Genomic DNA, 57,671 nt, shown 5'->3' with positions numbered 1-57,671 from the left:
GCCACTTTATTCATCTGGAGATAGTTCATGACAGACGTCTGGCCCACAAATGTTTATTTTTATTAGTTGATGAAAAAAGAGTTTGCTTAACAAAAAGCTCTTGTTAAAATTGGAAAGAAGGCTATTTAATTTGTGATTTTTAAGGGGAGGATAAGTGAATGTTTAAGAAAATGGCTGCCGATGCACTTGGCTTATCGGACATTGGAACGATTATTTCACCGGCGGATTATGATAAGACAGATGCTGATGACTATGTGATGCATGAAGATGATGAAAAAATTTATTTTTTAATTAAAACGAAAGCAGATGAATACTGTTTTACGAACCTCGCTTTGATCCATGTAGATGGGGAAAGCGCAGTGTCTTCTAAAAGAACGTTAAAACGTTATCCGTATGCTCAGCATAGAATCTCTAATGTTGTGCTTGAAACAGCGGGTAAAATTGATATGGATGTTGAAATTAAATTCCAACTAGGAAATCAGGCATTTGATATTGATGTTCGAAAAGACCAAATTGAACAATTAAAAGATTTATACAAAGCTTTGCTGCGCATTGCAGAGATTACTCACGAGAACAGCGTATACATAGATATGGCTTCAAAAAGCCTTGATAAAGCAGCAAGTATTTTGCAGAACTCACGCACAGATGAAAAACAATTAGGAACTACTTATCGGGAATTGACCGACTTCGGTTTTACATGGATGACATCTGTCCGAGAGCAATATCACTTAAAGGATTTCGGAGAAATATTTGAGAAGTATATCAATAATTAATACACGATAAAAGCCCATCTGCTAGATGGGCTTTTATCGGTAGACATTATATACTTGCAGGCTGTTCACATGCTATTGAGCTACTTTTACTTGGTGATCTTCATGTTCATGCAAGCCCTCTTTGTTTTCTACATGAACTTTTACAGTAAACTCGCCAGCTGCAGCGAATGTATAGGCACCAGAGTACTCGCCAGGTTTCGTTTCTTTTACATCCACCCAATCGTGCTTATCAGGATTGGCCTTGTTCCAGATTTCATAGCGGACTTGTGCTTTTTCCAAAGGCGCTTCTTTCATTTGCAAATGAACGGTTAATGAAGTGGGGACATTCGCTTTTACATTTTCAGGCGCCATGAAGTGCATAGCAAAGCCTTCTGCATGCTCTCCGTGATCATGACTGTGTCCGGCTTGTTTTTCATGCTCATGGTGATTTTCAGTTACCCCTTTTCCGACAGTCACTGGCTTTAAAGGCATTGTATGAAGGTCTCTTGCCTGCACATGTACTTGTACAGTAAAGAGTCCATCATGGTCAAAAGCAGTTTTTGCTTCGTATGTGCCGTCTTTATTGTTTTTTGCCTTGATCATTTTGCTTTCTTCTTTTTTGCCTTCTTCCCATACCTCAAACTTCACTTCATCAGCATCGGCTACTTTTTCATCGCCTTGCGATACAGTGGCTTTCATAGCGATATTTTCGTTAACAGCTGCTTTTTCGGGAACATCAAGTACTGCTTCCAGCGGCTCTACCTTTTTCTGTACCGCCTTTGGTTTCTCCACTTCCTTCTTATCTGCCCCGCTATTACATGCAGCTAGTGCCGTCATAGCAAAGACGACGGCTATCATCCAGAATAGTTTCTTCATATCCATTCCTCCAATTTATCAGTCTTTAATGAAAAGAGCCTCAGCTATTTGACAAGGTTTTTTTTATGTCTTTAATCATGTCATCACTGTGGGCTCCTAAGGTAAAGCTGTACTCCTCTACAATTTCTCCATGTTGATTCACTAAGTAAAAGTTTGTGTTATGAATGACCTGATTCGATGATTCGGGTTTTTGAATGAGCGTTTGAAATTCCTCTCTGCCGAACGTCTCGATTTGCTCTTGAGTATAACCAGTGAGCATCTGCCAATTCGACTCATCTTCTGTAAAACCAGCTATATACTTTTTTAACTTGTTCGGTGTATCCACAGCCGGATCGACACTGAAGGAGACAAGCTCCACAGGAAGGTCTTCTGCTCTCAAGCGTTTTTGCAAAGCAGCCATATTGGCTGTCATCGGTGGACAGACAGTGTCGCAATTGGTAAAGATAAAATTAGCGACCCACACTTTTCCTTTCAGGCTTTCGCTGCCAAACGCTTTTCCATTTTGATTAGTAAAGGTGAATGATTTCATTTGATAGGGCTTGGTTTTATCCAAGCCGCAGCCCGAAAGCGCGATTAATGTCATACTTAGTATAAGCAGCCATATTTTCTTCATGCTGCGCACCTCTTTTCGTCCATCACTCATCGCCTGGAAAAAAAGAATACTTGAACCAAGCGTAAACGATGGTTGTGAAGTTTATGTGAGAAATCCTTAGCAATTTTTAAACAACAGGATCAACAAGCAACGGCAAGCGGATAGAAACAATGATTTCTTGGGCTGCCCGTCCGTTGCGAATGGAAAAAGTTCCGCCGTGCAGCCTGACAATTTCTTTTACGATAGAGAGGCCAAGGCCGGTTCCACCGGTTGCCCGGCTTCTGGCTTTATCTGTGCGAAAAAAGCGTTCACCTATGCGTGAGAGATCTTCCTCTTGAATGCTGATGCCTTGATTGATTACTTGTAGGAGCATGTCGTTATCTTCTGCTTTTAAGTCAATGATTAGGGTGCTTTCTTTAAAGGAATATTTAATGGCGTTATCCAGTATGTTGTAAATAACCTGCTGAATTCGCTTTGCATCACCGTCAATGATGAGATCTTCCTGGAAATTCACTTCCGTTCTAATCTTTTTTTCACTCGTGTGAATGTCAAACAAGTGGAGCGTGTCTAACAGCAGCTGGGCGACAGCGATAGGTTCCTTATCGAGCACGTACATGCTTTCCTGGAGATGATCAAGATCAACTAAATCATGGATTAATTTTTTTAGGCGATCGGTTTCTTTTTCAATCGTATTCAAATACTGCTGGGCTTCTTCGGGCGAAGTATATATTTCCTGCTTTAACGCCTGTGTATAACCGCTGATGTAAGTTAATGGTGTTCTTAACTCATGGACGACATTGGATAAAAACTCTTTTTTCCGGATATCCTGCTTTTCCAAGGAAGAACTCATTTTGTTAAAGGCTTTTGCGAGCTGACCAACCTCATCGTTGGCACGAATGGGCAGGCGATTCGAATAATTCCCCTTAGATACCTCTTGTGAGAATTGCTGAATTTCTGTGAGCGGCTGAAAGAGTGATTGTCGGATCCGGTTAACGACAAGAAACAAGAGCAAGAAAAATATAGTGCCTGTTAAAATTAAGATGGGCAGGCTGCCCTGGAATACTTCTTGAATAGCTGCCAGCGGCACGTAAATATAAATAAATCCGATCAGTCCCGTTTCGCCCATAATAGGGAAGATGGCGCCGATAATTTCCCGCTTAAATTCTTTTACATAGCCCTCTTTCATGACATAGTTGCCTTGTTCTAACCGCTTTTGGTCTTGTTTGTTGACAAGCGCTTCATAGTTGATTTTATAAGGAAAGTAAGTGGAGAGCTCGTCCAAATTGTCAACTGCAATAATCTCGTATTCAGATACGACATTGTACCAATGAATTTTTTCAATAATTTCTTTACTTAAAGTACCGTAGTGATAGTGGGAAGCTGTCCTTTCGCCCTGATAAATGACCGATTCCCTTATGCTATTCAAGTACAAGTCTTTATACAAAAAGTGCAAAAAGAAGAAAGCGAAAACAATGGTGAAGACGATACAGGACAAAATAAGAAATAGCACCTTTTGACTTAATGTAAAATTCTTTCTCACTAGGACACCTCAAATTTATAACCGATTCCCCAGACAGTTTGAATGAGAGCAGACTGATCCTTTAGCTTTAACCGCAATGTCTTCACATGAGTATCCACCGTTCTCTCGCTGCCGTTGTATTCCTCACCCCAAACGGAATGAAGCAGTTGTTCCCGCGAAAAAACTTTTCCTGGATGCTGTGCTAACCAAGAAAGCAGCTCATATTCTTTTAATGTTAATGAGAGAGAGCGCCCATTCACTGTTACTTTGTAAGATTGCATATCAAGAGTGAGCGGTCCGATCGTATAGCGATTTGTTTGCCGGGAAGAAGGATTGGTTCTTCTTAAAACAGATTCAATCCTGGCTAGCAGCTCACCAGGGTGAAAAGGCTTTACGATATAATCATCGCCCCCCAGTTTTAAGCCATGAATTTTATCCCATTCTTCTCCCTTAGCTGATAAAAAAATAAGCGGTAAATCATATCTTCTTTTGATCTCTGCTGCGAAAGTAAAGCCATCCATATACGGCATCATGACATCTACTATTAATAAATCAGGTACTTGCTTATCGATAGCAGAAAGAGCATCTATTCCGTTGGATGCTTCCATAACGGCATAGCCTTCTTTCTCCAAAAAGGTTTTTAAAAGCTGCCTCATTGTTTCTTCATCATCTATGATCATTACCGTTAATCCATTCATATATATCCCTCACTTTCTCTTCTTATTGTATCCATTATTTGTGAAGTTTTGGTGTGATTAGGCGGTGAAAAAGTTAAATTTCATGTACAACGAGATAAAAACTCCAATAAAAACATTGACTGATTAGTCAATGGATAGTATGGTTATGTTGACTGACCAGTCAATAAGAGAGGCATAGGAAGAGGGGGAGAGATACAGTGGGAATTGTAGAGCTTCATAACTTAACGAAATCATATAAAAACAATCGGGGGATTGTAGATGTTTCTTTCTCGATCGAAGAAGGAGAGATCTTTGGGTTTATCGGTCCGAATGGAGCTGGGAAAAGCACAACGATTCGCACGTTGTTGAACTTTATTTATCCGACGAGCGGTCATGCTACTATTTTTGGAAAAGATATCGTGAAAGAATCGAAGGAAATTCGTCGGCACGTCGGCTATTTGCCATCTGAAGTTCATTACTATGATGATATGAAAGTGATTGACTTATTGACTTACTCGGCCCGCTTTCATAAAAACTTTAAAGAGAAAAGAATGAAGGACTTGGCTACCATACTTGATTTGAATTTAAATAGGAAAATCGAGGATCTTTCTTTCGGAAACCGCAAAAAGGTGGGCATTGTCCAAGCGCTTTTGCATGAACCACAGCTTATTATTTTAGATGAACCGACAAGTGGACTTGACCCATTGATGCAGCATCATTTCTTTGACTTGCTGCATCAAGAGCAAAAGCGCGGGGCAACGATTTTTTTCTCTTCTCATGTTTTAAGCGAAGTGCAAAAGATGTGTGATCGTGTGGCCATTATCAAAGAAGGCCAGCTTGTGAAAGTAGAAACGATGGAAAGCTTAACGAAAAATAAAATGAAGAACGTGACAATTGCAATGGAAGGCGCTGATCAGCTTTCAATAGAATTCGACGGAGTGATCAGCCGCGAAGTGAAAAGGAACGAACTCAAACTTCTCTACAATGGAGACATTCAATGGCTTCTCCAGCAATTGAACAGCTTGCCTCTGCAGGACGTGTTGATAGAGGAGCCGTCGCTTGAAGAAATCTTTATGCATTATTACGAAAGCTGAGGGGAGTATGTATACATGATTATTCAAAGGGAATGGAAGCGTAGCCGCAAATCATTAATTATCTGGAGCTTGATTTTAGGGGGGCTGGTTATTTGGCTGCTAAGTATTTTTCCTCAATTTGCTGAGCAGCAAGAAGACATGGAGAAATTATTCGAGGCCTATCCGGATTCAATGAAAGATCTATTTAAGATGAACGAGCTCAGCCTTAGTACATTAATAGGTTTTTATGGAATAGAAGTATACATGATGACAACGCTGCTCGGAAGTATTTATGCAGCCATATTGGCTTCCAATATGCTGGCCAAGGAGGAAAACGACAAAACAGTTGAGTTCTTGTTATCAAAGCCGGTAACGAGAAATGAAATTGTGGGACAAAAAGCTGCTGTTGTGATTCTTAATGTGTTTATTTTAAACATAGTAGTAGCTGTGGCTAGTCTGATAGGCTTCCAATTGGCAAAAGGATATGAGGTGCCGTACAAAACATTTACTTTATTAGTAATCGGAGCACTCCTGCTTCATCTCACCTTTGCAGCTCTCTCCTATTTGCTATCGGCTGTTATGAGAAAAACAAGAAATACATTGGCTGTCTCTATTGCTGTAGTCATCATCACTTATTTTTTAAACATGATGTCAGGTCTCTCAGAGGAACTGAATGTAGTGAAATATATGAGTCCGTTTTATTACATTGAGGCCGCTTCTATTATTAACGATCACAAGCTGGAGCCTGCTTACTCATTAATTATGGTAATGGTATGCTTGCTTAGTCTCTTTGCTGCGTTTATGGTATATAAGAGAAAAGATATTTCTGTTTAATAATGAAAGTACGAGGTGTTCAGCATTGTATGAAGCTTTTGAAAAGCAGCCTCAGGCTAAAAAAGATTTAATATTGAAAGTAGCCATTGAAGAGTTTGTGAAAAATGGCTATGAAAAAGCATCTACCGATATTATTACAAGCCGGGCCGGTATTTCTAAAGGGATTCTTTTTCACTATTTTAAAAGCAAAAAAAATCTGTATGTATATCTCGCATCCCATGTGATTGATCTGACAACGAAAAAAACGGTAGAGTCACTTGATGATATCCGATCTGATGATTTTTTTGAACGGATTAAAGAAGCTGTCTGGTTGAAACAAGAAGTGACAGCTCCTTATAAACAAGAGATGCAGTTTATCACGGATGTTCTGTTGCACCCGCCGAAAGTGGTTAAATCAGAGATTGAGGATTTATTAAGAAGAAAGCATGAAACCTATGGAATTGCTTTGATGCAAAGCCGCTTGTACCCGAAAGAATTGATCGATGAGAGCAGGCTGCGGCCAGGAGTGTCTAAGGAAAGGGTCATCCAAATGACAGCCTTTATCGTAGAGCAGCTTTCAGCAAAATATCAGACGCTTCAAAAAAATAAGCAATATAACTTTTTTGAGAACCCGGAACTGTTAATGAGTGAGCTTGATGCTTACCTCGATATTGTGAAACATGGTGTGTATAAAGCGGAATAATGAAAGGGACTGGCGAGTGCTAGTCCCTTTATTGTGCTTTTCTTCTCTTGCTAATTAAAAAAGTAATTTGTGCCATGGTAAAAGGCAAGGAAGATTTTTTTCGATAGGCAAGATATTTCGCTTCCCAGGAATTCGTATACTTCTCTTTAAACTTTCTTAAGCCTTGAAACTGGTAAAAAAACTGGCCGTGTAAAAAGATTTGGGCAGCAATTTTTTCACTTAAAAAAGAAAATTTGGAGGTGCCTACATTAGAAAGTGGGGCCATTCCCAAGTGGAAAAATAGATAGCCTTGGCTTTTCGACCATTCGAACAAGGAAAGAAAGATAAAGTCCATAGTGCCAGCAGGAGCACCTGGCTGAAATCTTATTAGATCTACAGAGATAGTCCGTCCGCCGTCGTATATTGGCATGAGGCTTGCAAATCCTACTATCTCATGGTTGGCTGTTTTCAAGATAGCTATTTTTGCTTTGTTGAGATAGTATTCATCAAAAAAGCCAAGAGAAAATCCTTTTTCCTCTCTTCCTTGCAGCCACTGCTGTGAGACGTCGTTCAGTTCAGCTATGAGTTCTTTTTCAAAGGGAGGGTCAATTATTTCAAAGCGGTAATTCTCTCGTTCAAATTTATTTTTTACCGCCCTTTCTCCTTTCATCTTTTTTCCTGACAAAGTAAAGCTTTCTAAATGAACAGCCGCTTCCTCACCTAGTTTAAAAAAATCATAGCCATATTCATGAAGAGGAGGGAGCATGTCATTGCTCACTTCGTAAAAAGTGAGTGTGTAGCCGTAAAGATCGGCCATTTTTAGAAATTCCCCAATTGCACGAGGAAAGTCTGCTTCTTCCCCGATTGGATTGCCGAGAATAACTAACTTATCAGCATATTTCTGATAGGAAAACAGCACTGTTTTTTCCTTGTTCCAGTACACATATTTATCATGCAGAAAAATCAAATGAGCCAGCACATTTCCTTTATAGTTGGAAAGGTGATTGAAAATTTCTTCTTCTTGAGCTGCTGATGTCTCTGGAATCCATAGCCTAGGCTTACGGATCAGGTAGCCGATAGTTAAAATAAAAAAGGCGATAAGCAAGCCAATGGCCGCGCTAAGAAATAAATCGGTGTAACTAGTAATGATGTAAGGAGCTAATGCTTTCGGTACATTGAGCTTTGCCGAAGGCAGATTAAAATAGCCAATCAATAAATACATGGAAGTGATGATCAAAAACACAGTGAGATCAAACAGAGCCTTGCCCCAGGTGAGCACATAGCTTTCTCTATAAAAGCTGCCTTTCGAAGCTTTTAAAAGAAGGGCAACCGCTAGCATAAAAATGGCTTCCTCATAATCAATTCCTTTAAACAGCGAGAAAAGCGCAGCGAAGCCTAAAACGATCATCGTCAGTTGATAGGCACGTTTCACGTTGTAATTAATTCCCCGTGACAGGCCGAGTAAAATAAAACCAGCGGCCACTGAAAGCTGATGAGAGAGATTCATGATAGGGAAAGATAAAATTTCATGAGCAATCTTTATCCTTTCTAGAATCCCTGGCACAGCTGCAGATAAGAGCAAAATGAGTCCTGAAACAAATACAAGAACAGTCAGCAAAACATGGCTGATGTTCTGGATAATGGTGTTTGGCAAGTTGTCCCACGATTGATTCCATTTGTTCCAATAATCTTTTACAAATAGGGCTGCAGCCAGCAAAAATGGAAGCAAGAAATAACCTGCACGGTAAAAGATAAGCATCACAAGAACTTTTTCATCCAGTATGTCTAAATTCTGTGTTCCCCATATAAAAACCAAGTCAAACGATCCGAGTCCTCCAGGGATCATACTGGCTATACCTGCACAGGAAGCGATAATAAAAACAGGCACAAGTTCATAAAAAGGCAGAGGGATATCCAGTATAATGCTCAATATCCAAATAACTGAGAAAGCTAAGGACCATTCCAGCAGTGAAACGAGTAAAAGAGTGACAGCAGACCGGAGATTGATTAAAGAGTCTTTTCCCTGTCGGTTTTGATAAAAATAAAAAAGGGAGAAAAGAGGCAAATATAATCCAACTGCCAGCACAGCTAAAAACAGCCACTTTGTATCAACAATGAGTGGAAAGTCTTTGTAAGCAGTGGGGATCGTCCACGCAATCAAAGAAATGCCTGTTAAATAAAAGAGTGAAACAGAAGTAATAGATGTTAGAAGCCTTCGCTTATCCAAATCATGCTTGTTATAAAAATAAGTCCGGAGCATCACTCCCACGAGGCCGCCAAAACCAATTAAGTTGGAAAAAGAATTAGTAATGAACGATTGTTTTATGAGCTTTTTTGTTTGGATTTTAATATTCAGAACACGAACTAAAACAGCATCATAAAAAAACATTGGAAAGATACCGCAGAAAGGCACAAGTAAAATAAGGGCCGTCTCTACCGAATTTAAATGCTTTATCTCGGAACGGATCAAGCGAATATCTAGCCCGTTAGCAAACTGTTTGATCTCTATTAAAGCAATTATAAATAAAATAACTGGAAAGCCGATTTTAATAAATTGAAAGAGTTTTTCCTTGTTAATACGCAGCATAAGTTACACCTATTTTCCGTTTACTAATTGTAGTGAAAAGGGAGAATGCACCTATAATTCTTATTGTAGCCGTCACCTGATTGCTTCAAACAAATTCCTAAAAAAGGATAAGCCCTCAAGGCACAATAGTTACATTTTACATATAGAGGCAGGAATCTACAATGAAATGTCGAAAAAAGTATTAGAATATATATGGAAACAGCTGGAGGGTACATAAAACAAATGGCCCGGTCATACATTAAATTGCCGGCTGATTCTGTAGATTATATTCATATTATTCTGTATATTGGCAACATTTAGCCGATAAATAAATAGGAAAGTAGAGTGGATGGGATGAAGAAATTTAGTTTGGTAAGTTTCATGCTTGTATTCATTTTCATGCTTGCAGCATGTGGTGGAGACAAAACGGCCAGCACAAACGGGGACGGGAAAAAAGGGGAAGAAAAAAAGGAGTACACAGTGGGGATAGATACGACGTATCCTCCATTTGAATATGAGGAGGGCGGTGAGTACAAGGGAATTGATATTGATTTAATCCATGCCATTGCCGAAAGCCAAGATTTCAAGATTAAGCTCTCTCCGATGGACTTTGGGGGAATTATACCGGCTATGCAAGCGGGACAATTAGATGTAGCGATTGCAGGAATGAGTATCACTGATGAAAGAAAGAAAGTGGTTGATTTCTCAGAGCCATATTTTGATGCTGGCATTACGCTTGTTGTAAAAAAAGATAACAGCAGCATTAAGAGTGTCAGTGATTTAAAAGGAAAAACAGTAGCTGTGAAAAAAGGGACGATTGGCGCGAAGTTTGCTCAAGAAAATGCTGACAAAGAAGGCTTTAAAGTGACACAGTTTAATGATAGCCCAGCCATGTTTCAAGAAGTAGCCAATGGCAATGCGGACGCTTTAATTGAAGATTATCCAGTCATTGCTTATGCCATTGCCCAAAAGGATCTTGGTTTGAAAATCGTCGGCGACCGCTTGAATGGTGATCAGTACGGAATTGCTGTCTTGAAAGGTGAAAACAAAGAACTTCTTGAGAAAATCAATAAAGGATTGGCTGAATTAAAAGAAAATGGAAAATACGAGGAGATTTTGAACACGTATCTTGCGGAGTAAAGAAAGTTGAGAAGCGTGTAGATGGGTCACCTGGAAAGTGAAGATCAAGCATATTCGAACATTATCAGCTTGGAAGCGCGCAGATAGCGCGCTTTCTTCTTAGAAGGAGAGAGCGTAATGGAGACAATTACTAATTCATTGCCGTATTTAATGAAGGGACTTCAAGTCACCCTTTATATCTTTGTCATTGCTATCATTTTAGGATTCATTCTTGGCCTAATCATGGCACTCTTTCGGCTTGCCCCGCTAAAGATTTTGAACTGGATTGCCAAAATCTTTATTGATGCTATCCGTGGCACACCATTTCTGGTTCAGCTATTTTTCATTTACTTTGGTTTGAACTCATTGGAGTGGATTTCCTTTGATAGGACAACTGCTGGCGTCATAACCATTGCAATTAATGCTGGTGCCTATTTTGCTGAAATTATCCGAGCAGGCATCCAATCGATAGACAAAGGACAAACGGAAGCTTCCAGATCTATTGGCTTAACAGGTATTCAGACGATGCGCTATATTATTTTACCGCAGGCGTTCCGAAGAATGCTACCAGCTTTGACAAATCAGTCAATTATCAGTTTAAAAGATACTTCGCTCTTATCAATTATCGGCATCGCTGATTTAATGCAGCAGGGATCTGTTCAGGTTTCTGCAACGTTTGAAGCGTTTAAAATCTGGCTCGTTGTTGGAATTATTTATTTTGTCGTTATTTATTTATTATCCGTATTAGGTAATTTCCTTGAAAGGAGATTTGAATTACGATGAGCATGATTGAAGTAAAGAACTTAAAAAAATCATTTGGTTCGTTGGAGGTGCTAAAAGATATTAATGCTGCTATTGAGGAGCGGGAAGTAGTATGCGTGATTGGGCCATCCGGTTCAGGTAAAAGCACTTTTCTTCGCTGTCTAAACCGGCTTGAGACGATTACGGGCGGAAGCGTAGTTATTAACAATTATGATATTACGGATCCAAAAGTAAATATCAACAAAGTAAGACAAGAAGTAGGCATGGTATTTCAACAGTTCAACCTTTTTCCTCACATGACAGTAGTAGAGAACATTATACTCGGGCCAATGAAAGCGCTTAACAACAGTAAAGAAGCAGCGATCAAAAAAGCACATGAATTGTTGGAAAAGGTTGGACTGCAAGAAAAGGCGACAAGCTATCCTGGCGAATTATCAGGCGGTCAAAAGCAGCGAGTTGCCATTGCGAGGGCACTGGCGATGAATCCGAAGATTATGCTGTTTGATGAACCCACTTCCGCGCTTGACCCGGAGATGGTCGGGGATGTGCTTGCGGTAATGAAGCAGCTTGCCCAAGAAGGGATGACGATGGTGGTCGTTACTCACGAAATGGGCTTTGCCCGGGAAGTGGGTGACCGTGTCATTTTTATGGACGGCGGGTATATCGTTGAAGAAAATAAACCGTCAGAGCTATTCGGAAAACCCCAGCATGAGCGGACGAAAGCGTTCTTAAGCAAAGTGCTATAAAAAGAATTTCAGCAGGGAAAGCACACTGGTAGAACTGGTTAGCAATGGTTAAATAAGCCCCGGGCAAGTGACATGCCCGGGGCTTATTTATGTTGCTGTTAAAAACAAATCATTGACTTATTATAAACATTTTAATAATATGTTTATTAAATAGTAAACGTTGAGAAAGGTTGTTTGTTTTATGGGTAACGCAGAGCGGTTTTGGAACGCTTCATTGGAAGAATTAAAACGCGGATATGTTTACGAAGGGAGTCATTGTGTTTGTTTGCTTTGTGGGGAGAGCTTGGAAAAGGGAATTATTTATCCGCATGAAGGAACATTCTATGAAGCGGAACGATATATGCAGCTTCACATTAAAGAAGAGCATGAATCAGTTTTCTCGTATCTTATTGGTCTTAATAAAAAAATTACAGGGTTAACCGAACATCAGAATAGACTCCTTCAGTTGTTTTACGAAGGAAAAAGCGATGCAGACATTCAGCGAGAAATGGAAATTGGCAGTGCATCAACTATACGGAACCATCGCTTTACTTTAAAGGAAAAAGAACGGCAGGCAAAAGTTTTTTTAACGCTTATGGAGCTGTTGAAGGAAAAAGATGAGCATGCTCCTACTTTTGTGGATGTTCCTCCAACCGCAGTGATGATTGATGACCGTTATAACATAACTGAGGAAGAACGGGCATTTGTACTGGAGAAGTATTTTCAAAATGGTTCGTTAACCACATTTTCTTTAAAAGAAAAACAAAAGCTGATCGTACTCAGAGAAATAGCGAAACAATTCCACTCTGGTAAACGATATAGTGAAAAAGAAGTAAATGAACGCTTAAAAGTTATTTATGGCGATTATGTGTTGCTCAGACGTTATTTAATTGAATATGGCTTTTTAGACAGGCAGGCAGATGGTAGTGAGTATTGGTTAAAACAATAAAGATACAAAGGAGCATCCATCATGGATCAAAAAAAAATACTAAAACAACAATATAAAGAAACGAAAATTGAAGCGGGCATTTACCAGATTAAAAATAAGAAGAATGGCAAGGTGTTTATCGGCAGTACAAGAAATTTAAAAACGCTCAATGGAAAACGTTTTGAATTAGAGGTGGGCACAAACACAAATAAACATCTGCAAAGTGAGTGGAAAGAGTTTGGCAAAGATACTTTTGAATTTGAAGTGCTGGAGGTCTTAAAAAAGAAAGAAACGGGCTATTTTGACGAAAAGAAAGAGCTGGAGAGACTGGAGGACAAGTGGCTCGCCAAATTGGAACCTTACGGCGAGCGTGGATATAACCGGGAAAAGCCAAATGATAAACAGCAAAGCTGAGCGGAATTGCCGACTCAGCTTTGCTGTTTATTCTGTATATTCATAGGCTTTCAATTTACGATAAAGCGTATTTCTTGATATGCCTAGCTGTTTGGCAGCTTGCGAAATGTTGCTGTTATGTGTTTTTAAAGCTTGTTCGATTAGTAGCTTTTCCGCTTCCTCCAACGTATAGGCCGAGGGTGGAAAGCTCGGAGCAGCGACTGTCGATGCTCTTTTCGGTGTTGTCTGCAATTTTAAGTGATGAGTATCAATCCAACGGCCATCAGCGAGAAAACTAGCCTGTGTCACAACATTTTTTAACTCGCGGACATTGCCGGGCCAGTCATAGCTAAGCAGCATGTTTTCTGCTTCATTAGTAAATTGCTGAGAGCGGCCGGATAGCCCTGTGAGAAAATGGCGGGCGAGCTGAATAATGTCTCCCCGCTCTCTCAATGGGGGAATGTTTAGGCAGATTTCATTTAAACGATAATAAAGGTCGGCACGGAATGACCCTTTTTTCGTTTCCTCCAGTAAATTTCGATGAGTAGCTGCAATGATGCGAACATCAACAGGATAAGTCTGATGATCACCGACGGGCATCACTTCCCGTTCCTCAAGAACACGAAGAAGTGCGCTTTGTGCTTGCAGCGGCATGTCGCCAATTTCATCGAGGAAGAGAGTGCCCCCGTCCGCCGCGCGGAATTTTCCGAGACTGCCAGCATGGTCCGCTCCTGTAAAAGCGCCTTTTTTATAGCCGAAGAGTTCGCTCTCAATTAAATTTTTAGCTAAAGCACTGCAATTGACGGCGACAAAAGGTTTGTCTGCACGCATGCTTGCCTGATGAACGGATTGAGCAAATAATTCTTTGCCTGTTCCGCTTTCTCCATGAATAAAAAGTGAAAAATCGGTAGCCGCTGCCCTCTGGGAGAGTTGGATGACCTGTTTAACTTTCGGGCATTCGGCAATCATCCGGTCAAAGGTGTAACTTTTACGGGCAGAGGTGTGAGGCTTGATCATGTAGGAACGTCTTGAACAATAACCGGATGTTGGATAAATAGATTCTGTATGTAACGAAGAGGGATTGAAAACGGTTCCAATACAATTGTTTCCCAACAGCTTCTTTGCTTTTTTGTTAGCATAAATAATGTGACTGTCTGCATTTACAGTGACAATCCCTTGGGAGTGGGAGCTGCTTAGTTTTTCTGTTTCCCGGATAAGCAGTTCATTTTCTACTTTTACATGTTCGGTTAGCAGCCGATAACCAATCGCATCGGCAGCAAGCATAGCCATAATTAAAGCATTATCCTGTATATTCGAACTGCGTGAACTGAAGTTGACGACTGCGGTCACTTGTCCGGCCTCATCAAAAATAGGGCTTGCCGAACAAGTCAGCACTTGATTTTCTAGAAAAAAGTGCTCACTTCCATGGATATTGACGGGCATTTTGTGCTCAATGCTGAAGCTGACTGCATTTGTTCCGCGAAAAGTTTCTCCCCAGCATGTGCCGATTGCCAGCGCAGGATTATTCATGAGGCCAGGTTCACTTATTACTCCATACGAATGCAAAATGTAGCCTTCATGATCAAGCAGGTCTGCTCGATAGTGATAGTCTTTTAGAAATTGATCGAGCTGCCGGAATACGGCTTCTGAGGCACGAATGAGTCTTTCATTTTTCTCCAGTAACTCCTTAAGCAAATTTCCTTCCGCTTGATAAAAAATGGGCTTGCCGTTCCGGTCGAACCCAAGGTCTTGACAGCGTCTCCAAGAATATTTTAGCCATGTTTGCTTATCGTTCAGCGCATTTCTAATCATCTTTTGGGTCTCGCCTCACTATAAAGTAATGAATTTTCTAATAATTATACTATAATCCATTTATTTTATAAACTGCTTGTCACGAAAAGGGGCAATGTCACAGAGTAACACAGAAAAAGTGTCACTTTTTGTGACAGTAGAAAAAAACGGTGCTTACGAAGGCAATAAACACAAGGGACGTTCTATTGGCACAGAAGTTGCTAATAAGAGAGTAAATGAGTGAAAGGGGAGAGAGAAATGGAATTTGAATTTGGTATTCCAAGCCAGGTTACTTTTGGTGCGGGCAGTGTAAAAAAGATTGGGGAAGTGCTCGCAGAATTACATGCTAAAAAAGTATTGTGTGTATATGATCAAGGGGTTAAGCAGGCAGGGATTATTGATCAGGTGTTTACATATTTAGAAGAAAGCGGCGTAACCATTATAGAGTTTGCCAATGTTGTGCCTAACCCGCCAGATACGATTTTGGAAGAAGGCGCTGATTTAGCTGTACAGGAAAACGTAGACGCAATCATAGCCATTGGTGGGGGCAGTCCGATCGACGCGGCCAAGGCAATTAACGTATTAACGACAAATCCGGGCCCGATCCATCAGTATGAAGGGTTGAACCTGGTGAAAAATCCAACCAAGCCATTAATCGCTATTCCTACAACGGCTGGAACTGGAAGCGAGGTAACGGCTGTTACGGTTATTACAGATACAAAAGGAGCCAAAAAGATGGTTATTGGCGGCCGCCACTGCGGAGCAGATGTTGCGTTAGTTGATCCAGAGTTAACAGTGGGTTTGCCGCCCGCTGTCACAGCAGCAACTGGTATGGATGCTCTTACGCATGCAATTGAATCATATGTTTCCAAGCTTGCTTCAGTACCGAGTGAGATCAACTCTTTAAAGGCAGTGGAGCTTATTTATAACAACTTAGAAGAAGCTTATAAAAACGGCAGCAATATCGAGGCGCGCACAAACATGCTGCTCGGCAGCATGATGGCAGCCTATGCCTTTAACTCTGCTCTTCTAGGTTTGGTTCATGCCATTGCTCATCCGCTCAGCGTGTATTGCGGTCTTCCGCATGGTGTAGCAAATGCATGCATGCTCCCGGATGTGATGGAATATAACGCTCAGGATGCAACGGTACAGAAGCGCTTTAAAGATATTGCTCAGGTGATGGGATTGCCGGTAGGGGGGCTCTCTGATGAAGAAGCGGCCAACCAAGCGGTAGAAGCGGTGAGAAGCCTGGCGAAGGCAATTAATATTCCTACATTGGAAGAGGCTGGCGTGAAACGTGAACAGTTTGAACAGCTGGCGAAGGCAACATTAAATGAAGAGATCAGCACGATGGTAAATCCGAGAGAGGTAAACGAAGAAGAGGTTATGAAATTGTTAGAACTTGCTTATTCAGCAAGAAAGGCGGGAGTATAAATGGTAAAGCAATATCAGCTATTTATTGATGGGAAGTGGACAGACAGCGCATTAGGAAAAACATTCGAATCGGTAAATCCGGGGACAGGGGAAGTCCATGCTATAGTAGCGGAAGGTGGAAAAGAAGATATTGACCGTGCTGTCAAGGCAGCGCGCCGTGCATTCGAATCCGGTCCGTGGGCAGAAATGGCTCCGAGCGATCGTGGGCGGCTACTTTATAAAGCGGCCCAGCTGCTTTGGGAAAATGCAAATAAACTTGCAGCCATTGAGTCAGAGGACAATGGGCTGCCCATTAATGAGACGACCTTTATTGCGATGCCGGCTACCATCGATGTATTGGAGTTTTACGCTGGACTTGCCAATAAAGTGCAAGGAGAGACGCTTGCTTCTCCGGCCGGCCGTTTTAATTATACACTCAAAGAGCCGCTTGGTGTGATTGGCGCTATTGTACCGTGGAACTTCCCGCTTATGCTGACAATGTGGAAATTGGCACCGGCACTTGCTGCGGGTAACACGATTGTAATTAAGCCGGCAGAACAGACACCTGTCAGTATTTTGGAAATGGTGAAGTTATTTCAAGAAGCAGGCATTCCGGATGGAGTGATTAATGTCGTACCTGGTTTTGGTGCGGATGCTGGGGCGGCACTGTCTTCTCATCCACAAGTAGATAAGATTGCTTTCACCGGTTCTACTGCGACAGGGCGCTTGATCATGCAGGCAGCCAGTCAAAATTTAAAGCCGGTAAGCCTTGAGCTTGGCGGCAAGTCGCCGAATATTGTTTTTGAGGATGCCAATATAGAAGATGCGGTAAATGGCTCTATGTTTGGCATCTACTTTGCACAAGGGCAAGTATGCGCTGCTGGTTCTCGCTTGTTCGTTCAGGAGAGCGTCTACGACAAGTTCATGAGTGAGTATGTGAGAAAGGTGCAGAGCATCCGTGTCGGCAATCCGCTCGAGCAGTCTACACAAATGGGGCCACAAGTATCTGAGCAGCAGTTGAAGAGAATCGAGCAATATGTCGCTGCCGGCCTCGAGCAGGGAGCACAACTGACAACAGGCGGGGAGCGCTTTAAAGGAGCTGACGGAGGTTATTATTATACGCCGACAATTTTTGAAAACGTCACTAACCAAATGACCATTGCCCGGGAGGAAATTTTTGGACCGGTCGTTTCAGTTATTCGTTTCAAGGACGAAGAAGACGCATTGAAAAAAGCGAACGACACACTCTATGGTCTGGCATCTGGCGTTTGGACGAATGATCTAAAGCGGGCTCATCGTATGGCGCGCGGCTTAAAAGCGGGCACAGTATATGTCAACACATTTAGTATGCTGGATAGCACGGCGCCATTTGGCGGCACGAAGCAAAGTGGATTCGGCCGTGAGCTTGGTATACAAGCGATGGATATGTATACGGAAACAAAACATGTGTGGGTTGACCTTGGCAAGGAAGGATTGAACTGGTACGGCGTGTAAATAGTTAATTTTTCGCTTCATTAAGAGCTATATGATAGGTAAAAAGAGTGGGGCAACAAGCTATTAAACAGCTTGTTGCCCCACTCTTTTTGTAGGAAAAATGTCTCTATTTTGGCGGAATTTGTTGAAATTTGAAAGGTGTGTGCTAGAATATGTTCTGGGTAAAAGATACTAATTTATTAACGGGGATATTAGGTTATAATACCCTATTTTTAACCTTTTGATAAGGTTTATATACCTGTTTGTATAGATTGGAAACGAGGGGATAATCACCAGTATTATAAATAAAGCTTTTAAAGTTCAGAGTGTTCTGTAGGAATTTGGACGGTCTTTTTTATATGAATCGATAGCCATCTTTTAGCCAAATACAACAGGAATGGAGAAGCAAAATGTTTGGATTACTTAGAAAGAGTTTTTTAGCGAGAATACTAGCCACATCAATGTTAAATATTTTTTTAGTTGGTCTTACACTTATTGTTTGTAGTTATGTCATTCAAGGACAAGTACTTGAATCGCAAGTACATAGCCAAGCAACGAAAATTATGTCCGGCACTTCCCAAAATCTTAATAGTGAAGAAATCATGGAGGCAGCATCAGATAGCAATGAGAATTCAAGTGTTCATAAAAAACTTCGGAGCTATTTTGATACAGTCTCTGCGAACAATCCACAAGTTGCTCAGGCCTATATATTTGGAACTGAACTGGAGGGTGGAAATAAAACTTCAATTATTTCTATGCCAACAGCTGTCTTAGAAACGTTTAAAGAGGCAGATTTAAATATAGGTGATTTATATGAACAGCCAAAAGTGATCAGCGATTCGGTCAGAAAAATGCTGTCTACAGGAGAGGTCATTTATACAGATGTTTATACGGATGATTACGGTACATGGATGTCCGTTTTAAAGCCATTCAAAAATGAACAAGGAAAAATCACTGCTTACTATGGAATTGATATTGATGCAAGTATTGTGGCTAAAGGAAAGAAAGATTTACTCTTATACAGCTCTCTTGCTCTTTTAATTATTCTTGCTATTTTGTTAACCGTGCAGTTCTATCTTGTGCGCAAGTCTATTCTTCCTCTCAGAGAATTAGGGGAGGGCATCGAGAAATTTAGCCAAGGAAGCTTTGAGATCTCATTGAAAGAAGGCGACGATGAGATTGGAAGGTTGAACAAGAAGTTCAATGAAATGGTGGTTGCTATGCATCAAATTATCCAGGCGATCAAGGAAGCATACGAGCGCAACGCCGACTATTCCGGAAAGCTTTCTGAAGCTGTTAAGGAAGGGAGCGACCATTACAGTTTCGTTGTATCTGAATTACAGCAAATTTCAGAGCAGATGAAGAATCAGGAAACGGCTACGATCGATAGTTCTTCCTCCATCAATGAAATTGTTTCAGGGATTTCAGCCATAGCCGATTATTCAGCTGACGTCAGCAGTAAAGCAGAAGAGTTAGAAACTCGCGCTCAAAAAGGGAACAAAGCAGTAAAGGATATTATTTCACAAATGAATTCAGCAGAACAATCCGTTGGAAACTCCTCTCAGGCGCTTCAACAGTTAGATGAGAAGTCCACTGAAATTTCCGGGATTGTTAATTTGATTAGTGAGATTGCTGAACAAACAAATTTACTTGCCTTAAACGCAGCGATTGAGGCGGCACGGGCAGGTGAACATGGCAAGGGGTTTGCAGTAGTGGCCGACGAAGTCCGCAAACTTGCAGAACAATCCCGTATATCAGCGGAGCAAATTAAGGGGCTAATTTCTATTATTCAGAATGAGGTAGATAAAGCCGTTTCATCCATTTCTGTTGGAGTAGAGACTGTTTCAACTAGCGTGAATAGCAGCGGTGAACTGACACAAATATTTGCCCACATTATGGATGATATTCACAAGGTAAGCAGTCAGGTCCAAGAAATTTCTGCTTCTACTCAGCAAGTTGCTGCCGAGTCTGAGGAAGTAGCTTCTGTTATTGAGCAATTAAGCGGCATTGCCAAACATAACACGGAGACTTCTGCAGGTATTAGCCAAATGACTGAAGCACAAAAAGGGAACATGGAGCTTATTGCTGACGATGCTGAGGAGATGAACAAGCTCTTCCAAAAGCTACAGCAATCCATTTCTATGTTCAAAATTTAACAACGATATTGGAGGTATGAATGAATGTCCCAAGTTTTACTTTCTTCAGAAATGACATCAAAAGATTATTGGGAGAAGGAATTGAAAAGTCCGCTGCCGCCTTTGAACCTGCCGCTTGATAAGCAAAAACATCTCTTGAAAGAGAGTCAGTTTCAAACCTTCTCTATGCCATTGGAATCATGCGCTGTAAAAGATGTATTTACATGGGCAGAAAGAAATAATAGCAGCTTTCGTACGTTCTTTATTTCTGCGTATCTCTTTTTGCTGCATCGGTTGGCGAATGAAGAAGAAATCATGCTCGGAATATCTGTTGACGGAGAAAGCATCGCACCTATAAGAACGAATTTTGCGGGTTGCCAATCATTAGCGGATGTTCTTAATCAAGTGGCACAAAAAGTAGAAGATGTCTCTTTGCATCAGCACTTTAACTGGAGGGAAGTGCTCAAGAAAGAGGAGGAGCCCGGTTACTATACAACTTTCTCTTTTGGCAACCTTCCTGGAATAGAACAAACGAATCTAGGTTTTGGGCTGTTTACCGATGGCGCGGATTTATCATTGTTAATTGAATATAACTCCTCCCTTTTTATGGAAGAAACGATCAAACGATTTTCTGCGTACTTTGAAAATATTGTCAAATTTATATTAAATGCTGACGATCTGAATGTTCCTTTTCAATCGATTCCTATCATTACGACTGAAGAGAAAATGATGTATAAGCGTTTAAATGAAACGGCTGCTTCATTTGACGAAGGCACAGTGATCCATCAAGTATTCTCAAAAACAGCTGAGCGTTTTCCGGATCAAACAGCCGTTTCTTCCAACGGATTCAGCATCACTTATGAAGAGCTGGAAGAACAATCAAATCAAGTAGCGCACATGCTTTTGCAAAAAGGTTTAACTAAAGAGGAGCTCGTGCCTATTTTTATGAAAAGAAGCATTGGAACCATCGTTTCCATACTCGGCGTGTTAAAAGCAGGCGGAGCCTATGTACCGCTTGATCCGGATCATCCAGTTGAACGCAACAGTTACATTATAAAAGATACGAATTCGTCCATTGCCCTGGTGGATTCTGCTTATGTTGATTCATTTAGAGAATTGCTGCCTCAAGGCAAAAAATACTCTATTTTTTCAGAGACCGATTTTGCGGCGTATCCTTGCAGTTCTATTGAGGTAGAAGCGTCGTCTGAACAGCTTGCTTATGTGATTTATACATCAGGTTCTACAGGGCGGCCTAAGGGCACGCTCATCCGCCATCGAGGTGTGATCAATTTAATTAACTGGTCTACACAGGAAATGGCATTTACGGAGAAGGATGTTCTTTGCCAATTTGCGCCTTATAGCTTTGATGCCTCTATTTATGATACGTTCAGCGCGCTATTTAACGGAGCACGACTATATTTGCTTTCTGACGAAGAAAGAATGTCAGTGGAAGCTTTTGCAGAGGCTATTGAGCGAGAGGGAGTAACATCTATCGCTATCTTGCCGACCATCTTTTTTAATGAACTGGTCGCAAAGCTTTCAAGTGAAGGAGTTAAAAAGTTTAAAAATATTCGTCAAATTACAATTGGTGGCGAAGCATTAATCATGGAAACAGCTTTCGCTTTCCATGAAAAATTCGGCAAGCATATTGCTATATACAATATGTACGGGCCAACGGAATGTACGGTTATGTCTACTTTTTATAAAGTAAACGAGGAAATGCTAGATACGCCTACCGTACCAATTGGGCATCCACTCCATAACCATGCTGTTTATATCGTAAATGATGAAAATCAATTGTGTCCGATTGGTGTGCCGGGCGAGCTGCTTATCAGTTCGGCAGGAGTAGCACGTGAGTATCTGAATCAGCCTGATAAGACGGAGGCTGCATTTGTTCCGAATATATTCAATGACCCATTTAGTTCTGTTCTGTACCGGTCAGGAGACATCGTTCGACTGCTGCCTTCTGGAGAAATTGAATATGTGAGTCGAAAAGATTCTCAGATAAAAATCCGAGGACACCGTATTGAAATTGGTGAAGTAGAGGACGCGTTGACGAGTTATGAGCTGATAAAAGATGCAGCCATCATTCCCAAAGTGGATGAAGATGGGCTAAATGTTCTTGCAGCTTTCTATACAAGTGTGGCAGGAGAGGAATTATCTCAATTAGAAATACGGGATTTTCTTTTGCAGAAGCTACCTAAGTATATGGTGCCGACTTATATTCAATATATAAAGGAAATGCCGGTCTCGCCTTCCGGGAAAATTGACCGACGGACTTTATCAACTTATGAGCTCATGAAACAAGAGCAGACAGTTGCTAAGAATTTACCGCGGACAAAAACAGAAAAGGTAATTTCAGAAGCATGGAAGACAACTTTAAAGCTACCTGCTATCGATATTTACGATAACTTCTTCGAAATCGGTGGTCACTCGCTTAAAATCCTGGAAACTCTCGTTCTATTAAAACCAGAGTATCCTCAACTAAGAATTAATGACTTTTTTATGTATCCGACCATCGCTGAACTTGCTTCCCGGGCGCTAGAGTTATCCGCTGTTACAGCAAATACTGAAAAAACAGCCGCTGTTCATGAAATCATTGATTTACCGGAAAGGCCAATAAAGATTGGCTCTGGAAATTCAGCTCAGTTGCTTGCGACTCAACACGTACTGTTAACGGGAGCAACTGGTTATTTAGGATCTCATATTTTACAGCAATTACTATCGCAAACGGAAGCTAACGTTTACTGTTTAGTGCGCGGTGATTCTGCTGAGCAGGCAAAAGGAAGACTGTGGAATATTCTTACTCATTATTTTGGTGAAGAGATAGAAAAGGAAGCACAGCGCATTACTGTGATTATAGGAGATTTAGAGAAAGAAGACCTCGGGTTGTCTGCAGAGGATCGAAGCTATTTAGAAACGTGCATCGACAGCATTATCCACTGTGGAGCGGATGTTAGGCACTTTGGAGAGGTTGATCACTTTTCTCGGGTTAATAAGCAAAGCACAGAAGCTCTTTTGAAGTTTGCTAAAGAGAAAGAAGGGCTGCGTTTTCACTATATTTCTACTTTAGGCATTCCGGAGGATCTTGCTTTAGAAGGAAAATGGGATAGCCTACAAAGTATGGATGACTGGATGAATGCTTCCTTAACAAATGTCTATGTAAACAGCAAGCTCGAATCGGAGAAACTATTATTTGAAGCTGCGGCAAAAGCGGAGATTCCAGTTACGATTTATCGCGCCGGCAATCTAACTTGCCATTCACAGACTGGAAGATTCCAAAAGAACATTGACAGCAATGCCTACTACCGAATGTTAAAAACGATGCTGTCCTTGAAAGTTGCACCGAAGGTAGAGTGGTATGTGGATTACACACCTATTGATTACGCAAGCGAAAGCATTGTTGCCTTGGCGGTGCAGCCGGAATCGGCCGGACGGGTGCTTCATATTTGTAACCAAGTACAAATCCATTATTCGGATATGATTGAGCAATTAAGAAAATGCGGTTATAACATTGAATTGAAGGAGCCAGAAGCATACGAAAATTGGCTGTTTGGCGACAACGATATCGATCCTGAAATTTTACAGTTGACTATAGCTCAGCTTGAAGGAGACGGGGCAAAGGACTCTCCCTACCGCTACTCATGCCCGGAAACAAAGAAGTTGCTTGCAAATACAAATGTGGCATGTCCGGAAATAGATGAGAAGTTTTTTGAGAAAATGATCTCATACGCTGCAAAAGTTGGTTACTTTCCGCGCCCATAGTGATAGCAGCACCTATATAGACAAATGACATATTGAATAGCGCTTGCTTTCATGGATGCTTTCTTGTTTGCTTTTGGGCAGACGTGCATCCTGAAAGACAAGCGTTTTTTTCTTGGTCCGGGGATCCTATCGATAAGATGTCCTCTTATGCTACTAATTTAATATTTTTAAGGAGCTAAGCGCATTGATTGAGCTTTTTATTGTCGAAAGAACAGATATAGAACTGATTCCATTTGCTCTTTACTCTGTTTTAACAGATGAGGAGAAGAGTTATATTCTTCGTTATCGAAAGAAGGAAGATCAGATTAATTCTTTAATTGGCACTTTACTAGCCCGGTACTTAGCAGAACGTCACCAAATTATAGATCAACCGATAAAAAGAGCGGCGAATGGCAAACCTTATGTTGCGAATTTTGAGGGACAGATAAGCATTTCTCATTCCGAGGAATTTATCGCTTGTGCTGTTCACCCAAATGGCAGGATTGGCATTGATATAGAAAAGATCCGTCAAATAGATTTTGCGGTCGCGACAGAGTTTCTTAGTCCAAATGAACATCGTTTTTTTCAGACAAGAGAAAGTGAGGAGGAAAAATTATCAGCGTTATATACCTACTGGACACTGAAGGAGTCTTTTTTCAAAGCAGAAGGAACAGGGCTGACAGGAGGTTCGCTTACAGCTGTTGAATTTGAACTATCCAACCCGCCTGTTTTACGATTACCTGCTGAATTAGCTGGAACATGGAAGTTTGCTTGCGCAAACCTGTCCCGCGCCTATCGCTGTTCAGTTTGTTATTCTTCTGTGAAACCGATGAATCTTCTCTTTGAAAAGATTTGCCTAGACGAACTAACGGCCTATTTTGTTAAAAGCGGTACAAGAAATTAAATAATATTTCATTCTTAATAAGTGTTGTCGGAGAAAAATGTTCAGTTATTTATTTTGACAGCACAAAGCAAAGCGGTCTTAGTCGTGGTGTACAGGCTATAGAGGTGTATATGGAGGCTTAATTATTAAGATAGAAAGAAAGCTAGATCTGAAAGGATAGTTTTTCTACTCTTTCAGATCCAGTTTTTTCGGAATTTTTAATTAGCATGAACGTTATATGGATGGTTTACTATTCTGGTTCTGAAGTTATCAAACAAAAAGTGTTTAATAATTATTATTTTTTAGTAAGTCTTTGTTGTAGGAAAATAACGGAACATTCATTATGATAAGGATAACAGAAAGAATTTTCTGACAAATGGAGGTTTTTATTATGATGAATGGCCAGGAGTATATTGAGAGTCTGCGAGATGGACGTGTTATTTACTTAAATGGAGAAAAAATTGAGGATGTCACGATTCATCCGGCTTATCAAAATTCCGTAAGATCGATGGCTCGTTTGTATGATGCACTTCATCAACCGGACACAGCCTCGATTTTAACAACAAAAACAAAGGAGGGGCATTTAACACAAAAGTTTTTTAAACCGTCTACAAGTGCCCAGGAACTGCTGGAGGCCCGGGATGCCATCGCTGAATGGTCCAAGTTAAGCTACGGGTTTATGGGCAGGACACCTGATTATAAAGCAGCCTTTACTGCTCATTTGAAACCATATGCTAACTTTTATAAAGGGTTTGAAGACAATGCACGCCGATGGTATGAAAAAACAACGAAGGAAGTGCCATTTTGTAATCATACGATTATTAATCCGCAAATGGACCGGTCCAAACCGCTTCATGAGAATCAAGATGTCTTTGTTCGTGTAGTAGAAGAACGGGATAATGGCATCATTGTAAGCGGTGCCAAAATGGTCGGTACATCGGCCGCCATTACCAATTATAATTTTGTCGCAAACTATTCGCCCGTTGATCTGGCGAAGGATGATCTTGACCACGCTTTAATTTTCTTCGTTGAAATGAACGCACCAGGGCTGAAGATAATTAGCCGGCAATCATATGAGCTGATAGCAGCAAAGTTAGGTACTCCGTTTGATTATCCCTTATCAAGCCGTTTTGATGAAAATGATGCCGTTATCGTACTTGACCGGGTTTTCGTACCGTGGGAAAATGTACTCGCTTACCGGAATGTGGAAATTGCAAACGGCTTTCGCGGCAAAACCGGCTGGATGAATCGGTATACGTTTCATGGGTGCACTCGCTTTGCAGTGAAGCTGGACTTCATGGCAGGCTTATTAATGAAAGCGACAGAGGCATCCGGTACAAAAGGGTTCAGAGGAGTGCAAGCGAATATTGGCCAGGTGCTCGCCTGGAGAAATATGTTCTGGTCACTTTCCACGGCTATGGCAACAGATCCAGAAAAGGGAGACAACGGCGTTGTTCTTCCGAATGGACAATCGGCCGCAGCTTACCGGGTTCTGGCTCCAATGGTGTGGCCAAGAGTAAAAGAGATCTTTGAAACAGTAGTAGCGGGAGGGTTGATTCAACTTCCATCCAGCGCGAAAGACTTTGAAAATCCGGAAATCCGCCAGTACCTGGACCAATATTATAAGGGAACGGGAATTGATGCGTTAGAACGAGTAAAACTCATGAAATTGATTTGGGATGCCCTCGGCACAGAGTTTGGTGGTCGCAACGAGTTGTACGAGCTCAATTACGCCGGAAACCATGAGAATATTCGGCTGGAGACGCTTAGAAATGCTGAGTTGTCAGGTCAAACGGCAAAGTACAAAGCATTTGTTGATCAGGCAATGAGTGAATACGATCTTTCTGGATGGACGACTGACACATGGGTAAATGCACACAAAAGCCCGGTTGGCACAGAGTGATAATTAAACCATGCAAGAAAAGCAGGTGATGGTGCATGAGTAATCAGACCTTTCCCGAGACTTCCCTCCATCTGTCAGAACGAGAGGGGATTATACAGTTGGATGATGAAAGAATCGTTCTGACCTCTTCCGCTGTTTTTGGCACGCTTCGTAAAGACTTGGCAGAAAACATCGGGAATGAACGGATGAAAGGGTTTCTTATTCGCTATGGTTGGAACCTTGGAGTCAATGATGCGAAGCGAGCGTTAAAAAAGGACTTTTCTTCCATAGAGGAAGTGTTAAGACAGGGGTCCGTTTTTCACGCATTGAAGGGTTACACGAAAGCAAAGACAACGAAATTCCAAATTCACTTTCATCCCGATAAGAAGGTAGAGGATGTGCATGTTGAAGGAATATGGTACAGCTCATACGAAGCAGAGGAAAATAGTAAACAGTTTGGTGTGGAAAAGCATCCTGTTTGCCATACACTGATCGGCTATGCAAGCGGGTACTATTCGACAGTCTGCGGACACACAGTTATTTTTAAAGAAATTGCTTGCAAAGGGACTGGAGATCCCGTATGCCGTTATATTGGCAAGTCTCTTCATTGTTGGCAGGGAAAAGCGGATGAAGAATTAAATTATTATGAGAATCAGACAATTGTAAAGGAACTGGAAGTTGCTTACAATATGTTGCTTGAAGAACGCAACAACTTAGAAAAGGCAGCGATCATTCATGAAAGGCTGACAGAAGAAGTTATCAATGGAAATGATTTACAGTCTATTGCGGCAGCTGTTTATGAAACAACAAGTTGTCCTCTCCTAATCGAAAACACTTACTTTGAGAAGCTTGCTTGTGCTGGGATAACAGATGAGGAATATGTAAAGATAGAGGCTGGCTTTAAAGAGCTGCTACATCAAGGCGATGATAAGGTAACGATTAAAGAAACGAAAAGACTAAAGGATGAGCAGCACCAGCGTTTAATGACTCCGATCCGGCTGCAAAAAAAGATATTGGGCTATTGTTCATTCATTTATGAAACCAGTGTTAGGGACTTTCCTAAGGTTGATTCAATGATATTAGAGCGGGCAGCTACCGTTTGCTCTCTTTATCTATTAAATGAAAAAACGAGCTTTGAAGCAATGGAAAGAATGAAAGGACATTTTCTTGAACAAATACTAAATGGTTACTTTCCGTCGAAACAAGAAATATTAAAGCGGGGCGGCTATATGAATATTGATTTGAGCCTGTCTTTCCGGATGATTGTATTAACTTATCAGAGCAGACAAAGCCATCCGGTTAATGAACTGTTTTTTCATGAACAATTAATGGAAACAATCTTTCACTATTTTAAGCGCCAAAAAGTCCAGCTCGTAACTGGTCAGCGAGATGGAAACATTATTTTGCTCATTCAAACAGATTCTCTAACGACAGAGGAAAAGCTTCCTGAATTATGCAGTTGTCTCATTGACCATCTCGGTGGCGTATACCCAGCTTATTTGTTTCGAATGGGCGTGAGCACAAAAGGAAAACAAATTGAGCAAGCTGCTACTTACTATAAGGAAGCAATCATTGCTTTGAAGATTGGCGCATACAACGAAACACTCTTTCTCTTTGAAAATTTAGGAGTAACAGGGATCTTGTTAAGCTCGCAAGATAAGGAAGCTGTGAAGCAGAAGGCTCATTATTTATTAGGGCCGCTCTTTGAAAGTGAGGGAGCAAAGAAGAATGAGCTTGTTAAAACACTTTATATATTTTTAAGCAATGGTGGAAATCTTGAGAAAACCATGAATGACTTGTCCCTTTCGATGAGTGGATTGCGCTACCGGGTTGAAAAAATAGAATACTTGCTTGATAAAGATTTGCGAGATCCGCAAGTAAGCTATGAATTGCTGCTAACACTAAAAGCCCTCATTGTTGCAGGTGACATTACTATTTTATAGGACCTATTAAAGCTGAATACACTAGTTGATTGTAGTGGAAGGCGGCGACTTCAACGGAAAAAGTGAGCTCTGGTTAGACCCTATAGGAGCGCGCGACGAAGAGGCTCACAAACCGCCCGCTTGCAGCGAAAATCAATAATCAACTATTTTTATAAAAAGAGTGCCTCAAGAGATGTACTCTCTTTTTATTTCTTCTTTTTAAATAGAAGGAAAAACAGAAAACATGTTAGTGATGAGCCGATCAGTGCATAAATAATATTGGCATACATGTCCACAAAGAGAACAATCTTTTCCCACGACTCGCCAAAAAAGGCACCTGCCGAGACAAGAAGAAGATTCCAGACAAATGTACCGACAGAGGTCAAAAACAGAAACAATGAAAACCTCATCCGTGCCATACCGGCAGGGATAGAAATAAGACTGCGGACGAGCGGAATAACCCGGCAGACGAGAACTGTCCAATAGCCATAATCGTTAAACCATCCGTCCGCTTTGTAAATATCTTTTTTATCCAGATGAAGAATACGACCCCATCGGTCAATGATTTTCTCGAGACGCCCTACATCAAGCAAATTGCCGATTTTATATAAGATAACTGCTCCGGTAAGCGACCCTGCTGTAGCCGCCAATACGACTCCCGGAACTGTTAGCGTTGAGAAAGTGGTCATCGTCCCACCGAAAGTGAGAATGACCTCAGAGGGAATAGGGGGGAATATATTTTCAAACGCGATTAAGAGGAAAATACCGACGTAACCATACTGCTCCATCATTTCAACCATCCAGCTTTGCATACAAGTACTCCCTCCAGTAAATTTTTGCTATTGTTCTACTATGATATGAAAGAGTTGCCCAAGAAAGTATGTTTTAGATAAGTAAATAATAATGATCACAGATTTGGAAGAAGAAAAGACAGAGGGAGCGGCAGCCAGCTTCGGATATAACTAGTGGTCATCTGTCTATCATTTTATTTTTCTTGTGCACAGCATTAAAGCAAAAGAAGCAGAGTATATGAAACTATGTACAGTAAATGAGAGGGAGTGGCTTTTTTGATTTTCTTAAAGATCAAGAAACGGTTACTTTTGTAGTATTGTCGTTTGGCAATGGTTTTTAAAGGAATTTCACTAGGTAGATAGTGTGGTTTAAAAATAAAAGTTGTATATTAATAAAGATTCAGAAATATATTAATTAAAAGAAAATTAAGTCTAGACTAAATAGTCAGTTTAGATTAAAATACTATTGTGTAATACTAAATATTTGATTTTTTACTAATGATGAAAGAAGGGGAGATTTACAATGTACCGCTTTCATTTGTTAGAAAAATCAGAAAATAGGGGGATTATTATGAGAAAGAGATTAAAGAAAAAGCTTCCTCACATGCTTTTGTCTGCGACTTTAGTAGCGGGTATATTATCTGGTTGTGCAGGCGGAGAATCAGGAAGCGGTGGTTCTGGCGGTGGCGGAGATGTCATTAAAATCGGAGCCAACCTCGAATTATCAGGAGCAGTAGCTTCTTATGGACAATCCATTGGCAAGGGAGTAGACCTCGCTGTTGAAGAAATCAACAAAGATGGCGGGATTGACGGTAAAAAGATCGAAGTAGTTAAAATAGATAATAAATCGGATGCAGCGGAAGCAACCAACGCGGCGATCAAGCTGACAAGCCAGGAAAAAGTAACAGCTATTATCGGAGCGGCAACAAGCGGTAACTCTGTAGCGCAAGTTCAAATAGCTGATGATAACAAAACGGTTCTTCTCACTCCTTCGGGCACGAGCCCTAACGTGACAGTAGGGACAAACAATAAAGTAAATGAGTTTATTTTCCGTACATGCTTTATTGATCCATTCCAAGGAACAGTGGCTGCCAACTTTGCAGCTAAAGATTTAAAAGTGAAAAATGCCGCCATCTTTGCAGATAGTGCAAGTGACTATGCAAAAGGCCTAGCTGCTTCTTTTAAAGAGACTTTTGAGAAAGCCGGCGGAAAAGTTGTTGCGGAAGAAGCATACGTAGCTAAGGATACTGATTTCCGCTCTACGTTAACACGCATTAAAGCAGCGAATCCGGAATTCGTATTTATTCCTGGATACTATGAGGAAGTTGGATTAATTATCAAGCAAGCACGTGAAATGGGCATTAAAGCGCCATTTATGGGCGGCGATGGCTGGGATTCACCAAAGCTTATTGAATTAGCCGGTGCTGATGCGTTAAATAACACATTTATCACCAACCATTATTCTTCTGGAGACCCAGATGAAAAGATTCAAAAATTCGTAGAAGCATTTAAGGCTAAGAATAAAGATCAATCACCAGATGCGTTTAATGCTCTTGGTTATGATTCTGTATATCTGTTGGCGGACGCAATCAAGCGTGCGGGAAGCACTGATTCAACAAAAATTAAAGACGCTCTAGCAGAAACAAAAGATCTGTCACTCGTTTCTGGTAACTTTACGATTGATGAAAATCACAACCCGATCAAAACGGCAACTGTTCTAGAGTACAAAGATGGCAAGCAAGTCTTTAAAACAAAAATTAACCCTTAATATGAACAATTGTCCATCATGCTAGTATGTGAGAAATGGGAGGAGCATCCTCCCATTTCAGTTTTTTCGTCGGTAAAAATAAACAGGATGCAAAAGTTTGTTTAAAAGGAGTGAGAATCATGGAATGGGTACAGCAGATTGTCAACGGTATATCACTCGGCAGTATCTATGCATTAATAGCCCTTGGCTATACGATGGTTTATGGAATCATTAAATTAATTAACTTCGCCCATGGGGAAGTATTCATGATCGGAGCATTTATTGGATTTTACGCGATTGGCGGCTGGGGGTTAAGTTTTCTGCCGGCCCTTTTGCTTGCTATGGCGGTTTGTGCTGTAGTGGGAGTCGTTATCGAAAGGGTAGCTTATAAACGCCTTCGCAATGCCACCAGAATTGCTGCTCTGATTACAGCTATCGGGGTATCACTTTTTATTCAATATGGGGTTATTTATATTCGAGGAGCCCAGCCGGAAGCTTATCCTAACGTTTTTCCCAGCAAGACATTTGAGATTTTTGGAGTAAACATTAGCAGCCAGTCTTTATTAATTCTTTCTGTTTCTATTATTCTTATGATTATCTTACAATTTATCGTTCATCGCACAAAAATGGGAAAAGCTATGCGTGCGGTTTCTTACGATGCAGAAGCAGCCCGATTGATGGGAATCAACGTTGACCGAACCATTTCTTTTACATTTGCAATCGGCTCAGCACTAGCAGGGGCAGCCGGAGTCATTTTTGGAACTTATTACACAAAGATTGATCCATTGATGGGAGTTATTCCAGGCTTAAAGGCATTCGTAGCGGCAGTATTAGGCGGAATTGGTATCATTCCGGGAGCGATGGTTGGCGGACTTGTGCTTGGAGTGGTTGAAACAATCGTCAGTGCCTTCGGTTATTCACTGTGGAGAGATGCCGCCGCCTTTATCATCTTAATATTAATTCTTATTTTTAAACCATCGGGCCTCTTTGGCAAAAATACTAGAGAGAAAGTGTAGGTGGGGCAGATGAAAAAAGCTAAAGGGTTTTGGTTATTTATTATTCTCTCAATAGTGATTTATGGAGTCGTACAATTTTTAATTAATTCCGGATCATTAAATCCGTTCTATGCTAATACGTTAATATTTATAGCTATCAATATTATCTTAGCAGTCAGTCTGCATTTAGTTATAGGAATTACCGGTCAATTCTCGATCGGTCATGCCGGATTTCTGGCTGTAGGCGCTTACATTTCTGCTATCTTTACGATGAAATTGGAATTTCCTTTTGTGGCCGCATTAATTGTAGGCGGAATTGTCGCTGCTTTAGCAGGCTTAATGGTTGGAATTCCGAGCTTGCGTTTGAAAGGAGATTACCTGGCTATTGCTACATTGGGATTTGCAGAGATTATCCGGATTGTTTTTCTAAATATTGATTACGTTGGCGGGGCTGCAGGAATGCAGGTTTCCCACTTTACAGATTGGACATATACTTTTATTTGTCTTTTGATTACTATTGTCGTTATTGTGAACTTTACGAACTCACGGCATGGACGTGCCTGTATTGCCATTAGAGAAAATGAAATCGCGGCAGATGCAATGGGGATTAATACGACATACTATAAGGTCGTTGCTTTTGCTCTTGGCTCCTTTTTTGCTGGGATTGCCGGCGGGCTGTATGCTCATAACTTCTATATCATTCAGCCGACAAACTTTGGTTTTCTAAAGTCTTTTGATATCTTGATTTTTGTTGTTTTAGGTGGTCTCGGCAGTTTGTCGGGAGCTGTTATTTCAGCGATCTTATTAACGATTGTCTCTACTTTCCTGCAGGACTACCCGGAAACGCGCATGATTATTTATAGTCTTGTACTTGTCATTGTCATGTTATATCGCCCTCAAGGATTGATGGGAACAAAAGAGATTACGGATTACTTTGGCAAATGGACAAATGCGAAAGGAGGGGACTCATATGGCAAGTAAGCCGTTGCTACATGTCGAAGGTGCAGGCATTCAATTTGGCGGTTTAAAAGCTGTGTCAGGCATAAATATCGAAATTCATCAAGGGGAACTGATTGGGCTGATTGGGCCGAACGGCGCTGGAAAAACAACGACTTTCAACTTGCTCACAGGTGTATATGTGCCAACAGAAGGTGATATCTGGTTTGATGGAAAGCGCATTAATGGTTTGCTTCCTTATCAAATTACCCGTGGAGGGATTAGCCGCACCTTCCAAAATATTCGCCTCTTTAATGAGCTTTCTGTTCTTGATAACGTAAAAGTTGCCTATCACTCCCTTGCTAAGCATTCGATTTGGAGTTCCGTTTTACGTCTTCCCTCTTATTTTAGAGGAGAAAAAGAGATGGAAGAGAAATCAATCCAGTTTCTCAAAATTTTTAAACTAGATCATTTAAAAGATGAGGTCGCAAAAAATCTCCCTTATGGTCAACAGAGAAGGCTAGAAATTGCGAGAGCGCTGGCAGCCGGTCCGAAGCTGTTATTGCTTGATGAACCGGCCGCTGGGATGAATCCGCAAGAGACGGCAGAACTCATGGACTTAATTGCCTTTATTCGTAAAGAATTTAACTTGACTATTTTATTGATCGAACATGATATGAAGCTGGTAATGGGCATATGTGAACGGATTTATGTGCTGGATCACGGCCAGCTAATTGCTGAGGGCGAGCCAGAGGTTATCCGGAATCATCCGAAAGTTATTGAAGCGTATTTAGGTGAGGAGGTGGAGAGTGCCAATGCTTAAAGTGAATCAGATCAATGTCAACTATGGAAATATCCGGGCGTTAAAGGGAGTCTCCCTTGATGTAAATGAAGGAGAAATCGTTACTTTAATTGGTGCCAACGGAGCGGGGAAGAGTACATTGCTTAAAACGCTGTCCGGCTTGCTCAAGCCAAAAGAAGGAACGATTGAATATCTAGGGAAGTCAATCGCTGGAAAGCCTGCACAAACAATTGTTAAAGCTGGCATTTCCCATGTACCTGAAGGACGCCGAGTGTTTGCCAACATGACTGTAGAAGAAAATTTGGAGCTCGGTGCTTATTTAAGAAATGACTCGGCAGGCGTTCGTCAGGACTTTGAAAGGGTGTATGAGCTGTTCCCGCGACTCGAAGAGCGGAGAAAACAGTTATCCGGAACACTTTCCGGAGGAGAGCAGCAAATGCTGGCGATGGGCCGGGCTTTGATGGCTCGCCCGAAGCTCCTTTTACTGGATGAACCTTCTATGGGGCTGGCTCCGCTGCTTGTTCAAACGATCTTCCGTATTATTGAGGAGATTAACCGCGATGGCACAACCATTTTATTGGTTGAGCAAAATGCCCATATGGCTTTATCAATTGCTAGCCGGGCATACGTAGTGGAAACAGGACAGATAGTCATTTCTGGAACAGCAGAAGAACTGCAAGCAAGTGAAGAAGTAAAAATGGCCTATCTTGGCGGGCACTAACAATAAATTTCATCGCCCCTATTATTTGCAAAACCCCAGGCTGCTTCAGCTGGGGTTTTAATTGTGTAAAATACTCGTTTGGTAGAGGCTTTAAGATGCTATCAAAAAGGAAAGAAGGTCTAGTGGAAGAGGTGGAGTAAGAAAGGATAATTACATCAAGCAGCAAGTACAAAACCGCTTGGAAAATTGCTGCTGCTCTTGAAGTAAATCAGGCCACTGCTACTCGGAAGATTCGCAACAATTCAGAAGATTTTCTGAAACAGACATAGAAACAGGCTTGCTACATGAGCAAGCCTGTTTCTATGGAAAGAAAAAACGTCATTTAGCTATTCAGCTTCTCGTAAATTGCTAATAGTTGCTTGCGTTCTTCTGCTGTTAATTTTTCAAATAGCTGCTTTCGCAACTGTTGTCCTTCTTTGTACGCTTTCCTCAACATTTCATATCCGAGTTTTGTCAGGTCAAGATAAAGAATGCGCCTGTCGTTTTCATCGGCGAGCCGGACGGCAAGTTTTTTATTGATCAGCTTCTCAGATAGATGGGTTAAAGAAGGAGGCGTTAGACCAAGGGCCTTAGCAATGTCAGACGGACGGCTTTTGCCATGTTCGTTTAAGTGACTGAGTACGAGAATATGAGAAATGCCGAGATTTTCATTAAACGTTCTATTCCATTGGATAATCAGTTTATTTGTTACCTGGTCCATTGTGTGCAAAAGCTCAAAAATCGATTCTTGCTCCATAAAATCCCTGCTTTCTATCGTACTTTTTCTATCATATCATATTAAAAGAAAAAGCCCCTTTAAAAAAGGGGCAAGATGGTTATTGAGCGGAAAAGCCGCCATCAATGACGAGTTCTGCTCCGGTAATATAAGAAGACTCATCGGAAGCGAGGAATAGAACAGCATTTGCAATGTCTTCAGGTTGTCCTAAGCGCTGCAGCGGAGTAGCAGCTACCATTTGTTCGACATAGTCTTTTGTTGCTTCTAAGTTCTTTGTCATCGGTGTTTCAATAATCCCTGGAAATACGGCGTTTACGCGAATGCCCGCTCGGCCGTATTGAGTGGCTGCCGCTCTTGACATTGCCCGGACAGAGCCTTTAGAAGCGGAATATGGATTAAAGCCCATGCCAATCTGTGCTGTGAAAGAGGAGATATTGACAATTGCTCCTTTCTTCTGCTCCTTCATGTAAGGAACAACATGCTTAATGCCGAGGAAGGGGCCAAAGCCATTAATTGTCAGCATTTTTTGCCAATCATCAATGTTTACTTCTTCAACAGGCTTTTCTGAGGAAATGCCAGCATTGTTCACAAGAATATCGATTTTGCCGAAGCGCTCTTTTACCTCTTTTAATAGCTGCTGCCAGTCCTCTTCAGAGGCAACATTCAATTTCATGGCATGGATGTTGTCAAATTCGCTGATTTTCTCCAGTGCGGCCTCATTAATATCGGCAGCAATTACAGTTGCGCCTTCTTGGCTAAAAAGGTGCGCCATGCGTTCTCCCATGCCTGAAGCACCGCCTGTGATAATAGCTACTTTATTTTCTAATCGTTTCATCATTATTCCTCCATTAACGTAGTTTAATGGAACCACCATCAACCATAATTGTTTGTCCAGTAATATAATCTGCGTCATCGCTTGCTAAAAAGACAGCCGTCCGGCCAATATCTTGTTCTGGTTTACCAAGTCGGCGAAGAGGGATCTTTTGAAGCATCTCATCGTACGCTTCTTTATTATTCTCGCGCCAATACTCTACACCTGGCGTCAAGGCAATTGGTGAGATAAGGTTGACGTTGATGCCGTCTGGCCCCCATTCATTGGCAGCTACGCGCGAAATGGCGCGGATAGCCTCTTTGGCTGCCGCATAGGAAGTTTGGGTAACCTGCCCTTCAAGGCCTGCTCCGGAGGCAAAATTAATGACTTTACCTTGTGTTTTTTTAAGCTCAGGATAGCAGGCTTTCATGAAATTAAAAGTTGGATAAAAACCTGTGCCGAAAGAAAGGTCAAAGTGCTCCATGGTTGTTTCTGTAAAAGGAACATTTTTAGATGCGTGAGCATTGTTTACTAACACATCAATTCTACCGAAGTGATTAACGACTTCGCTTACAATGGTTTCAATGTTTTCTTGTACAGATATATCTTTAATAAAAAGAAGACCCTCATTTAATTGATTCACTTCTGTTAAAGTTTTTTTACCATTTTCTTCATTCACGTCAACGATGGCTACGTGAGCACCCTCTTTTGCCATTGCTAGTGCAATGCCACGGCCGATGCCACCTGCACCGCCAGTTACGATGGCTACTTTTCCTTCAAGTTTCATCAGTTTCCCTCATTTCGAAATATATTTAAACGTTTAAATATTTCACTCTTAAATAGTACCTGAAAATAAAACGATGGACAAGAAAATTGCTCATGAACAAGAAAAAACCAGGGCCTTTATGGCCGCTGGTTTATTTATCATCTTTATGGATGTCTGTTTCTTCTGCCATTTCAGTAGCTAGAGCAGGATTTTGCTGAATTTGACTTCTGTTTTGATCTTGTGTAAAAACGCGTCTCATCATATAAAAGTGGAAGAGAACTTCTGCAGCGGCAATCACCAGTGCTGTAGAGAAGCTAGCCCATCCAAGTGAAATATTTTCGTTAATAACGACGCTTCCGATCAGCCAAATACCGATATATGCTAAGCCAAAGTCAGCAACGGCTGCTGTCATATTTCCATAACGAGGTAAAACAAACAAATCGCCGATAATATAGGCAGCAATAGTTAAAAGAATACTTATGGTTAGGATTTCCCCGAAATCAACTCCGTAAAATACACCCATAATGATCCATACAGCTGCTGTTACTGCGACAAATTTGATCAATAGCGCTTTCGTATGTTCCATGCACTCACCCTCCTTATAAAGGTAGTGTGATTCTTAGCCAAAAAATTATTCTCTATGATCAATATCTATCCTAAAGAGAAAAAATAAAAAAACGGATTGCCTGTGTAAGACAATCCAGATAGTTATGCTTACATTTTTTGGGTCAACGCTTGATTAGCAAGGGCGACATCATTTTGCAATAATTTGTTTAAGTCGTATGAAGGATAATACCCCCTTTTATACATGTAGTTATAGATGGAAGTATGGGCTTGAATCGCGCCATTCAACTGTTTAACGAGCACGGTTCTTAAGGCGGGGGTAGCCGTTTCTGTAATAGCAATAGCTAGGTTTCGGACCGCTGTTTTAAGGAAGGCAAGAAGGTCCCCAGCATAAAATGGCAGTTCATCTGCTCTTGTTTCTTCTTCACGTCCGGGATGTGGCACCATTCTGTAAAATCGGAGCAATTCCTGAATATTACCGGTGAGACTATTAATGGTCTGCTGATAAATGGTTCTTAATTCTGGGTCTGTAATTTTCGGAAAGGTTTTCTTTAGCTTCATCAATCCGAGCGATTGAAATACAGTTAGTTCATGTAATTCCATTGTTTCATGCCAAGCTAAATGACGTTGTCTATTCATAAAAGATCTCCTCCTATTTAGTGCAGTCCCAGTATTATATGCGGCATTTATACTTCGGGAATTTGTCTGTTTTTGCTTGTATAAATCAAAATAAGCAGCTGTATACTAACGGCGTACCACTCAACTACAGGAGGGATTTACTTTGATGAATCAAAATGAACAGACTCATACGAACATGCATGCAGGTGCCGTTTCGCCACAAATGAATCACGGAGCTCACGAGGTGCTTGATGTTCATGAAGTCTTATCCGGTGCGGTAGGTACGATGAATGAATACATGATGCTTCGTTCTCACGTGAAAGATCAGGAGCTGCGCGATATTCTTGACCGTCAATACCAATTCATGCAACAGGAGTACAACACAACATTGGATTGCTTCCAGTCCGGTCAGGACCCGGCTGTGCCGACACAAAGTTATAAAATGAAGCAGGATAATGACTTCATCTACGGCTTAACACCAACCCAGCCGAAAAAACCAATGCAATCGACATCTGAAATTAACGATGCGTTTATTTCCGGTGCCATGCTGGGGTCCATGAAGTCAACGGCTTCCATGAAAACAATGGCTGCTCTGGAATCAACAAATCCGGTTGTACGCCGTGTGCTGGCTGATTCAATCCCGAACTGTATTGAGATGGCATACGAGTTGTCTATTTATCAAAATAAGCATCATTACTATCAGGTGCCGCAATTTCCGCAGCAGGATATGCAGCAGATGATGCAATCATATGCACCAGCAACAGGTGCACCAGGCAATATGTCGACTCATTAATTAGCAAGAGCGCCATCCCTATCACACGGGATGGCGCTTTAAATTGTGTATCTACCTATTTATCTTTAAAGACAATGGTGGTTTATTCACTAAAGAGAATCAATAAGCTCTATCTGCACTTTTTCTTCTTTTATGTATAATGGAAAAAAGAGGTGAAGAGTTTGAATCAATTTACAGATTTAGGAGTCAGCACAGTGTGGGCTGGAAAATTAAAAGAAAAGAATATCGAATCACCCACCCCCGTGCAAAAAGAAGCAATCCCACTTTTGTTAGAAGGAGAAGATGTGATTGCTCAAGCAAAAACAGGAACAGGCAAGACATTTGCTTTTCTATTGCCCTTGCTTGAAAAGATAAATATTCAAAAAGGTGAGATTCAAGGATTAATTGTCACGCCAACAAGAGAACTGGCCTTGCAAATAACGGAAGAATTGCGCGGATTGCTGACAGAAGAGAGCGGCGTACATATACTTGCTGCCTACGGTGGACAAGATGTGGAACAGCAGATTCGGCGGCTTAATGAGCAAGTGCATATTGTGATTGCTACGCCAGGAAGATTACTCGATCATATTCGCCGTGGAACGGTTGATTTAACAGACGTGTCGATGCTTGTGCTCGATGAGGCTGATCAAATGCTTCATATCGGTTTTTTAGATGAAGTGGAGGCTATCATTAGAGAGACACCTTTTACACGGCAAACGGCTTTATTTTCGGCAACCATGCCAAAAGATGTCCGTCAGCTGGCGAAGAGATATATGAGAAATCCACGCTCCGTTCATGTGAAGAGCAAAGAGGTAACGGTGGAACAGACGAAACAGTTTGTGATTGAAACGACCGACCGCCGTAAACAACAGGCACTGTGTGAAGTGATTGATGAGGCCCAACCTTTTTTAGGCATCATCTTCTGCCGGACAAAACGACGCGTCAGCAAGCTATGCGATGAGTTAAAGGCAAAAGGCTATAATATTGATGAATTGCATGGAGACTTGTCTCAGGCGAAAAGAGAAAGGGTCATGAAAAGATTTCGTGACGCTGAATTGCATTTGCTTGTGGCAACAGATGTGGCATCCCGCGGGTTGGATGTAGAAGGAGTTACCCACGTATTCAACTATGATATCCCGCATGATATGGAAAGTTATATCCACCGGATCGGGCGTACAGGAAGAGCCGGAGAAAAGGGAGAAGCCTATACGTTTGCTGCCTTGAAGGATAAAGACTTCCTTCGTCTTATTGAAAATGGACTGGGTCGGCCGCTTGAACGGAAAATCGTTGAGCAGGCTGCTCCGCCCGTGGATAATAAAAGAAATCAGAGGCCCATTGGTTCTTCTAAAAAGGATCGACCGTCAGCCAGACAACGGCAAGGGAGAAAAAATAGGCGTAAATAAAGGAAGGGGGTGACCGAGAAGTTTTTGGTCACCCTTTTTGTCTTTATACGTGCTCGTTTGGTTTCTTTGCCGCTTTCGCTCGAAACGGATACCACCAATTCCAATCGCCCAGCAGCTTCATTAAGCTTGGCACAAGGAGGAGGCGGATGATCGTCGCGTCAATCGCAATAGCAAGAGCTATGCCAATGCCAATTTGTTTTACAGGTACAACACCGGTAAAAGCAAACGCCCCGGTGATCACAATCATAATTAATGCAGCGGCAGTAATAACTCTACTCGTGCTGGCAAGTCCCTCCACGGTAGACTTAGTATTATCTCCTGTATTCAAGTAATATTCGCGAATCCGGGAAATTAAAAAGACTTCATAATCCATGCTTAAGCCAAAAACGAGACTAAAGACGAGCACCGGCAAAATTAACGAAATGTCCATTTCATGAAGTCCGAGATGCCCTCCCTGAAATAGCCAGACGAGAATGCCGAATGTGGAGGTAAGCCCAAGAACATTCATTAAGATAGCTTTAAGCGGAATAATGATTGAACGGAAGGCGAACATAAGAATGATAAATGTCGATGATAAAATAATCGCGAGAATAGGACCGATTTTATCAAAAATCTCATCATAAATTTCTTGATTGAACTTTGGCTGTCCACCGAATTGAATGTTTACTGGCCAGTCTTCTTCGCTCCACTCGCGGGCCAGCCTTTGGGCAGCGTCTGAATTTGCTTCCACATTCAAGTGGATGGGAATTAACAGCTTGTCCCCTCGAACAAACGGTTGGACAGCTGGTTCCAGCTTTGCTTTCATTTGCGGCTGCTCAAGAGCGGCTGCGACTTGCTGGGGTTCTGATAGTTTGCTGATCGAAAAGATTGACTCAGCTTCATTTACTTCCTTTTCAGAGAGGAAAGAGTCTATTAGTCCCTTCATTTGCTCCAGGCCAGCTTCATCTAGCCAACCATCCTTTCGTTCAGCAACAGCATAAAGGATACTTTTATTTCTTTGCATGAAGTCCCGTTCAATTTTCTCATAGGCTATTCGTGAGTCAAAGGTTTTCGGCAAGGAATCGGCTGTCGGTATGGATAGCTTCATATCCTGTACAGGCATAACACCGGCGATCAGAATGGCCGTTGCGGCGATGGTAATTAAGACCGGACGCTTCATTACCATAGAGGCAAATGCTCGCCAGCGGCCACTATTATCTTTGTCTGTCCGAAGAATGCGCCACTTATAAATTCGGTCGTCGAGAATGTATAAAAGGGCCGGTAGTAGTGTAAGTGATCCGAGCACAGCAATAGCAATGACGACCATGCCGCCAATAGCGACATTCTTAAAGATATCCACATCAATCAACATCATGGAACCGAGACCGATAAATACACAGACAGCTGAGAATAAAATGGAATGCCCTGCCGTGTTAATCGTTACGATTAAGGCTTCTGTTTTCGGCTGCTTCTGGAATTCTTCTTTATAGCGATTAATGAACAGGAGAGAGAAATCGATAGACAGGGCGAGGCCGACCATCGGTGCAATGTTTAAAATAAAAATCGCCAGCTCTACTTCTTTTCCAATAAAGGTAAGTAAGCCGAAACCAATAACAATAGTTATCCCTCCGACGATAAGTGGCAATATAGAAGCAGTAAGTGTACCAAATGAAAGCAAAAGAACGAGCAATGCAACAGGGAGGCCAATAAGTTCTGCCTGTTTTAAATCATCTTGACTCGCTTTATTAATATCTTCAGAAATAACAGGTCCTCCTGTTAAGGTGATGCCTTCTTTTTCTTTTACCTGCTTTTTATATCGCTAATAATGGCTGGCATTTCTGCTGTCTTGTCATCAATATGTATCATCGCATAAGCGGTATCTTTTTCATAAGTGACGTATTGTCTAACGGTGATTCAATCGCTGATGCAAGGCCTAACTTTTTTATTTCAGTCAGTGTATATCCAATTTTGTCTTCAAATGCTGCTTTTGATTCCTTTTTCTCTTTTTCAAACAGCACCATAATTGTTGATTCAGGGAAATCAAACGTATCAGTTAAGTCTTTCTGGACTTGCTCATACTCTCCGTCTGTCCGAAATCCATCACCCTCAAGCATGGAAGGAAGTTTAGTCGCAAAAACCCCCATGATAATCGCGGCAGCAAGCCACAAAAAAAGAATGACTTTATGGAAACGGACAAGAAAGGAAGGAATATTCCTCATAGCCATGTTCTCCTTTTTGTCTTAATCATACGGTATCGCGCTTTGTTATGGAATGAAAAAGAGTGAAGAAGGCCAAACTAGAGATGTGGATAAAACACAAAAATGAAAGATGTAGCCAGGAGGTTATTATGGGAATTTTAAGTGGAAACCCTAAGAACGAACCAATGCATTATGGAGAAGTAGTCGGTGTATGGACGGCCCTCATGAAAGCTAACGGAGCAATCGGAGTTCAACAGACATTGCTTAATCATGCGGGCGATGAAAAGTTGAGAGAGCTCATAGAAGAATCTATTCGGCAAGCACAGTCAGAAGCAGCACAGCTTGAGCCATTATTGAAAGAAAATGGGGTCGGACTTCCTGCAGGACCGATGGAACGCCCACAAGCAGATGTGAACAGCATTCCTCCTGGAGCCCGTTTTCAAGACCATGAAATTTCCACTATTATGTCAGGCAGTATTGCTGCTAGCTTAGTCGCTTGCAGTCAAATGATTAGCCAGTGTATCCGCGAGGATATTGCTGCAATGTTTTTACAATTTCACAATCAGAAAGCTGCTCTTGGTGGCCGTTTTCTTCAGTTAAATAAAGAGAATGGCTGGCTTATGCCGCCGCCGCTTCATCAAAGCGGACCAATTACAGAAGGTTAAATAAATCGGCTGTCTTATAGATGATTATTTCATCACTTTAAGACGGCCCTTTCTTTTACTGGGAAATATGTTAATTAGCTATTGACAATGAGAAGCATTATCATCTATCATTGTTAGTGAGAATGAGTATCAATACAAGCGTGAAAGGGGAGCAAGTGTATTTGCGATAATAGGCATTGAGGGATGAAAAGAGCGTTCACAAATTGACCATTTATTCCGAAAATAATGCTAACTTTACAACGGATTCTTGCATAAGCAAGTATAGTTTTGTAAAATATGAAGCGAAGAGCTGTCAAAGAAAAGTATGTTTGGGTGAGGAAGAATAAGTATCTTCTGGAGGAAGCGTTAGTCTATAGGCTGTGAAGGCCCCATCTCTAACTGACAATGTGCTTAAACATGGTTTTATTGAACATCAGGCCTATCCCAGCAACAAGTTAATCTATTTAACTAATGGCAGCAAGGACTGCTAGATAGACTATTTAGTAGATAAAAAGAGTTGGGGAGTTACTTGTACCTGAAGCATTGAACAAGATACGAGTAAGTTTAACGCGATTTAAAAACGATGATATAAATGAGTGCGCTCAATTATATGCTTGTTTAAATAAGCTTCTTCATCCGGTGAAGATTATTTTTTCGTTATTTGTTGATAATGAATTTCATTATCGTCATCCATTTAGCTGATAGCTTAAAAATTTCTGTTGCGGCAGTAAGATAAGGGACATGGTTATGAAAAAGAGATATTTAGTGATTGCGCTGATCATTCTATCGATTCTTTCTATATTTATCGGAGTCACACACATTTCTCCGCTACAATTGTTTAATTTAACAGATGACCAGGCGCAAATTGTTTGGAAAAGCCGGATTCCGCGGCTTGTAAGTATTATCATCGCTGGAGTGAGTTTAAGCATTAGCGGTTTGATCATGCAGCAGCTGAGCAGAAACAAATTTGTTTCACCAACCACTGCAGGAACATTAGATGCTGCACGACTTGGAATTTTAATTTCACTTATTTTATTTACAGCCGCAAGTCCGATTGAGAAAATGATTGTTGCTTTCATTTTTGCACTGGCTGGCACATTTCTGTTTATGAAAATCCTCGATAAAATTAAATTTAAAGACACGATTTTCATCCCGCTTGTCGGGTTAATGTTCGGGAATATTTTAACGTCGATTTCTACTTTCTTCGCTTATAAATACGACTTAATACAGAATATGGCTGCCTGGCTGCAAGGGGATTTCTCAATGGTCATCTCAGGACGCTACGAACTTCTTTATATTAGTATCCCGCTTTTAATTATTGCTTACATATATGCGGAACGCTTCACACTGGCTGGCATGGGAGAAGATTTTGCCATGAATCTCGGCTTGAATTATAAGCGTGTCGTTAATATCGGGCTCGTAATTGTTGCTTTATCTGCAACTCTGGTTGTTTTAACCGTCGGCATGATCCCGTTTTTAGGCCTAATTATTCCTAATATCGTATCGATTTATAGGGGAGACCATTTAAAGAAGAGTTTGTCACACACAGCGTTACTTGGAGCTGTTTTCGTCCTGTTTTGTGACATTATCGGCCGGGTGATCATTTATCCGTACGAAATTCCAATTGGGTTGACTGTCGGTGTCATTGGAAGCGGCATCTTTTTATATTTGCTGATGAGGAGAAAGGCTTATGAGTGATAAGAAAAAGTTACTTATCCTGTCGGCGGCCGCTGTCCTGTTGATTGTTGTTTTTATGTTTACCGGTCTCGGAAACAATTGGGATTATGCTTTGCCGAAAAGAGGACTAAAAATCTTTGCGATTGTTCTGACCGGAGCAGCTATCGCATTTTCTACATTAATTTTCCAAACGATCACAAATAACCGTATTTTAACGCCAAGCATTTTGGGCTTAGACTCGCTTTATATGCTGATTCAGACCGTTCTGATCTTTGCGTTCGGTTCCACCGATTTAACATGGATGAACAAACAAGTCAACTTTGTTGTCTCTGTTATCCTAATGGTGTTCTTTGCCGGTATTCTTTACAAAGTTTTATTTAAACGTGAAGGAGAAAATATTTATTTCCTTTTATTAGTTGGTTTAATATTTGGAACGTTTTTTCAAAGTTTCACCTCTTTCATGCAGGTACTGATTGACCCGAACGAATTCCAGATTATTCAAGATAGAATGTTCGCAAGCTTTAATAATGTTCAGACGGATGTTTTAACACTCGCTGTCATTGTCCTTGTCTTGACATCCCTTTATTTTATTCGCTTTATGAAGTATTTGGATGTTCTGGCGCTTGGAAAAGAACATGCTATCAATCTGGGAGTGGACTATGATTATACAGTCAAACGGCTGTTAGTCGTCGTTGCCATTCTAATTTCAGTATCCACTGCGCTAGTTGGCCCGATTACATTTTTAGGTCTGCTCGTTGTCAATGTTACTTACGAGATGTTCCGCACGTTCAGGCATTCCTACTTATTAGCTGGTTCTATCCTAATTAGTATTATTGCTCTCGTGGGCGGTCAGTTGATTGTGGAACGAGTATTCACTTTCAGCACGACATTGAGCGTTATTATTAACTTTGTTGGCGGTGTGTACTTTATTTACTTACTGTTAAAGGAGAATAAAAAATGGTAGAAGTTAAAGGTGTATCGAAACGATATGGAAGCAAAGCTGTCATTGATCAAGTCTCCGTCTCGATTCCAAAAGGAAGAATTACTTCTTTCATCGGACCAAACGGTGCAGGAAAGAGTACATTACTGTCGATGATTAGCCGGCTTATTACGAAGGATGAAGGCGAAATATTGATTGATGGTGAAAGCGTAAACCAGGCAAAGAGCAAAGAATTAGCGAAAAAAGTGGCAATTTTAAAGCAAACGAATCATTTAAATCTTCGATTGACGATTCGTGAGCTTGTTTCCTTCGGTCGCTTTCCCTACTCACAAGGCAATTTGTCGAGAGAGGATTGGAAGCATGTAGACGAAGCAATTCGCTATATGGAGCTCGAAGATATGCAAGATAAATATATTGACCAATTGAGCGGCGGTCAGCGTCAGCGGGCGTTCATCGCGATGGTTATCGCTCAGGATACAGAATATGTTTTATTAGATGAGCCGCTTAATAACCTCGATATGAAGCATTCTGTGCAAATTATGAAAGTATTGCGGCGACTAGTAAATGAACTAGGAAAAACGGTTGTTATCGTCATCCATGATATTAACTTTGCTTCCTGTTATTCCGATTATATCGTAGCCTTAAAAGACGGCAAAGTCGTTAAAGAAGGCACAGTGAATGAAATGATGGAGCGGAATGTGTTACGCAACATTTATGAAATTGATATGAAAATTGAAACAGTGAATAACGAAAAAATTTGTGTATATTTTAAGTAAAGGCAGAGGAGAAGAGAGATTATGTGGAAAAAGCTATCATTACTTATGATCACAGCGATGCTAGTCGCTATTATGGCTGCTTGCGGATCAAATGAGGACAAAGAAAAGAGCAGCAGTGAGCCGAAAAAAGAAACAGAAGAGGTAACAGTTAAGCATGAGCTTGGTGAAACGAAAGTAAAGAAAAACCCAGAAAAAGTAGTTGTCTTTGATTTCGGTTCCCTGGATACACTTGATAAGCTTGGTGTAGAAGTAACGGGGCTTCCTAAAGAAAATATTCCTAAATATTTGTCTAAGTATGAAGAGGATAAGTACGAGAATGTTGGAAGCTTAAAAGAACCAGACTTTGAAAAAGTAAACGAATTGTCTCCTGACTTGATCATTATTTCTGGCCGTCAAGCTGAATTGTATGATCAATTTGCTGAAATCGCTCCAACTATTTATTTAGCTGTTGACCCAGCTGACTTTATGAACTCATTTAAGAAAAATGCCACAACATTAGGTGAAGTTTTCGATAAAGAAGAGGAAGTAAAAACAGAATTGACGAAAGTAGAAGATGAAATTAGCAAGCTGAAAGAGCAAGCTTCAAAAGATAAGAAAAACGCTTTAGTCGTATTGGCTAACGATGGCAAAGTGAGTGCATATGGACCAGGTTCCCGTTTCGGTATCATTCACGACGTATTCGGTGTAACTCCGGTTGATAAAAATATTGAAGTATCTACTCACGGTCAAAGCATTTCTTTTGAGTACATTGTAGAGAAAAACCCTGACTACTTATTCGTAGTTGACCGCGGCGCTGTTGTTGCTGAAGGAGGCGGATCATCCGCTAAGCAAGTGATCGAAAATGATTTAGTGAAAAATACGAAGGCTTATAAAGATGGCCACATTGTTTATCTAGATCCTGGTTACTGGTACTTATCTGGCGGTGGATTAGAGTCTGTTTCTGCCATGGTGAAGGAAGTACAATCAGCATTAAAATAAGTGATTTAATTTTAACCTCCGGCTTGCCGGAGGTTATTTTTGTTTAAAAAAAGCCAAACGTGGAATAACATACTATCTTCATAAAGCCGGTTACAACCGGTGATTCAAATAAAATAGCAAAGGTGGTAGTTTATGTTTTTCCATAAGAAAGAACTTCAATTCCACGCAAAACCAGATAAGCCGGATCCGGTGTACGCCAAACAATTGCAAGAAATTCTTGGCGGGCAGTTCGGCGAAATTTCAGTTGCTATGCAATATTTATTTCAAGGATGGAATACGAGAGGGAACGAGAAGTATAAAGACCTCATTTTAGATACAGGAACAGAAGAAATTGGCCATGTGGAAATGATTGCCACCATGATTGCACGCCTGCTTGATAAGGCGCCGGTGAATGAGCAGGAAAATGCAGCTAAAGATCCGGTTATTGGTGCGATTATGGGTGGGATGAATCCGCATCACGCTATCGTATCTGGACTGGGTGCCACGCCGGAAAGCAGTACCGGTGTTCCTTGGAATGCTGGATATATCGTAGCAAGTGGCAACTTATTAGCGGATTTCCGTGCGAATTTAAACGCCGAGTCTCAGGGAAGATTGCAGGTGGCTCGTCTGTATGAAATGACAGATGACCGCGGTGTTAAGGATATGTTATCATTCCTGCTGGCACGTGATACCATGCATCAAAATCAATGGATTGCAGCCATTAAAGAATTAGAGGAGAAAGAAGGAGTCATCGTTCCTTCTACTGTGCCTGCTGAATATGAAGCAACAGAGTTTTCACATAAACTGTACAACTTTTCAGAAGGGGAAGACAGTGTAAAAGGCAGCTGGGCTGAAGGAACCGCACCGGACGGAAAAAAATTCGAATATGAGGAAATGCCGGTCATCTACGGGGAAAAACCGATGCTAGCGCCAGCTCCCCCGTATATGCACAGCACTCCGCCACACGACCCACAATAAATCAACTATTTAAAAGGAGGAAACTACTTTGAATAAAGATGTATTAGAGGGCGTACTCTGTGAAGTGAACAACTGTGTTTATTGGGAAGAAGGCAATCGATGCTCTGCTAATGAAATTCTTGTGACCAGTCACCGGGGCCATCGAGCATCCAATGTAGAAGAAACAGATTGCCAAACATTTAAGAGAGAGTAAAGATACTTTTCAAAAAAGGCTTGCCACCAATGGCAAGCCTTTTTTGATTCGGATCAGAGAGCAAGACCAAAATAAGGAGGGAATGAGCTTATCCTTTTTGCTAAATATATAAGGAAGGGGGTGTGAACATTGGCGAAAGACGTACTTTGTGAAGTAAACAACTGTACTTATTGGGCGAAAGGAAACGAATGTACAGCAGATCGAATTTATGTGGTTAGCCATAAAGGGAATCAGGCCACTAACACAAAAGAGACTGATTGTAAGACATTTGAACCGGAAGTATAACAAAAAAGGCTGACTCGAAAAAAGAGTCAGCCTTTACAATCTGGATTTACTGTTTTATTAGCCAAAGGAGGACTTGCCAAACGATTCTTCTGATAACGGCAGGGAAATTCGAAAAGTCGTTCCTGCAGGTGAACTCTCTTTTAACAGGAGGTCACCTTTTAATGCTTGGGCTAGCAGTTTACTGTAAGGAAGGCCAAGCCCCAAACCGCGCACTTTGTATTTTTTTTGTTCGCCGCGATAAAAGCGCTCGAAGATCAATGGCTGTTCAGCTAGAGGAATGCCGCTGCCATTGTCCTTCACTTCAATAGAGAGAAGGCCGCCTTCTTGTTCTGATAATATAACTTCAATTTTCCCATCCGAATCTACAGCATGGCGCGCATTATTTAATAAGTTAACGATGATTTGCTGAAGCCGAACGGCATCCGTTGAAATATATCGATCATGTGGCAGGGGAGACAGTGACACTGTAATTTCCTCGGTCTCCTGGCCCAAGTGCCATTGATGAACGATTTCAGAAATCAGCTCATTTACTGAATGCTTTTCCACTGCCACAGGCAGGGCTTTTGCTGAAAATGAATTGAAATCAAGCAAATCATTGACCATTTTTTGCATTTTCGTTGTCTCTTTTAAGGAGATATCAATGAAGTTTTGTGCTTCTTCGCCTGTCACCACTTCATCTTTTACAGCTTGTAGGAGTCCGCTGATTGAAGTGACAGGTGTTTTTAGCTCATGGGTAACACCGGCCAGCAGTTCAGCACGCAAGGATTCTAGCTGCTGAAGCTTTTGGGCCATCTCCTTAAATGAGTGAACGAGATCGTATACCTCCTGTTCTTTAATTTGTTCCGGCAGGCGAACTTGGTAGTTTCCCTCCTGAATTTGTTTTGCCGCTTTTGCCACCTGGCTGATTGGAGTAGCGAGCCGGCGAGAGAGAATATAAATGGCAGCCCAGCCAAACAAGCCAAGACTGATAATCAGACCGGTGAGAAGACGGTATTCCTCTGTCACATTTTCCAGTTCATTCTCTGGCTGCAGCATGACGACCCAACCGAATATAATGTCATCTACCTTAATCGGCTTTTTAATCATCCATGTACGTGAGCCATTAGCCAATTCAGGAGAAAGTTTCAACACGTCTCCTTTCTTTTCCAATAGAGAAGCTGCAAAGGAACTTGTTTTAATGCCGGAGGTTTGCTGATTAGCCGAGAGTACTCGTCCTTTTGGGTCTGTAATATAGATAGCTGGCGGATGTTCAGATTGCAAAAAGAGCTCCCGGCTCTTCAACATGTCTTCATCAATAGTGGGAGAGACACTTTTTTCCTCTTGGCTGCCGGCAATTCGGTTTGCTAACTCCTCTGCAATAAATTCTGACACTTCCAGCCGATTGTTAAGCATCGTATGCTGCAGCCAAATAACTGTAAGCATGGCGGCAATTAAAAGACCGAGGCAAAGAGCAGCAACATAACGCGTTGTCCAATAACGCAGCAAAGAAACTCTTCTAGTTGTTTTCATGAACACAAAATTGATACCCCAATCCCCGTAAGGTTTTAATTTCTCCTTCTGTCTCCGGCCAATTTTTTAAGGCTTTGCGGAGTCTTTTGATCGACAAGTCCACAGCGCGATCACTGCCGTCATAATCATGTCCCCACACATGCTCGATCAGCTGTTCCCGTGTAAAGGTTCGATTTGGCTGGGAGGCAAGAAACAGCAAGACCGATAAATCACGTGGTGTTAATGATAAATCAATTCCTTTTAATGTGACTCGATGGGCCGCACTATCAATGGTTAAGCTGCCATAATGCTTGAGAGTCGAAGTCAGGGGTTCGTTGATTGATCGTCTCAGAACCGCCCGCACTCGAGCTACCACTTCTTCTCCATTGAATGGCTTTGTAATATAATCATCTGCACCATTATTTAATCCATCTAGCCGATAGGTTACATCCCCAAGAGCTGTCAGCATAATGATTGGACAGGCACTTGTTTGACGAATCTCTTTAAGAACGGTCCAGCCGTCTGCCTTGGGCATCATGACATCTAACAGCACAAGATCAGGCGGCTCGGAATAGAATAAATCAATCGCTTGTCGTCCGTCGAAAGCTTGGATCACATGAAAGCCGGCCTTGACTAGATAAGCTTTTAATACTTGGCTGATAGCCAATTCATCCTCTGCAAGCAGTACAGAAGCAGTCATCTCACTTCACCTCAGCTCATTTGATTACTGGTGTATGTTCGTTAAACAAATAGCTTACATTTTTAATCATTATAATTAAAAAGCAAATAAGCTGCCAAATTGACAGCTTAAAGAAAGAATCTCATTTAGCGCTTTTCATGTAACGATAGCTGAGCTATGCGAACTTCGCTCTTAAGGGTTTGAACGTCTTTATTCGACGTATCAATGCCTAGCGCAGCAGCCTGCTGTTTTATTTTTTCTTCCCTTACTTCCTTAGCAAGTGTTTCTATATCTTTATCTTCAACGTTGATCCCGAATGTTTGCGCCTGTTCACGAATGACATCAGAAAAATCTCTGATCGGCTTAATCTGCTGGCCGTCCCGATATTTATAAGACGTCACTTCCGCATTTGTTGTGGCAGGGCCTGCTGCTGTCATGGAAGGAGCCGATCCTAAAATCCCAATTGAGAGCGCACCGCTCATCACGTACGACATCGTTCTCTTTTTCATCTATCTATTCCTCCTATGTACAGAAAGACTTCAATAACGATTTGATAATTTTAATGTAAGGGATGAATGTGTCAACAACATGTCAAATGAAAAAATTCTATGTTTATTTTGTTTTTATTAAGAGAAAAGTAGTTTTATAACGTACTTTTTTAATATGGATAATAGGTCAATCAGGCGATGAGATGAACGGGAGAAATTGATATAATAGGCCGGATGAAAAGCAAATCACTTATTTAGCAGAGGTGTAAACTTATGAAACTATCAAAAAAAATGGGAACAGCCGCCGCCGCATTGATTCTTTCGGGCAGTATTTGGGCATCTCCTGCAGATGCAGCCAATCCTTTTAGTGATATTCCCAGCGGATATTGGGCATACCCGCAAATCGAAAAAATGGCTAATGAGGGAATCATCACTGGATTCAAAGATGGGACCTTTCGAGCAGGTGAACCGGTAACTCGGGCACAGAGTGCCATTTTCATTGGACGGGCGCTTCAGATTAAGCCAGGACAATCCAGCACAACAAGTTTTCAGGATATTTCACCTTCTGGAACAGCTGCTTATCCTTATATTACTGCTCTCACACAACGGGGCGTATTTTCTAAATCAGAGAGCTTCTATCCAAATCGCACGCTTACAAGAGCAGAGTTAGCAAAAATTATGGTAACAGCATTTAATTTACCTAGGGCTAAAGGTCCGAATTTTACCGATGTGCCGGAGGGCCATTGGGCAGCTGAGTATATTGGAACTCTTGCAGGAGCAGGAATTACTTCTGGAACATCAGCTACTACCTTCTCACCGGACGGGAAAGTAACGAGAGGACAGCTTGCTGTCTTTATTAGTAATGTTCTGAAGCATCATCAGCCGAATGATCAAAATGAGGAACTGACGAATCCGCAGCCGCTCGATCATCAGTCAGTTACGGGTACTCATTCTGAAATCGCAAAGCAAATTTTAGGGCTTGTCAACCAAGAACGAGCGAAAGCAGGAGTAGGATCGTTGCAGTATGCCAATGATGTGGCGAAGGTAGCCCAGCTAAAATCAGAAGACATGGTGAAAAACAACTATTTTGACCATACTTCTCCCACATATGGAAGTCCATTCGAAATGATGGATCAATTCAGCATTAACTACACATTTGCCGGGGAAAATATTGCTGCTGGTTACAGTACAGCAGAAGCCGTTATGGAAGGCTGGATGAACAGTCCCGGCCATCGCGCCAACATTTTAAATCCCAATTACAAAGAAATGGGAATTGGGATTGCCAAGGGCGGCGATTATGGAATTTATTACACTCAGATGTTCGTAAAGCGATAAACATCACAATTTTCATTACGGCAAGGAGGAGCTGAACAGATGGACTGTTCAGCTCCTCCTGCTGCAATTGTTACACAAAAGGAAATAATTTGCTTTTCTCTTGGAAGATTAGCAATTTTATAGTATGATAAATTTGTTTTATGAGAAAGAAATCTATTGGACAATCGAGGTAAAAGAAGGATGAAAGTGCAAGAACAGAAACAGTTATTGTTGCTCATGCAGGAAGCTTATGAAGAAGCTTATCGGGATGACAGTAAGGTTGAAAAAGTTATGCACATAATTAAAGAAAGAATGCAGGAAATGTACAAGGAAAACGTACATAGTAGGTAAAAGGCGGCCAATGTGCCGTCTTTTCTTAATTTTTTATTGATAGGGAAAGGGGATGGAAGATATGGGAATGTTTATTGAACAAAAAACAATTTCGAGCGATCTGGCTGAGCGGATGGTGGAGGCCGCCAAGGAAAAAGCAAGAGAGCTTGGCATTGCTATTAACGTAGCGATTATGGATGCAGGAGGCAATTTATTAGCTTTTTCTAGAATGGATCGGGCGCCGCTATTAAGTATTGAAATCGCCCAGGATAAAGCCTATACAGCTGCTGCATTTGGCCGGCCTACGCATGAATGGTATGATGTAATTAAAGACAAGCCGTCTTTAAAAACCGGTATTGTTCATACAAAGCGGCTTACCGTGTTCGGCGGCGGCTATCCTGTACGTTGTGGAGAAGATCTAGCAGGCGGAATTGGAGTAAGCGGCGGTTCGACCGAGCAAGATCAAGCTTGCTGTGAAGCGGCACTTGGCTTGATAACTGAGTAAAAAAGAACATGGCAACAAATATGGAGGGAAGAAAAATGCAGCCACCGCGTTTACAGCCCGGAGATGAAATTCGGGTGATTGCTCCATCAATGAGCATGGCGATTGTAAAAGGAAAGCAGGTAGAGCTGGCCAAAGAACGACTCGAACAATTAGGTTTTCGCGTTACCTTTGGCCGCCATGTTGATGAGCATGACCTTGTATTTTCTACATCGGTTGAAAATAGAATAGAAGACTTGCATGAAGCATTTCGCGATCCGGCCGTAAAAGCGATTTTTACGGCAATCGGAGGATACAATGCGAACCAACTCCTTGCCCACATTGATTATGAGCTCATTAGAAACAATCCTAAAATCCTCATCGGGTATAGCGATATTACAGCACTTCAGCTGGCCATCTATAGAAAAACCGGTTTAATTACCTATTCTGGACCCCATTTTTCTACGTTTGGCATGAAGTATATGGCAGATTACACCATTCAAGGCATGCTGACTGCTTTAACGAATGATGCGCCCTTCGAATTAGAAACTCCTGAAACATGGAGTGACGATAAATGGTACTTGGAACAAGAAGACCGTACATATTATCCAAATGAAGGACCTGTTATTATCACAGAAGGGCGAGCAGAGGGACGGCTAATTGGCGGTAATCTTTGCACGTTGAATTTGCTGCAAGGAACAGAGTTTATGCCTTCTTTAAAAGGAGCAGTATTGTTTATTGAAGATGATAATGAAACTCATTTAATGAAGTTTGACCGCGATCTGCAGTCAATCCTTCATTTACCTGAAGCGAAGGAATTGAAAGCTGTGTTGATTGGGCGTTTTCAAAAAGAGTCCGATGTGACCGAATCTGCCCTCATTTCGCTGCTGAAAAATAAGCCGGAACTTGCTGGAATTCCTGTATTGCTGAATGTTAGTTTTGGTCATACAGACCCAATGGCTACATTGCCAATTGGTGGACAAGCGGAGATTACGGCACAAAATGGCAAGGCTGAAATTATTATTTACGGAGCGTAAGTTATATACAATGGTGTGAAAGAGCCTGTTGTGGAGACATTTATCACAGCAGGCTCTTTGACTATGCCTGATTAAGCTCCTCCGGGATGCGACGATTTCCTCGCTCCCATCGCTATTGTTAGTTTGCGCGGCCAATGCTTTAGAGAATATCAAAGCAAAATAATGCAATTTTATACTCGGTGAGAGAAGCGGTTTATCTACCTTTTATAGTTGAAGGGTGATGTATTAAGTTAAAAAGGCGCTGAAGCGATAGCTTATTTGTCAGGGATATGGTAAAAATAAATAAAACGATGTATAGAGCCATCGTTTTATTTTTATATTTTTAAAGGAGTACCATGTTATGAACATAATCAAAGTAAAAGATTACCGAGAACTAAGTGAAACAGCTGCCAGGATTGTATTAAAAAAAGTAAAACAAAATCCGCAAATGGTATTAGGGCTTGCTACAGGAGGAACCCCTGAAGGAATGTATGAGCGATTAGTGGCTGATCATCGTACAGCCGGAACAAGCTATAAACATATTACAACATTTAACCTTGATGAATATGCCGGTCTGCCACGGACAGACCGAAATAGCTACTATACGTATATGAAGCACCAATTGTTTGATCATATTGATATACCGGAGGAAAATATCCATTTGCCGAATGGAGAAGCGAAGGACTTACAGGAGGAATGTCTTCAGTACGAGCAGTCAATTAGAGAAGCAGGGGATATTGATTTGCAGATGCTCGGTATCGGAGGAAATGGGCATATCGGTTTTAATGAACCAGGTACTCCTTTCCATTCAATCACTCATGTGGTAACGCTTGATGAATCCACAAGAAAAGCAAATGCCCGTTATTTCTCTAGTCTAGCTGAGGTGCCAACACAGGCACTTACTATGGGCATTCAAACAATCATGCGCGCGAAAGAAATTGTATTGCTCGTTTCAGGAGAATCAAAAGCAGAGGCAATGGTTCAACTGCTGACAGAGGAAGCGAACGAGAGCTTTCCGGCCTCGGCTTTGCTGGCACATCCGAATGTAACAGTGGTCGTTGATGAAGAGGCATTAAAAAAAGTAGACAAACAGTAACATTCATTACTTGATTAAATGATTGAAGGGAAAGGGAGTTAATATAGGGGTGACGTTAATAAAGGGGCAAAAGTTAGACATAACTAAAAATAACCCAGGGGTCAACAAAGTATTGATTGGATGGGACTGGGATGGGAATTTTCGAATGGATGTAGGGCCGATTATTAAATGTAAAGAGGAAGAAGACTGCGATAAGTATTTTGGATAATTAGGGTAACAAAAGAGAAGACAGTTCTGCCATAACGATGGTGGGACTGTTTTTTGATGGGGCCCGTTAGAGTTAGACTGGATTGTTAAGTTTTGCTGCAATCAAATGCTTTCCACACGAGGTAAATGAGCTTCTGTGGGTTCGGTTTTTCCAGGACTGGCTGCTCCCGCTATAATCACTAGGGAAAAAATAACATTCATCTTTAACCAAGCCTTTTGAGTAAGGATAATAGCAGCCGTTTTTTTGTCAAAGCATAGCCGTAAAAACGGCCCAAAGAGACAAAAATACGGCTTTTTTTATAAAATAAGCGGCAAAAACAACGATTTTTAGCTGGCATGTTCCTTGCAACAATAAAACTGAATAATCAGACAAAGGGGGATTTTTCATGAAAGAAACAGTCGTAGAAGAAGTTAAAAAGGTGGACAAAGGGACAAGTGTTATGAAAGCTGCTGTGGTCAATGAATTTAAACAAGATTTAGAAGTGAAAACTGTATCAAAGCCTAAGCCGGGGCCTGGAGAAGCACTCGTAAAAATGGAGGCGTGCGGCGTGTGCCATACAGATTTGCATGCAGCTCATGGTGACTGGCCGGTAAAACCAAAGCTGCCGCTTATTCCCGGACATGAAGGAGTGGGTGTAGTCGAAGCGGTTGGTGAAGGGGTCACGACTTTAAAAGTGGGAGACCGCGTAGGGATCCCTTGGCTGTATTCTGCTTGCGGTGAATGCGAGTATTGCTTGAAAGGGCAAGAGACTCTTTGTCCGAATCAAGAGAATGGAGGCTATTCTGTTGATGGAGGCTACGCGGAATACTGTCTGGCTGCAGCAGATTATGTGGCGAAGATACCGGATGAGCTCGACTCAGTGGCAGCGGCCCCTATCTTATGCGCAGGAGTAACCACATACAAAGCACTTAAAGTATCAGGAGCTAAGCCGGGAGACTGGGTAGCGATCTATGGTATTGGCGGTCTGGGCCATATTGCTCTTCAGTATGCGAAGGCAATGGGATTTAACGTAGTGGCGGTAGATATTGCAGATGAGAAGCTGGTACTCGCCAAAGAATTAGGCGCAGATGAAACAGTAAATGGCATGAAAGAAAATCCAGTCGAAGCGATTCAAAACCGTGTAGGCGGCGTTCAGGCAGCTGTCAGCGTAGCGGTAACAAAAAGAGCGTTTGAGCAAGCTTATCAATCTGTAAAACGCGGCGGTACGCTTGTTGTTGTCGGTCTTCCAAATGATGAACTGCCAATTCCGATCTTTGACACAGTTTTAAATGGCGTGTCAGTAAAAGGATCGATTGTTGGTACTCGCATGGATATGAAAGAAGCACTGGACTTTGCTGCAAGAGGAAAAGTAAAAGCGCAAATTGAAACCGCTCCGCTCGATCAAATCAATGAAGTGTTTGAAAAGATGGTCCAAGGAAAAATCAATGGGCGTATTGTCTTGACGATGTAAGATTTAAGAGAAAAGTAGTTTTACAATAGATGACTGTAAATCGCGATAGGGGGAGCCGCAATGATTTATGCAAATCCAGGCCAGGAAGGGTCAAAAGTAACCTTTAAGAAACGATATGAAAATTTTATTAATG

General features: G+C 41.4%; 56 protein-coding genes. 39 read left to right on the top strand and 17 right to left on the bottom strand.

Features of this window, described 5'->3' with window-relative positions; all coding sequences use genetic code 11:
* Positions 1-158 precede the first annotated feature (158 nt).
* Positions 159-773, top strand: coding sequence for a PH domain-containing protein (locus ACH0BF_RS11780; protein WP_340852426.1), 615 nt, complete (start codon positions 159-161; stop codon positions 771-773).
* Positions 774-845: 72 nt separating this feature from the next.
* On the opposite strand, the gene ACH0BF_RS11775 is transcribed toward ACH0BF_RS11780, so the two are convergent.
* The 4 genes from ACH0BF_RS11775 to ACH0BF_RS11760 form a co-directional block, all read right to left on the bottom strand.
* A complete protein-coding gene (locus ACH0BF_RS11775) occupies positions 846-1,628 on the bottom strand; it encodes a FixH family protein (protein WP_340852428.1) in 783 nt (260 codons plus the stop codon).
* Between the two features lie 40 nt (positions 1,629-1,668).
* Positions 1,669-2,241, bottom strand: a complete 573-nt coding sequence (locus ACH0BF_RS11770) for an SCO family protein (RefSeq protein WP_120034611.1) — start codon at positions 2,239-2,241, stop codon at positions 1,669-1,671.
* A 106-nt stretch (positions 2,242-2,347) separates the two neighbouring features.
* Positions 2,348-3,760, bottom strand: coding sequence for a sensor histidine kinase (locus ACH0BF_RS11765; protein WP_340852432.1), 1,413 nt, complete (start codon positions 3,758-3,760; stop codon positions 2,348-2,350).
* Positions 3,760-4,437 (bottom strand): response regulator transcription factor, encoded by a 678-nt coding sequence (locus tag ACH0BF_RS11760; RefSeq protein ID WP_120034606.1) that lies wholly within the window; start codon positions 4,435-4,437, stop codon positions 3,760-3,762. The genes ACH0BF_RS11765 and ACH0BF_RS11760 overlap by 1 nt, the downstream gene beginning before the upstream one ends.
* A 197-nt stretch (positions 4,438-4,634) precedes the next feature.
* Between ACH0BF_RS11760 and ACH0BF_RS11755 the strand changes: the two genes are divergently transcribed.
* Genes ACH0BF_RS11755 through ACH0BF_RS11745 form a run of 3 tightly spaced genes read left to right on the top strand, consistent with a single transcriptional unit; the run spans position 4,635 to position 7,005 of the window.
* Positions 4,635-5,510: an ABC transporter ATP-binding protein gene (locus ACH0BF_RS11755; protein WP_340852434.1), complete on the top strand. Its 876-nt coding sequence runs from the start codon at positions 4,635-4,637 to the stop codon at positions 5,508-5,510.
* Positions 5,511-5,525: 15 nt separating this feature from the next.
* Positions 5,526-6,323, top strand: a complete 798-nt coding sequence (locus ACH0BF_RS11750) for an ABC transporter permease subunit (RefSeq protein ID WP_340852437.1) — start codon at positions 5,526-5,528, stop codon at positions 6,321-6,323.
* A gap of 25 nt (positions 6,324-6,348) precedes the next feature.
* Positions 6,349-7,005: a TetR/AcrR family transcriptional regulator gene (locus ACH0BF_RS11745; protein WP_120034600.1), complete on the top strand. Its 657-nt coding sequence runs from the start codon at positions 6,349-6,351 to the stop codon at positions 7,003-7,005.
* 28 nt (positions 7,006-7,033) lie between these two features.
* On the opposite strand, the gene mprF is transcribed toward ACH0BF_RS11745, so the two are convergent.
* Positions 7,034-9,571, bottom strand: coding sequence for a bifunctional lysylphosphatidylglycerol flippase/synthetase MprF (gene mprF / locus ACH0BF_RS11740; RefSeq protein ID WP_340852439.1), 2,538 nt, complete (start codon positions 9,569-9,571; stop codon positions 7,034-7,036).
* Between the two features lie 333 nt (positions 9,572-9,904).
* Between mprF and ACH0BF_RS11735 the strand changes: the two genes are divergently transcribed.
* From ACH0BF_RS11735 to ACH0BF_RS11715, 5 genes are all read left to right on the top strand, one after another.
* On the top strand, positions 9,905-10,690 hold the full coding sequence (locus ACH0BF_RS11735; RefSeq protein ID WP_120037918.1) for a transporter substrate-binding domain-containing protein: 786 nt from the start codon (positions 9,905-9,907) through the stop codon (positions 10,688-10,690).
* Between the two features lie 117 nt (positions 10,691-10,807).
* Complete coding sequence (locus tag ACH0BF_RS11730) at positions 10,808-11,452, top strand: amino acid ABC transporter permease (protein ID WP_340852442.1); 645 nt, start codon at positions 10,808-10,810, stop codon at positions 11,450-11,452.
* Positions 11,449-12,177 carry an amino acid ABC transporter ATP-binding protein gene (locus ACH0BF_RS11725; RefSeq protein WP_340852444.1) on the top strand — a complete coding sequence of 243 codons (729 nt, stop codon included), beginning with the start codon at positions 11,449-11,451 and terminating at the stop codon, positions 12,175-12,177. The genes ACH0BF_RS11730 and ACH0BF_RS11725 overlap by 4 nt, the downstream gene beginning before the upstream one ends.
* Before the next feature lie 181 nt (positions 12,178-12,358).
* Entirely contained in the window at positions 12,359-13,105 is a 747-nt protein-coding gene (locus ACH0BF_RS11720) for a DUF2087 domain-containing protein (RefSeq protein ID WP_340852446.1), read from the top strand.
* Between the two features lie 21 nt (positions 13,106-13,126).
* Positions 13,127-13,498 (top strand): GIY-YIG nuclease family protein, encoded by a 372-nt coding sequence (locus tag ACH0BF_RS11715; RefSeq protein ID WP_340852448.1) that lies wholly within the window; start codon positions 13,127-13,129, stop codon positions 13,496-13,498.
* Between the two features lie 27 nt (positions 13,499-13,525).
* Here ACH0BF_RS11715 and ACH0BF_RS11710 read toward each other — a convergent pair whose 3' ends face one another.
* Positions 13,526-15,289, bottom strand: a complete 1,764-nt coding sequence (locus tag ACH0BF_RS11710; protein WP_340852452.1) for a sigma-54-dependent Fis family transcriptional regulator — start codon at positions 15,287-15,289, stop codon at positions 13,526-13,528.
* A 94-nt stretch (positions 15,290-15,383) separates the two neighbouring features.
* Here ACH0BF_RS11710 and ACH0BF_RS11705 point away from each other — a divergent pair, with 94 nt between their 5' ends.
* The 8 genes from ACH0BF_RS11705 to ACH0BF_RS11670 all read left to right on the top strand — a co-directional run bounded on the left by ACH0BF_RS11705 (position 15,384) and on the right by ACH0BF_RS11670 (position 28,741).
* The gene (locus ACH0BF_RS11705) at positions 15,384-15,512 is read left to right on the top strand and encodes a hypothetical protein (protein WP_259455607.1); all 129 of its coding nucleotides are present in this window, start codon (positions 15,384-15,386) and stop codon (positions 15,510-15,512) included.
* A 14-nt stretch (positions 15,513-15,526) separates the two neighbouring features.
* Positions 15,527-16,702, top strand: coding sequence for an iron-containing alcohol dehydrogenase (locus ACH0BF_RS11700; RefSeq protein WP_340852454.1), 1,176 nt, complete (start codon positions 15,527-15,529; stop codon positions 16,700-16,702).
* Positions 16,703-18,175 carry an aldehyde dehydrogenase family protein gene (locus ACH0BF_RS11695; protein ID WP_340852457.1) on the top strand — a complete coding sequence of 491 codons (1,473 nt, stop codon included), beginning with the start codon at positions 16,703-16,705 and terminating at the stop codon, positions 18,173-18,175.
* A gap of 389 nt (positions 18,176-18,564) precedes the next feature.
* Positions 18,565-20,310 carry a methyl-accepting chemotaxis protein gene (locus ACH0BF_RS11690; protein WP_340852460.1) on the top strand — a complete coding sequence of 582 codons (1,746 nt, stop codon included), beginning with the start codon at positions 18,565-18,567 and terminating at the stop codon, positions 20,308-20,310.
* Positions 20,311-20,334: 24 nt separating this feature from the next.
* Complete coding sequence (locus tag ACH0BF_RS11685) at positions 20,335-24,054, top strand: non-ribosomal peptide synthetase family protein (protein WP_340852461.1); 3,720 nt, start codon at positions 20,335-20,337, stop codon at positions 24,052-24,054.
* 184 nt (positions 24,055-24,238) lie between these two features.
* Positions 24,239-24,937 (top strand): 4'-phosphopantetheinyl transferase family protein, encoded by a 699-nt coding sequence (locus tag ACH0BF_RS11680; protein ID WP_340852463.1) that lies wholly within the window; start codon positions 24,239-24,241, stop codon positions 24,935-24,937.
* 370 nt (positions 24,938-25,307) lie between these two features.
* Positions 25,308-26,819, top strand: coding sequence for a 4-hydroxyphenylacetate 3-hydroxylase family protein (locus ACH0BF_RS11675; RefSeq protein WP_340852464.1), 1,512 nt, complete (start codon positions 25,308-25,310; stop codon positions 26,817-26,819).
* Positions 26,820-26,854: 35 nt separating this feature from the next.
* The gene (locus tag ACH0BF_RS11670; RefSeq protein WP_340852466.1) at positions 26,855-28,741 is read left to right on the top strand and encodes a XylR N-terminal domain-containing protein; all 1,887 of its coding nucleotides are present in this window, start codon (positions 26,855-26,857) and stop codon (positions 28,739-28,741) included.
* A 185-nt stretch (positions 28,742-28,926) separates the two neighbouring features.
* Here the strand turns inward: ACH0BF_RS11670 and ACH0BF_RS11665 are convergent, their stop codons facing one another.
* Entirely contained in the window at positions 28,927-29,532 is a 606-nt protein-coding gene (locus ACH0BF_RS11665; RefSeq protein WP_340852468.1) for a DedA family protein, read from the bottom strand.
* A 550-nt stretch (positions 29,533-30,082) separates the two neighbouring features.
* Between ACH0BF_RS11665 and ACH0BF_RS11660 the strand changes: the two genes are divergently transcribed.
* The 5 genes from ACH0BF_RS11660 (at position 30,083) to ACH0BF_RS11640 (ending at position 34,712) form a co-directional block, all read left to right on the top strand.
* A complete protein-coding gene (locus ACH0BF_RS11660; protein ID WP_120037916.1) occupies positions 30,083-31,279 on the top strand; it encodes an ABC transporter substrate-binding protein in 1,197 nt (398 codons plus the stop codon).
* 119 nt (positions 31,280-31,398) lie between these two features.
* Entirely contained in the window at positions 31,399-32,274 is an 876-nt protein-coding gene (locus ACH0BF_RS11655; protein WP_120034572.1) for a branched-chain amino acid ABC transporter permease, read from the top strand.
* A 9-nt stretch (positions 32,275-32,283) separates the two neighbouring features.
* Positions 32,284-33,234, top strand: coding sequence for a branched-chain amino acid ABC transporter permease (locus tag ACH0BF_RS11650; protein WP_120034570.1), 951 nt, complete (start codon positions 32,284-32,286; stop codon positions 33,232-33,234).
* Positions 33,224-34,012 (top strand): ABC transporter ATP-binding protein, encoded by a 789-nt coding sequence (locus ACH0BF_RS11645; RefSeq protein WP_120034568.1) that lies wholly within the window; start codon positions 33,224-33,226, stop codon positions 34,010-34,012. Before ACH0BF_RS11650 ends, ACH0BF_RS11645 begins: the two co-directional genes overlap by 11 nt.
* The gene (locus ACH0BF_RS11640) at positions 34,005-34,712 is read left to right on the top strand and encodes an ABC transporter ATP-binding protein (RefSeq protein WP_120034566.1); all 708 of its coding nucleotides are present in this window, start codon (positions 34,005-34,007) and stop codon (positions 34,710-34,712) included. Before ACH0BF_RS11645 ends, ACH0BF_RS11640 begins: the two co-directional genes overlap by 8 nt.
* Before the next feature lie 322 nt (positions 34,713-35,034).
* Here ACH0BF_RS11640 and ACH0BF_RS11635 read toward each other — a convergent pair whose 3' ends face one another.
* The 5 genes from ACH0BF_RS11635 to ACH0BF_RS11615 all read right to left on the bottom strand — a co-directional run bounded on the left by ACH0BF_RS11635 (position 35,035) and on the right by ACH0BF_RS11615 (position 38,207).
* Positions 35,035-35,448, bottom strand: coding sequence for a MarR family winged helix-turn-helix transcriptional regulator (locus ACH0BF_RS11635; RefSeq protein ID WP_120034564.1), 414 nt, complete (start codon positions 35,446-35,448; stop codon positions 35,035-35,037).
* A 79-nt stretch (positions 35,449-35,527) separates the two neighbouring features.
* The gene (locus ACH0BF_RS11630; RefSeq protein ID WP_340852476.1) at positions 35,528-36,262 is read right to left on the bottom strand and encodes an SDR family NAD(P)-dependent oxidoreductase; all 735 of its coding nucleotides are present in this window, start codon (positions 36,260-36,262) and stop codon (positions 35,528-35,530) included.
* Positions 36,263-36,275: 13 nt separating this feature from the next.
* Complete coding sequence (locus ACH0BF_RS11625; protein WP_406909413.1) at positions 36,276-37,025, bottom strand: SDR family NAD(P)-dependent oxidoreductase; 750 nt, start codon at positions 37,023-37,025, stop codon at positions 36,276-36,278.
* Positions 37,026-37,155: 130 nt separating this feature from the next.
* Positions 37,156-37,590: a YndM family protein gene (locus ACH0BF_RS11620; protein WP_120034558.1), complete on the bottom strand. Its 435-nt coding sequence runs from the start codon at positions 37,588-37,590 to the stop codon at positions 37,156-37,158.
* A 128-nt stretch (positions 37,591-37,718) separates the two neighbouring features.
* A complete protein-coding gene (locus tag ACH0BF_RS11615) occupies positions 37,719-38,207 on the bottom strand; it encodes a spore coat protein (protein ID WP_340852480.1) in 489 nt (162 codons plus the stop codon).
* 142 nt (positions 38,208-38,349) lie between these two features.
* On the opposite strand from ACH0BF_RS11615, the gene ACH0BF_RS11610 reads away from it, so the two are divergent.
* On the top strand, positions 38,350-38,979 hold the full coding sequence (locus tag ACH0BF_RS11610; RefSeq protein ID WP_120034554.1) for a spore coat protein: 630 nt from the start codon (positions 38,350-38,352) through the stop codon (positions 38,977-38,979).
* 152 nt (positions 38,980-39,131) lie between these two features.
* The gene (locus tag ACH0BF_RS11605; protein ID WP_120034552.1) at positions 39,132-40,361 is read left to right on the top strand and encodes a DEAD/DEAH box helicase; all 1,230 of its coding nucleotides are present in this window, start codon (positions 39,132-39,134) and stop codon (positions 40,359-40,361) included.
* A 43-nt stretch (positions 40,362-40,404) separates the two neighbouring features.
* Here the strand turns inward: ACH0BF_RS11605 and ACH0BF_RS11600 are convergent, their stop codons facing one another.
* Positions 40,405-42,090 carry an MMPL family transporter gene (locus tag ACH0BF_RS11600; protein WP_406909425.1) on the bottom strand — a complete coding sequence of 562 codons (1,686 nt, stop codon included), beginning with the start codon at positions 42,088-42,090 and terminating at the stop codon, positions 40,405-40,407.
* A 112-nt stretch (positions 42,091-42,202) separates the two neighbouring features.
* The gene (locus tag ACH0BF_RS11595; RefSeq protein WP_406909412.1) at positions 42,203-42,559 is read right to left on the bottom strand and encodes a hypothetical protein; all 357 of its coding nucleotides are present in this window, start codon (positions 42,557-42,559) and stop codon (positions 42,203-42,205) included.
* Between the two features lie 128 nt (positions 42,560-42,687).
* Between ACH0BF_RS11595 and ACH0BF_RS11590 the strand changes: the two genes are divergently transcribed.
* From ACH0BF_RS11590 to ACH0BF_RS11555, 8 genes are all read left to right on the top strand, one after another.
* The gene (locus ACH0BF_RS11590) at positions 42,688-43,203 is read left to right on the top strand and encodes a DUF3231 family protein (protein ID WP_340852484.1); all 516 of its coding nucleotides are present in this window, start codon (positions 42,688-42,690) and stop codon (positions 43,201-43,203) included.
* 726 nt (positions 43,204-43,929) lie between these two features.
* Positions 43,930-44,880, top strand: a complete 951-nt coding sequence (locus tag ACH0BF_RS11585; RefSeq protein WP_120034546.1) for an ABC transporter permease — start codon at positions 43,930-43,932, stop codon at positions 44,878-44,880.
* A complete protein-coding gene (locus ACH0BF_RS11580; protein ID WP_120034544.1) occupies positions 44,873-45,823 on the top strand; it encodes an iron chelate uptake ABC transporter family permease subunit in 951 nt (316 codons plus the stop codon). The genes ACH0BF_RS11585 and ACH0BF_RS11580 overlap by 8 nt, the downstream gene beginning before the upstream one ends.
* Entirely contained in the window at positions 45,817-46,575 is a 759-nt protein-coding gene (locus ACH0BF_RS11575; RefSeq protein WP_120034542.1) for an iron ABC transporter ATP-binding protein, read from the top strand. Before ACH0BF_RS11580 ends, ACH0BF_RS11575 begins: the two co-directional genes overlap by 7 nt.
* Positions 46,576-46,596: 21 nt before the next feature.
* Positions 46,597-47,553 (top strand): siderophore ABC transporter substrate-binding protein, encoded by a 957-nt coding sequence (locus ACH0BF_RS11570; protein ID WP_340852486.1) that lies wholly within the window; start codon positions 46,597-46,599, stop codon positions 47,551-47,553.
* Positions 47,554-47,685: 132 nt separating this feature from the next.
* Positions 47,686-48,510 (top strand): manganese catalase, encoded by an 825-nt coding sequence (locus tag ACH0BF_RS11565; RefSeq protein ID WP_120034538.1) that lies wholly within the window; start codon positions 47,686-47,688, stop codon positions 48,508-48,510.
* Positions 48,511-48,538: 28 nt separating this feature from the next.
* Positions 48,539-48,703 (top strand): DUF1540 domain-containing protein, encoded by a 165-nt coding sequence (locus ACH0BF_RS11560; RefSeq protein WP_120034536.1) that lies wholly within the window; start codon positions 48,539-48,541, stop codon positions 48,701-48,703.
* A 129-nt stretch (positions 48,704-48,832) separates the two neighbouring features.
* Positions 48,833-48,988: a DUF1540 domain-containing protein gene (locus ACH0BF_RS11555; protein ID WP_120034534.1), complete on the top strand. Its 156-nt coding sequence runs from the start codon at positions 48,833-48,835 to the stop codon at positions 48,986-48,988.
* A 57-nt stretch (positions 48,989-49,045) separates the two neighbouring features.
* On the opposite strand, the gene ACH0BF_RS11550 is transcribed toward ACH0BF_RS11555, so the two are convergent.
* The 3 genes from ACH0BF_RS11550 to ACH0BF_RS11540 all read right to left on the bottom strand — a co-directional run bounded on the left by ACH0BF_RS11550 (position 49,046) and on the right by ACH0BF_RS11540 (position 51,664).
* A complete protein-coding gene (locus ACH0BF_RS11550; RefSeq protein WP_340856336.1) occupies positions 49,046-50,497 on the bottom strand; it encodes a HAMP domain-containing sensor histidine kinase in 1,452 nt (483 codons plus the stop codon).
* Positions 50,484-51,176 carry a response regulator transcription factor gene (locus tag ACH0BF_RS11545; RefSeq protein WP_340852489.1) on the bottom strand — a complete coding sequence of 231 codons (693 nt, stop codon included), beginning with the start codon at positions 51,174-51,176 and terminating at the stop codon, positions 50,484-50,486. Before ACH0BF_RS11545 ends, ACH0BF_RS11550 begins: the two co-directional genes overlap by 14 nt.
* 125 nt (positions 51,177-51,301) lie before the next feature.
* The gene (locus tag ACH0BF_RS11540) at positions 51,302-51,664 is read right to left on the bottom strand and encodes a hypothetical protein (protein ID WP_120034530.1); all 363 of its coding nucleotides are present in this window, start codon (positions 51,662-51,664) and stop codon (positions 51,302-51,304) included.
* Positions 51,665-51,916: 252 nt separating this feature from the next.
* On the opposite strand from ACH0BF_RS11540, the gene ACH0BF_RS11535 reads away from it, so the two are divergent.
* The 7 genes from ACH0BF_RS11535 to adhP all read left to right on the top strand — a co-directional run bounded on the left by ACH0BF_RS11535 (position 51,917) and on the right by adhP (position 57,538).
* Positions 51,917-52,978, top strand: a complete 1,062-nt coding sequence (locus tag ACH0BF_RS11535; protein ID WP_340852493.1) for an S-layer homology domain-containing protein — start codon at positions 51,917-51,919, stop codon at positions 52,976-52,978.
* A gap of 180 nt (positions 52,979-53,158) precedes the next feature.
* On the top strand, positions 53,159-53,308 hold the full coding sequence (locus ACH0BF_RS11530; protein ID WP_182917017.1) for a hypothetical protein: 150 nt from the start codon (positions 53,159-53,161) through the stop codon (positions 53,306-53,308).
* Positions 53,309-53,369: 61 nt separating this feature from the next.
* Positions 53,370-53,792 (top strand): GlcG/HbpS family heme-binding protein, encoded by a 423-nt coding sequence (locus ACH0BF_RS11525; RefSeq protein WP_182917016.1) that lies wholly within the window; start codon positions 53,370-53,372, stop codon positions 53,790-53,792.
* A 35-nt stretch (positions 53,793-53,827) separates the two neighbouring features.
* On the top strand, positions 53,828-54,805 hold the full coding sequence (locus tag ACH0BF_RS11520) for a S66 family peptidase (RefSeq protein ID WP_340852495.1): 978 nt from the start codon (positions 53,828-53,830) through the stop codon (positions 54,803-54,805).
* A 340-nt stretch (positions 54,806-55,145) separates the two neighbouring features.
* The gene (gene nagB, locus ACH0BF_RS11515; RefSeq protein WP_340852498.1) at positions 55,146-55,880 is read left to right on the top strand and encodes a glucosamine-6-phosphate deaminase; all 735 of its coding nucleotides are present in this window, start codon (positions 55,146-55,148) and stop codon (positions 55,878-55,880) included.
* 49 nt (positions 55,881-55,929) lie between these two features.
* Positions 55,930-56,088, top strand: a complete 159-nt coding sequence (locus ACH0BF_RS11510) for a hypothetical protein (RefSeq protein WP_340852499.1) — start codon at positions 55,930-55,932, stop codon at positions 56,086-56,088.
* Positions 56,089-56,527: 439 nt separating this feature from the next.
* On the top strand, positions 56,528-57,538 hold the full coding sequence (adhP, locus tag ACH0BF_RS11505) for an alcohol dehydrogenase AdhP (RefSeq protein ID WP_340856338.1): 1,011 nt from the start codon (positions 56,528-56,530) through the stop codon (positions 57,536-57,538).
* The last annotated feature ends 133 nt before the right edge of the window (positions 57,539-57,671 follow it).

The organism is Pseudobacillus sp. 179-B 2D1 NHS, assembly GCF_045370945.1.
Classification (GTDB): Bacteria; Bacillota; Bacilli; order Bacillales; family Domibacillaceae; genus Pseudobacillus.
This window is presented reverse-complemented; position numbering and strand designations above follow the sequence as displayed.

What these genes read in the sequence shown, in the direction of transcription:
- ACH0BF_RS11660 (WP_120037916.1), top strand. Translation starts at nt 30,083, where the DNA reads ATGAGAAAGAGATTAAAGAAAAAGCTTCCTCACATGCTTTTGTCTGCG.
- ACH0BF_RS11620 (WP_120034558.1), bottom strand. Translation starts at nt 37,590, where the DNA reads ATGGAACATACGAAAGCGCTATTGATCAAATTTGTCGCAGTAACAGCA.
- ACH0BF_RS11520 (WP_340852495.1), top strand. Translation starts at nt 53,828, where the DNA reads ATGCAGCCACCGCGTTTACAGCCCGGAGATGAAATTCGGGTGATTGCT.
- ACH0BF_RS11730 (WP_340852442.1), top strand. Translation starts at nt 10,808, where the DNA reads ATGGAGACAATTACTAATTCATTGCCGTATTTAATGAAGGGACTTCAA.
- ACH0BF_RS11705 (WP_259455607.1), top strand. Translation starts at nt 15,384, where the DNA reads ATGTCACAGAGTAACACAGAAAAAGTGTCACTTTTTGTGACAGTAGAA.
- ACH0BF_RS11530 (WP_182917017.1), top strand. Translation starts at nt 53,159, where the DNA reads ATGAAAGTGCAAGAACAGAAACAGTTATTGTTGCTCATGCAGGAAGCT.
- adhP (WP_340856338.1), top strand. Translation starts at nt 56,528, where the DNA reads ATGAAAGCTGCTGTGGTCAATGAATTTAAACAAGATTTAGAAGTGAAA.
- ACH0BF_RS11760 (WP_120034606.1), bottom strand. Translation starts at nt 4,437, where the DNA reads ATGAATGGATTAACGGTAATGATCATAGATGATGAAGAAACAATGAGG.
- ACH0BF_RS11630 (WP_340852476.1), bottom strand. Translation starts at nt 36,262, where the DNA reads ATGAAACGATTAGAAAATAAAGTAGCTATTATCACAGGCGGTGCTTCA.
- ACH0BF_RS11735 (WP_120037918.1), top strand. Translation starts at nt 9,905, where the DNA reads ATGAAGAAATTTAGTTTGGTAAGTTTCATGCTTGTATTCATTTTCATG.
- ACH0BF_RS11695 (WP_340852457.1), top strand. Translation starts at nt 16,703, where the DNA reads ATGGTAAAGCAATATCAGCTATTTATTGATGGGAAGTGGACAGACAGC.
- ACH0BF_RS11665 (WP_340852468.1), bottom strand. Translation starts at nt 29,532, where the DNA reads ATGCAAAGCTGGATGGTTGAAATGATGGAGCAGTATGGTTACGTCGGT.
- ACH0BF_RS11625 (WP_406909413.1), bottom strand. Translation starts at nt 37,025, where the DNA reads ATGAAACTTGAAGGAAAAGTAGCCATCGTAACTGGCGGTGCAGGTGGC.
- ACH0BF_RS11655 (WP_120034572.1), top strand. Translation starts at nt 31,399, where the DNA reads ATGGAATGGGTACAGCAGATTGTCAACGGTATATCACTCGGCAGTATC.
- ACH0BF_RS11565 (WP_120034538.1), top strand. Translation starts at nt 47,686, where the DNA reads ATGTTTTTCCATAAGAAAGAACTTCAATTCCACGCAAAACCAGATAAG.
- ACH0BF_RS11575 (WP_120034542.1), top strand. Translation starts at nt 45,817, where the DNA reads ATGGTAGAAGTTAAAGGTGTATCGAAACGATATGGAAGCAAAGCTGTC.
- ACH0BF_RS11615 (WP_340852480.1), bottom strand. Translation starts at nt 38,207, where the DNA reads ATGAATAGACAACGTCATTTAGCTTGGCATGAAACAATGGAATTACAT.
- ACH0BF_RS11595 (WP_406909412.1), bottom strand. Translation starts at nt 42,559, where the DNA reads ATGAGGAATATTCCTTCCTTTCTTGTCCGTTTCCATAAAGTCATTCTT.
- ACH0BF_RS11640 (WP_120034566.1), top strand. Translation starts at nt 34,005, where the DNA reads ATGCTTAAAGTGAATCAGATCAATGTCAACTATGGAAATATCCGGGCG.
- ACH0BF_RS11550 (WP_340856336.1), bottom strand. Translation starts at nt 50,497, where the DNA reads ATGAAAACAACTAGAAGAGTTTCTTTGCTGCGTTATTGGACAACGCGT.
- ACH0BF_RS11685 (WP_340852461.1), top strand. Translation starts at nt 20,335, where the DNA reads ATGTCCCAAGTTTTACTTTCTTCAGAAATGACATCAAAAGATTATTGG.
- ACH0BF_RS11675 (WP_340852464.1), top strand. Translation starts at nt 25,308, where the DNA reads ATGATGAATGGCCAGGAGTATATTGAGAGTCTGCGAGATGGACGTGTT.
- nagB (WP_340852498.1), top strand. Translation starts at nt 55,146, where the DNA reads ATGAACATAATCAAAGTAAAAGATTACCGAGAACTAAGTGAAACAGCT.
- ACH0BF_RS11645 (WP_120034568.1), top strand. Translation starts at nt 33,224, where the DNA reads ATGGCAAGTAAGCCGTTGCTACATGTCGAAGGTGCAGGCATTCAATTT.
- ACH0BF_RS11715 (WP_340852448.1), top strand. Translation starts at nt 13,127, where the DNA reads ATGGATCAAAAAAAAATACTAAAACAACAATATAAAGAAACGAAAATT.
- ACH0BF_RS11635 (WP_120034564.1), bottom strand. Translation starts at nt 35,448, where the DNA reads ATGGAGCAAGAATCGATTTTTGAGCTTTTGCACACAATGGACCAGGTA.
- ACH0BF_RS11725 (WP_340852444.1), top strand. Translation starts at nt 11,449, where the DNA reads ATGAGCATGATTGAAGTAAAGAACTTAAAAAAATCATTTGGTTCGTTG.
- ACH0BF_RS11525 (WP_182917016.1), top strand. Translation starts at nt 53,370, where the DNA reads ATGGGAATGTTTATTGAACAAAAAACAATTTCGAGCGATCTGGCTGAG.
- ACH0BF_RS11545 (WP_340852489.1), bottom strand. Translation starts at nt 51,176, where the DNA reads ATGACTGCTTCTGTACTGCTTGCAGAGGATGAATTGGCTATCAGCCAA.
- ACH0BF_RS11750 (WP_340852437.1), top strand. Translation starts at nt 5,526, where the DNA reads ATGATTATTCAAAGGGAATGGAAGCGTAGCCGCAAATCATTAATTATC.
- ACH0BF_RS11780 (WP_340852426.1), top strand. Translation starts at nt 159, where the DNA reads ATGTTTAAGAAAATGGCTGCCGATGCACTTGGCTTATCGGACATTGGA.
- mprF (WP_340852439.1), bottom strand. Translation starts at nt 9,571, where the DNA reads ATGCTGCGTATTAACAAGGAAAAACTCTTTCAATTTATTAAAATCGGC.
- ACH0BF_RS11770 (WP_120034611.1), bottom strand. Translation starts at nt 2,241, where the DNA reads ATGAAGAAAATATGGCTGCTTATACTAAGTATGACATTAATCGCGCTT.
- ACH0BF_RS11540 (WP_120034530.1), bottom strand. Translation starts at nt 51,664, where the DNA reads ATGAAAAAGAGAACGATGTCGTACGTGATGAGCGGTGCGCTCTCAATT.
- ACH0BF_RS11700 (WP_340852454.1), top strand. Translation starts at nt 15,527, where the DNA reads ATGGAATTTGAATTTGGTATTCCAAGCCAGGTTACTTTTGGTGCGGGC.
- ACH0BF_RS11585 (WP_120034546.1), top strand. Translation starts at nt 43,930, where the DNA reads ATGAAAAAGAGATATTTAGTGATTGCGCTGATCATTCTATCGATTCTT.
- ACH0BF_RS11580 (WP_120034544.1), top strand. Translation starts at nt 44,873, where the DNA reads ATGAGTGATAAGAAAAAGTTACTTATCCTGTCGGCGGCCGCTGTCCTG.
- ACH0BF_RS11535 (WP_340852493.1), top strand. Translation starts at nt 51,917, where the DNA reads ATGAAACTATCAAAAAAAATGGGAACAGCCGCCGCCGCATTGATTCTT.
- ACH0BF_RS11650 (WP_120034570.1), top strand. Translation starts at nt 32,284, where the DNA reads ATGAAAAAAGCTAAAGGGTTTTGGTTATTTATTATTCTCTCAATAGTG.
- ACH0BF_RS11720 (WP_340852446.1), top strand. Translation starts at nt 12,359, where the DNA reads ATGGGTAACGCAGAGCGGTTTTGGAACGCTTCATTGGAAGAATTAAAA.
- ACH0BF_RS11690 (WP_340852460.1), top strand. Translation starts at nt 18,565, where the DNA reads ATGTTTGGATTACTTAGAAAGAGTTTTTTAGCGAGAATACTAGCCACA.
- ACH0BF_RS11710 (WP_340852452.1), bottom strand. Translation starts at nt 15,289, where the DNA reads ATGATTAGAAATGCGCTGAACGATAAGCAAACATGGCTAAAATATTCT.
- ACH0BF_RS11570 (WP_340852486.1), top strand. Translation starts at nt 46,597, where the DNA reads ATGTGGAAAAAGCTATCATTACTTATGATCACAGCGATGCTAGTCGCT.
- ACH0BF_RS11590 (WP_340852484.1), top strand. Translation starts at nt 42,688, where the DNA reads ATGGGAATTTTAAGTGGAAACCCTAAGAACGAACCAATGCATTATGGA.
- ACH0BF_RS11670 (WP_340852466.1), top strand. Translation starts at nt 26,855, where the DNA reads ATGAGTAATCAGACCTTTCCCGAGACTTCCCTCCATCTGTCAGAACGA.
- ACH0BF_RS11775 (WP_340852428.1), bottom strand. Translation starts at nt 1,628, where the DNA reads ATGAAGAAACTATTCTGGATGATAGCCGTCGTCTTTGCTATGACGGCA.